The following is a 40,479-nucleotide window of genomic DNA, read 5'->3' as shown; positions in this document are numbered from 1 at the left end:
TTTTTGTTGTCGTACATAGAAGGGCGGAGGGGCGCCCGAGTACTGGACGTACTCGGGCGCCCCGACAACGCGGCGAGGTGCGGTGCCAGACAGCGCGGGCCAGGCAAGATCCGAAAGAGACGGCCTAGGCCCTGTCCGAGCCTAGGAGCCCATGGCCGCCTGCGTGGCCGGGCCGTAGACGCCCGGCGGGTCGCCCTTGATGGACCGGTCGCGCTGGAGCTGGCTGACGCCGCGCTTGGTCTGGCTGTCGAAGACGCCGGTGACGGAGACGTACGTGAACCCCTGCCCGTAGAGCATCTCCTGGAGGGCGCGCACCTCGGGCCCGCGGTCCCCCATCCGCAAGGTCGTGGAGGTAGCCGACGGCCCCGCCGCCGAAGCGCTCGGCGTGGGCGTCGGCTTCGGGCCCGGGCTCGCGGGCGTGCCCGAAGCTCCCGTGGCCGAGGCCGACGGGGTGCCGGACCGTACGGACGCCCGGGGCCCGGGGTCCTCGCCGGCGCCGGGGCTGCGGGCCGGGAGCACGGGCAGGGACAGCCCGGTCGCCGGCTCGGGCCGGTCGGGTTCCGGGTCGGGGCCGCTCAGGAGGGGCACGAGGGCTCCGACCGCGGCGAGCGCGAGCAGGATGACCACGGTCAGCGGGAGCCGGCTGCCGGCGCCTCGACGGCGGGCGGCGGCGCGAGCGGGAGCAGAACCGGCAGCCGGAGCGGGAGCCGGGGCAACCCTCCAGACCGGCGCGGGGCCGGGGAAGGCGGAGGGTCCGCTCTGCGGCCAGTCGGGCGCCGCCGAGGGAGACGGCGGGCCCGAGTGGGCGACGTACGGGCGTACGAGCAGGCGGTCGTCGGGGACGACGCCGCTCTCATCAGGGTCCTGGGACATGGTTGTCTCCCGGCTGGGACGGGAGCCGGCGCGCCGGTGCGGCGCCGGCCCCCACCCGGCCGGTCAGGCTCTGCGTCGCCGGGCGAGCGACGGGCGGGCGGATATGGACATCTGATGCATCTCCGAAGTGCGGCTCAAGCAGTGATTCTTGATCGGCGCACTCTTGCCCTCCGGAACGGGCCAGGTCAAGCCTGGTATCCGATCTATGCCCGTACGTCCGGTCTGTCGAGGGTGTCGGGGCGGTGGCGAATCGCGGTGACCCAGACGGTGCAGGCCGCCAGGAGCATCAGGGCGGCGCCGCCGAGCGGGGCGGCGGGCGCGGAGATGCCGTCGACCGCCAGGCCTCCGCACAGCGCGCCCGCGGCTATGGCCAGGTTGAACATGGCCACCATCAGTGAGGAGGCGGCCTCGGCGGCGGCCGGGGCCGCCTTGATCATCCAGCTCTGCAGGCTCACCGACACCCCGCCGTACACGAGCCCCCAGGCGAGCAGGAGGGTGGTCCCGGCGACCGCCCCCGGCAGGACGGCGATGAGCGCGAGGATCACGGTGAGGGAGGCGCTGACCACGAGCAGGGTCCGGTACGCGTCGCGCGCCCCGGCCAGGAAGTTGCCGGCGACACCGGCGACCCCGTAGCCGAGCAGGAGCGTGCTGACGTACTGGGCGTCGATGCCCGAGACGTCCTGGAGGATCGGCCGGACGAAGGTGTAGGCGGCGAACTGCCCGGTCACCACGAGGAACGTGACGATCACGCCCGCGCGGACCGCGCGGTTCTCGCGGAGCAGCGCGGGCAGTTCGGGGAAGGTGATGTGCCGGGTCGGCGGCAGCGGGGGCAGCAGCAGGATCAGGGCGGTCAGCGTGACGAGGCCGAGGGCGCCGACCGCCGCGAAGGCGGTGCGCCAGCTGCCGAGTTCACCGAGCAGGGTTCCGGCGGGGACGCCGAGCACAGAGGCGGTGGGGACTCCCCCGAAGACGAGGGCGGTGGCCCGCCCGACCTGGTGCTCGGGCACGAGCCGTACCGCGAGCCCGCCGGCGATGGCCCAGAACCCGCCGACGCTGACCCCTACGAGCAGCCGGGCCGCGAGGAGGACGGCGAAGTTCGGGGCGAGGGCGGCGGCGAGGTTGGCGGCGGCCATCAGGGCGATCAGCACGCAGAGCACGAGCCGCCGGTCGAGCCGGCCGGCGCCGACGGTGACGAGCGGCGCACAGATCCCGGCGACCAGCCCGGGCACGGTGACCATCAGCCCCGCGGTCCCGTCGGACACCCCGAGCTCGGCGCCGACGGGTGTGAGCAGGCCGACGGGCAGCAGCTCGGAGGTGATCAGGCAGAAGATCCCGAGCGCGACGGCGCAGACGGCCGCCCAGCCCTTCCACGACGCGGGTGCGCGCCCTGGGCCGGCTCCGCCCGTCGGCTTGGATATGGACTCGGGGCCGGGAGGCGGTCCGGATTCGGGGGGCGGCGCGGGGTTGCCGGGCGCGGCGGCTGAGGTCATGGAACGGCACTCCGTACGGGCGGTCGTCGGACAGGACGGAACGGAACGGGACGGGCGGGACAGAACAGGGCAGGGCGGAACAGAGCGGTGCGGGGTGCCGGGGGTCGCGCCTCCCTCGGCTCCCGCACTGCCGTTCCAATTTCCCACACGCCCCGGACCTTCCCGGCCGGGGCCGGCGTCACCCGGACGCGTGAGAGGGAGGACCGGGCTGCCCGGGCCGTACGGCAAGGTGGTCGGATGCAGTTACGCCGGGCCGTGCCCCTCTCCCTCGTCGCGCTCCTCGCGAGCGCCGGCTGCGTCTCCGTCGGGCCGCAGGATCCTGCCCCGGAGCCCGTGCGGGGCTCCGCACCGCCCGTCGGCGCGCCCGAAGTCCCCTCTCCCCTGGCGCTGCCACTGGGGAAGCTGCCCGCGCCCGCCGAGCCCGAGCCCGAGTCCGCTGACAACCCGGAGCCGGACCCGGACCCGGACTCGAAGCCGGAGCGGTACCGGGACCCGTCTCGCGAGCGGGCCCGCGCCAAGTCGGCGGCGCCGCCCCGGCGGACGCGTACGCCCGGGCACGCCTCCGCCCATCCGCGCCGACGGCCGGCCCCGACGCCCCCCATGGACGAGCTGTGCGCGGCCGCGGACGGAGTCGTACCGCCGTCGATCGTCGACCTGTGCCTGCGGCAGTACGGCCGCTGACCTGCCCGCACCCGGGTGTCCGATGCGAGGCTTGACCCTCCCCCTGTGTCAGACCTTGTAGTGGAGAGCGTCATGTTCACCATCGGAGACTTCGCCAAGCACGGCCGGGTATCGGTCCGCATGCTGCGTCACTACGACGCCCTCGGACTGCTGCGCCCGGCCCGTGTCGACCCGTTCACCGGCTACCGCTTCTACGAGGCCGGGCAGCTCGCCCGCCTCAACCGTGTCATCGCGCTCAAGGAACTCGGCTTCAGCCTCGACCAGGTGGGGACGATCCTCGACGAGCGGGTCGGCGCCGAGGAGTTGCGCGGCATGCTGCGGCTGCGGCAGGCGGAACTGGAGACCGCCATGGCCGCCGCGGCGGCCCGGCTGGTCCAGGTCGAGGCGAGGCTCCGGACCATCGAGAACGAGGGAACCATGCCTGCCGACGACATCGTTGTGAAGAGCCTTCCGCCCGTCCGGCTCGCCGAGCTGACCGGGACGGCGGGGAGTTACGAGCCGCAGGACATCGGCCCGGTCATCGGCCCGCTCTACGACGAGCTGTGCCGCCGCGTCGAGGAGGCCGGGGTGGTCCCGACCGGCCCCGGCATCGCCTACTACGAGGACGCTTCCGGCGCGGAGCCCGGTACGGCGATACTCGTCCACGCCGGGCTGCCGGTGGCGGCCTCGGTCCGCGCCGAGGACCTCGGGGGCGAGGTACGGATCGTCACGCTGCCCGGGGTGGAGCGGGCCGCGACCGTGGTGCACCGCGGCTCGATGGACGGCGTGCTGCCCACGGCGCAGGCCCTGGCCCGGTGGATCGACGCGCACGGCCACCGCTCGGCCGGGTACGCGCGCGAGCTGACCCTCGCCTGCCCGCAGGACCGGGACCAGTGGGTCACCGAACTCCAGGAGCCCCTCGCCACGACCGGCTGACGGGCCCTAATGTGCGCGCATGCAGCGCGTACTGGTGGTGGGGATCACTGGAGCCGGGAAGTCCACGCTGGCCCGGGCCCTGGGGGCGCGCCTCGGGCTGCCGTTCCACGAGATGGACGCCCTGCACTTCAGCGGCCCCGGGTGGGCCGTCAGCCCGACCTTCGCCGAGGACACGGCGCGGCTGGCCGGGACCGAGCGGTGGATCTTCGACTCGCTCGGCTACCCGGCCGTCCGGGACCTGTTGTGGGAGCGGGCCGACACCGTCGTCTGGCTCGACCACCCCCGGTACGTGGTCATGCGGCGGGTGCTTCTCCGCTCGCTGCGCCGGAGCCTGCTGCGCGAGCCGCTCTTCGGCGGGAACCGGGAGTCCTGGCGGGAGTGGCTGCGCGCCGACCATCCGGCGTGGTGGGCGTGGACGCAGTACGCGCCGCGGCGAGCCGAGATCGGGCGGCGGGCCGCCGATCCACGGTTCGCACCCCTGCGGGTGATCCGACTGCGGTCCCCACGGGCGGCGCGGGCATGGCTGCGTGCACAGGACGACTTCGTATACGGGGACCCGGGCGCCGGTGAAGTCCACGGCTGACTCACGCACTGGAAGGAGGCCGCGGAGGAGACGCGGAGTCGAGGTCGAGGCCCTCAGGGGCGGCGCCCACAGACGGCGGCGCACCGCCGGGCCGCGCCCCGGCGGGCGGTGCGCAGCCGGTGCACGGTGTTGTGGCCGCGCCGCTTCCACTCGCCCCGGGGCAGCGAGGCCCGCTGGCCGCCGCCCGCGATCAGCGCGTTGACCGGGGTCATCGGGTCGGCGGCCAGCGCCTTGGCGACCAGGACGCCGACCACGAGCGGGACCAAGGCCACGGCCAGGGCCGAACCGGCGGTGGTCACGTGCTGCATGCGCGGGCGCGGGGTCGCGCTGCGGGGGGCGTCGGAAGTCATGGCCCCATTCGACCAGCGGCGGCGCGGCGGGGAATCGGGGCGGATACTCAGGCCGTTGGGCACAAGGTACTCAGACGGGCACGACGTACGGGGTGGGTGGTGGGTGGTGACGGTACCCGGGCAGGGCTTCGAGGCCGCGACCGGCGACGGCCCGGCCGCGCCGCCCGGCCGCCGGGAGGCGGAACTGCGCACCGCGTACGAGGGGCTGCTGCAGATCCGCCGCCTGGTGAACGGCCCGGCGGGCGCGGCGGTTCCCGCGCCGTGGGAGGTTGGGCAGGCGCCGCGCGCGGTGGCCCTCGCACTGGAGGCGGCGGGGATCACGCCGTCCGCGCTGGACGCGGAGGGGCGGCGTACGCGGACGGGCTACCGGGTGGCCGCCGGTCCGGAGCCCGGGCGGGTTCAGGTCACGTGGACCGGGCCCCCGGGCGGCGGCGCGGCCGAGGAGGAGCAGGAGCAACTCACGGGCTGCGCGGCCGTGCTGGAAGGGCTGGGGTGGGTGTGCCTGCTGTACCGGGGCCCTCGCCGACGCCGCTTCCTGGAGGTGGAGCCCCCGCCGTCCGGCGGCGAAAACCGGTGGTCGTAGCCGCAGGGGGCGGGGAGACTCGCCCGATGGGCATGCTCGACGCACAGGCGGACCGCCTCGGCCGCGGTGAGACCGTGGAATTCCGGCCGACCGGGGGGTCGATGACGCCGTTGATCCGCAGCCGCCAACTGGTTCGGGTCGCCCCGGCCGAGCCGGCGCTGGTGGAGGTCGGCGACATCGTCCTGGCCCGCGTCGCGGGCACGGTGTACCTGCATCTCGTGTCGGCGGTGGACACCCCGCGCCGGCGCCTGCGGATCAGCAACAACCACGGCCGCGTCAACGGCTGGACCGGTCACGACCGGGTGATGGGCATCTGCCTGGCGGTGGACGGCGTGCCCCGCCCGGGGGCAGCGGCCAAGGTGCGCCGGCCGGCGACCACGCCCGCGACCACGCCCGCGACCACGCCGGCGGCCACGCCCCCGATCCGGTCGGTGGTCCTCGCCGCCCGCCGCCTGGACTTGCTGCCGCTGCGCCCCGCACACGCGGACGAGATGAGCCTCGTACTGGCCGATCCCGCCCTCCATGCCTTCACCGGTGGTGCGCCGCTGTCGCGGGACGCGCTGCGCGCCCGCTACGAGCGGCTGGCCGTCGGCTCCCCCGACCCGTCGGTCATCTGGGCGAACTGGGTGGTGCGCCTGCGTGAGCAGGGGCGGTTGGTGGGCACCGTCCAGGCCACGATCGCTCCGGCGCGCGGGTCGGCCGAGCTGGCGTGGGTCATCGGTACCCCTTGGCAGGGCCGCGGCTTCGCCGCGGAGGCCGCGCGGGCGCTCGCGGCCTGGCTGACGGAGCTGCCCATCGGCCGCCTGGTCGCCCACGTCCACCCGGAACACGCCGCCTCGGCGGCGGTCGCCGCGGCCTGCGGACTGCGCCCGACCGCGCACCACCAGGATGGCGAGATCCGCTGGGAGTCCGTCGGCGGCCGATCGGGGCCCGTCAGCTCAGGGTGAGCAGGACGACGTCCACCTCTTCGCCGCGGGCCCGCGCGAATTCGCGGGTGCGGCCCGTGACGGTGAACCCGCACTTCTCCAGCACGCGGATCGAGCCCGCGTTGTCGGCGAGCGCCCGGGTGGCGATGCCCCGCCCCCAGTGCCCGGGGCCGATCACGTACGTCACCTCGCGCTCCTCGGGCGGCCCGAACACCGCCGCGTGGCCGGCCGCGACTCCGTCGGCCAGCACCGTACGCAGCGTCACGGCCGGGTCGCTGCGCACCTTCGCCCAGTGCTCGTCGAAGTGCCCCCGGTCGTAGTGGTACTTGCTGGTGATCGCCGCCATGTGCTGGAGGTCGGGGTCCGTCAACTGCTCCCAGAAGACGGCCAGATCGCTGTCCCTCGTCTCGCGCAGCTCGATCTCCATGCGCGCTCTCCCTCTCCCCGGCCGTCCGATCACGTCGTCCCACCTTAGGAAGTGCGCCGCCGGATGTGCCGGGGCGGATGTGCGCCGCCGGAGGTGGGACGGCGCTCCTCAGCCGTACCGCCGGGCCAGCGCGGCCACCGTCTCGGTGAGGGCGCGGCGCAGTTCGGGCGGGCCGAGTACCTCGGCCTCCGTGCCCAGCCGGAGCAGGTCGCCGACGGCTACGGCCTCGGACTCGACGGGCAGTCGCAGCCGTACCCAGCCGTCCGCGTCGGCCGGGCCGGCGTCGGCGATGGCGCGGGTGCCCGCCGACCCGAACTGCATCGGCAGCAGCCGCTGTCCGCGCGGCGAGAGGCGCAGCTCGGCGGTCTGCTGGTGGAGCGCGGCGTCCAGGCGGGCCGTGGACTCCTGCCAGTACGCGGCGAGTTGGAATCCGGCGGGCCGCTCGAAACCCTCCGCCGCGGTGTCCACGTCCAGGAACCGGGAGACCCGGTAGGTCCGTACGGCGTCCTCGACCCCGGCCACGAGGTACCAGATGCCGCCCTTGAGGACGAGGCCGAGCGGATGCAGTTCTCGCCGCACCTCGCCGCGCCAGCGCCGGTAGTGGGCGTGCAGGACGCGCTGGTCCCAGACGGCCTGGGCGATGCGCGCGAGGTGCGGGACGGGGTCGGCGTCCCGGAACCAGGCGGGCGCGTCCAGGTGGAAGCGGTCCTGGATCCGCCGCGCCCGGGCGGCGAGTGCGGCGGGGAGCGCGGCCTGGAGTTTCAGCTGGGCGGCGGTCAGGTCGGCGCCGAGGCCGAGCTCCTGCGCGGGCCCGGGAGCGCCGGCCAGGAAGAGGGAGCCGGCCTGGGTGTCGGTGAGGCCGGTGAGGCGGGTGCGGTAGCCGTCGGCCAGCCGGTAGCCGCCGGCCGGGCCCCGGTCGGCGAGGACGGGGACGCCGGAGGCACCGAGGGCCTCGACGTCCCGGTAGACCGTGCGGACGGACACCTCCAGTTCGGCGGCGAGCTCGGGCGCGGTCATCCGGCTGCGGTTCTGCAGCAGGAGGAGCAGGGAGAGGAGGCGGTCGGCGCGCATGGCGCCCATTGTCCCTTGTACCTGACAGAAGGTGTCAGGTATGGGTGACAGCCTCAAGGCACGCCGGGCGGAGCGGACCTTCCCGACCGCCCGACCGACCGACCGACCGACCGAGAGGACCCTTTTTCATGCCCACGCCCGTAGAGACCCGCGGCTTCTTCACCTTCACCGGCTGGGAGGAGCAGCCCGTCGGGCCGTCGGACGTCACCCCTCGGCTCGCCCACGCCACTGTCACCAACGCCTTCACCGGCGGGATCGTGGCGGCCGAGACCTCCTGCGACTACACGATCACCTACACCGGGGAGAGCGTCGGCACCTACGCCGGCATGGAGCTCCTGTCCGGCAGCCTCGACGGCCGCAAGGGCACCTTCGTCCTGGAGGAGCGCGGCGGCTTCGACGCGGACGGCACCCGCTGCCGCTTCGAGGTGGTCCCCGGCTCCGGCACCGGCGAACTGGCCGGGCTGACGGGGTCCGGCGGATTCACGTTCCACCACGGTGACACCGAGGTCGCGTACACCTTCACCTACGCGCTGGACGCGGGTCAGGCGTAGTACGCCCCGGACCGGGGCAGTCGGCGGGGGCCCTTCACGTACGTGGGGGGCGCGGACCGCACGGTCCGCGCCCCCCTCGTGCCCAGCCGCCCCTCAGGTCACGGTGCGCCGAAGGTCAGCGTCAGCTGCGGCGTCCCCTCGTTGGCCTGCGCCTCGGAGGACCACAGCCACAGGGCGTCCGTACCGGTGCTGCTCAGTGCCAGGCTGTAGCTGCCGCCGAGCGCCGCCGCGACGGTCGCGGTGGTCAGCCCGGTGGTGTGCACCGCCGAACCGTCCGGGATCCCCGCGAAGCTGCCGAGCGCCGGGCCGCCCAGGGCGGGGCGGTTGTTGTACGTGGTCCCGCTCTCGCTCCACGATCCGGTGACCGGGACGACCGAGACGGTGTCCGTCGTGCCGGCGCCGCTCATCGTGCTCGTCTTCACGCCGAGCACGGCCGATTTCAGCACCGTGCCCGCGGGCGCGGCGGGCAGGTCGAAGCGCAGGTAGCTCGCGTAGAACGAGGTGCCGCGCACCGCGAGGGAACCCGAGGTGCCGTAATTGGTGGCGGGAGCGCCCGCGTTGGCGTAGGTGTCCTCGGCGGCGGTCACCTGGACCACCGAGTCGGCCGGGGCGGTGGCGAGGGCGTAGTGGTTCTGCACCTGCGCCGCGCTCAGGACGGTCGGGTAGACGGCGCTCTCGTCGAGCCGGCCCGCCCAGTACTCGCTCGTGGGGCGGTCGGGCCAGCCGCCGAGGCTGTCGCCGCCGGCGTGCCAGTAGCCGGAGAAGTTCTCGTGCGTGGTGACGTTCAGGGTGCCCTTCTGGGCGCCGTCCACGTAGAGGGTCATGCCGCCGGGGCCCTGGGTGGCGACGACGTGGTGCCACTGGTTGTCGTTGTAGGCGCCGCTGGTGGTGAGGGTGCGGGTGGCTCCGGTGTAGACGCCGTAGACCAGCCGTCCGTCATTGGTCATGTAGATGTGCTTGTCGTACTGATTGCTGCCGCGTGACTGGTTGCTTCCGAAGCCGAAGAGCTTGCCGCCCCGGGTGGTGTCCGTCCTGAACCAGGTCTCGATGCTGTAGGTGCTGCCCACCGTCTGGCGCGTGTCCCCGTACACCTGGGTGTCCGTGCCGTTGAAGCCGATCGCCGTGCTCGCGCCGGAGACCGCGCCGGGGGTCTGGCGCAGGGCGGGGGCGTTCAGGTGCACTCCGCTCTGGTTGCCGCCGGCCGAGGAGTCGGCGACGAAGGGCAGGGCCGACTCGTCGTAGCGCCAGTACTGCCGGGCTCCGTCGACGCGCACCTGGTTCGGGTAGCCGTCGACCTTCGTCGGGACCGTGACGCTCGCCGTCGCGGACAGGGCGCTCGTGTTGCCGGCCGCGTCGGTGGCCGTCACCCGGTACGTGTAGGCCTGGCCGGCCGTGACGGTGGTGTCGGTCCACGAGGCCTGCGGCCGCTTGAAGAACAGCGAGTCGGCGGTGACCGTGGCGATGGGGGTGGCCGCGCCATTGCGGTAGATCTTGTAGGTCAGCGCGCTGTCGTCCAGGTCGAGGCTGGTGCGCCAGCGCACCTGGACCTCGCCGGGCTTGAAGCTGACCGCGCTCGCCACGGGCACGGTGGGCGCGCCGGTGTCCCCGGTGGAGGCGAACCGCGTCAGGCTCTGCTGGGCCGCGCCGTTGACGGTGGTGAACTCGCCGCCGACCCACAGGTACTGCACGCCGGCCTTGGACCCGACGGTCATCACGCGCGGGCCGATGCCCTCGCCGATGCCGTCGTTGGTGTCGGGGGCCCAGCCCAGCTTGCCGGTGCCGCTGGTGGGCTGGGCGAGCAGGTGGTGGCGCTGGCCGTCGGGGAACTCGCCGACGCTGGAGCAGTCGTGCGCGTGCGAGGCGCTGTAGAGCACGCTCTGGTACGGCAGCACGGCCTGGGTCGCGCCGAGGCAGGTGTCGCGCCAGCGCTGGCCGAAGTCGCTGAGGTTGAGCGCGATCCGGCCGTCGAAGACACCGCCGCCCGTGCCCTCGTTGGCGGTGTAGAAGCCGATCGCGTCGGTCGCGATGTCCTTGACGACGGAGTTGGACTCGATGAAGCCGGGGTAGGACTTGGTGAGCGCGCCGCTCGTCGCGTTCACGACGGCCAGCGCGTGCGTGTTCGTACCGTTGACGGTGAAGAAGTCGCCGCCGAGGACCACGCTGTTGCCGTCCGGGGTGACCTCGATGGCGCGACCGGGCTCGTCGGCGTTGGCGGTGAAGGGCCCCAGCGCACCGTCGGCCGCGTCGACGGCGGCGAAGCGCTCGCGCGGCTGGCCGGCGACGCTGAGGAAGTCACCGCCCGCGTAGACGGTGTCACCCGTGACGGCCAGGGCGCGGACGGTCGCCGCGAAGGCCGGGCGGAAGGCCGTCTTCACCGTGCAGCTCGCCACGTCGACGGCGGCCAGGCTGGACACGGCGGTGCCGTTGACGGCGCCGAAGTAGCCGCCCGCGTACAGGGTCGACTTGTCCGGCGAGAGGGCGAGCGCGCGGACGGTGGCGATGCCGGAGCCGACGGTGAAGGAGAGCTTGCAGGAGGTCGGGGCGCCGGTCGCGGCGTCGAGCGCCACGAAGTTCACGGCCGACTGCTCGCCGCCGGCGCCGCCCTCGGGCGGGCGCACGGTGGAGAAGGTGCCGCCGGCGAAGACCTGGCCGCCGGCCTCCGCGAGGGCCCAGACGACGCCGTTGGGCTGCCAGGTCGACAGCGGGTCCGCGGTGAAGGAGACGGGCGGGGTGACGGCCGCCGCCTGTGGGGCGAGGCCGAGACCCATCACCGCGCCGGTTCCGGCCAGGGACAGGGCGAGAGCGGCCGCCGGCCCTCTTGTTCTACGCATGAACCCCCCAGTTCGATGTGCGGTGCGGCCGTATGGCGCGGCCGGCTGAGCCATGGCCGGAAGCCGCCGAACAGCCGTCCGCAGCCATGCGTACGGCGCACCCTAGGACGAATCACCGCTCGGTTCATCCCTCTTGACGCATCGGATGCCAAATCGAGCGCGGGGCAGCTACCGCAGGTCAAGTTACCGACGGGTCGCAACCGAGTGGAGTCGAACGTACGGGCGTTTTCCGGTGCTGCCCATCCCGGGGTCGCGCCCGCTCACTCAGGGTCACCCTGGTGAAACCGCCCCGCGCGGGGCCGCGCCCCTCTACCGTGCCCTGAGGTGATGGGCACGGCACCGGAGGGCGGGGCGGATGAACGAGGACGAAGACATGCGGCTGGCGGGGATGACGCCGGAGATCTCGCGCCGCACCCTCACCATGCTGCGCGGCCTCGCGGGCCTCGAACCCCCCGAGCAGGTCCCCGAGGAGGCCATGGTCGTCGCCGACGCGATCCTGGCGGAGTACGGCACCGACGGACTGCGGGTGCTGGTGATGACCCTCGCCGCCTGGGCGACGGCCCAGATCGAGAACGTCGCCGAGCTGAGCGGGCGCAGCCACGAGGCGGTGCTGGACGCGATGGAGCTGGCCTGCCTGGAGGCGAATGCCGAGGACTAGGGCCTATTGACCTGAGCCGAAAGACAGGCTCTGGGCGGGCTCGGACCGGGTTCCGGAAGAAACACTGCCCGGCCCGGCCGCGATCGGGCGGGGGTCGGCGACACTGGGGAGAGCAGGAGCGTCGCGGGGGGTCGTGATCGGAGGCCGTCGTGAGCACACCTTCCCCCATCCGGATCGCTGCCGTCCTGTCCACGGAGCACCGTGGACGGCTGATGTCCCAGGCCCGCGAGGTCAATTTCCCAGAGGGTGCGCGGATCTTCGACGAAGGCAAGCGGGCGGATTCCTTCTGGATCGTGCGCTCCGGCACGGTGACCCTGGAGGTCCCCGTGGCGGGCCGCAGGCCCGCGACCGTGGAGAACCTCGGCCCCGGTGAGCTGGTGGGCTGGTCCTGGCTGTTCCCGCCGTACGTGTGGCAGCTCGGCGCGGAGGCGATGACGCCGGTGCGCGCGTACGAGTTCGACGCGGCGACCGTACGGATGCTCATGGACGCCGATCCCGCCTTCGGGTCCGCGATCGGGCACTGGGTCGGGCGCGTCCTCGCGCTGCGGCTCCAGCAGACGCGCACCCGGCTCCTGGAGCTGTACGCCCCCCGCCTGAGCGCGGCGGGGTAGCTCCCGGCAGCCGCACGGGCGGCGGGCCCGCTCCCCCGGTCGGGGGGCGCGGGCCCGGCAGCCGTGTCCGGCGGCGGCTTGGACACCTCCGGGTCGCGCACACCTGGTCGCGCACGCCTAGTCGCGTACGCCGGCCAGCCCCACCGCCCGGCGCCGCAGGGACAGCGCGGCCGGGACGACCGCGGAGACCACCGCCAGGGCCGCGCAGGCGCCGACCGTGGTGCCGAGGACGTCCCACGGGATCACGATGGCGCTCCGGACGTCCAGGAGGCCCAGGGCCGCCCAGATCCCGGTCAGATTGAGGACGGCGACCAGGGAGCCGACGACCGCGCCGACGAGGACGACCATCAGGGACTCGCCCGCCACCAGCCGCAGCACCTGCCCGTGGGTGGCGCCGGCCAGCCGCAGCGTCGCGAATTCACGGGCCCGGTCGGTGGTGGCCATGACGAGGGTGTTGGCGAGCCCGATGCCGGTGTAGAGCAGGGCGATGCCGAGGACCAGCAGGAAGCCCAGCCGGGTGGTCCGCTTGGTCTGGGGGTAACTGGCCTCCACCCACTGGTCCTTGGTGAGGACCCGGCCCCCGGCCTGCCCGGCGGCCCGGGCCAGTCCGGAACCGACCGCGCGGGCGTCCGCGCCGGGGGCGAGCCGTACGTCGATCCGGTCCACCGTCGCGCCGGGGGCGTTGGCCTCGGTGACGTAGGCCCCGTTGTTGCCGGTGCCGATGCTCATCACGGCGGCGATCCGCAGGGCCTTGCGGGTGCCGTCCCCGAGCCAGACCTCCACGGTGGCTCCGACGGTGTGCCGCTCCCATTCCTCGGTGACGATGACGGAGCCGTCGTCGAGATCGGTCACCTTGCCCGCCGTGAGGGGCAGTTCGGCGGTCCGGGCGAGTGCCGCCGGGTCGACGGCGCGGGCTTCGGAGCGGATCAGCGCCACGCCCTCCTCCAGGACGTGGACGGCCGTCCCGGCGGTGGCGGAGACCTCGGTGCCGGGCACGGCCCGGATCCGGTCGACGGCCGCCCGGTCGAAGCCGCCCGCGCCGCCCGTGATCACGAAGTCGGCGGTGCTCTGCCGCCGGAACTCCGTGGCCTTGGCTTCGTTCAGGGTGGCGGTGGTGCCGAGCAGGGATCCGGCGAGGGCGACGGTGACGAGGACGGGTGCGGCGATGGCGGCCGTACGGCGCAGGCCCGCCGCCGCGTTCTCGCGGATCAGCATCCCGCCGGCGCCGGGCAGTTGGGCCGGCAGCCACGCGATCAGCCGGACCAGCGGCCGGACCAGCACCGGCGCGAGCAGCGCGAAGGCCACGATGAACAGCATGGGGCGGCTGGTGTACGTCTTGCGGTGGAGGAGGTCGGACGGGTCGGTGAGCAGGGCGTACGCGAGGGTGCCGAGGCCGGTCAGGAGCAGTCCGGCGCCGAAGACCCAGCGGCCCGGGGTCATGGTCCTCGTCTCGGCGGCGGCTTCGCGCAGCGCCTCGGTGGGCCCGACCCGGCCCGCTCGCCAGGAGGCGGCGACGACCCCGGCGAGGGCGACCAACAGGCCGGTCCAGAAGGCCAGGTGGAAGGGCCAGGTGGCATCGCCGATGGCGAACCAGTGCGGTGCGATGCCGTCGTCCACGGTGTACCGGGCGAGCACGGGCGCCCCGTACGCCCCCAGGACGCAGCCCGCGGCGGAGGCCGCCACCCCGAGGATCAGCGCCTCGGCGAGCACCATGCGGCGGATCTGTCCCGGGGTGGCGCCGGCGGTGCGCAGGAGGGCGAACTCCTTGCGGCGCTGGGCGACCGCGAAGGCGAAGGTGGAGGCGACGACGAACACCGACACGAAGCCGGTGACCCCGCCGGAGGTGCCGAGCATGGCGTTGACGGCGAGCAGGGCCTCGCCGCCCCGCTCCGGGTCGGGGTCGGCGTGGCGGCGGTCCCGGTCGGTCAGCACCCGTACGTCGGCGTCCTGGCCCGCGGCGGCCCCTACGGCGGCGCGCACGGCGGCCGGGTCGGCCTCGACGACGAGCTGGTCGATGGCGGGCGACAGCCCGGCGGCGCGGGCGTCGGTCCAGAAGACGGCGTCCTCGAAGCCCAGGTCGGTGACGGTGCCGACCACGGTGACGGGGCCGTGGTCGGTGGTCAGCCGGTCGCCGGGCCGGGCCCAGCCGGTGGTGACCACCTCGTCGTCGGTCCGCGGGGCGCGGCCCGCGTCGAGGGCGTACGGGGCGAAGGCCGCGACCGACCACGGGTGGCCGACGAGTTGCTTCGGCCCGCCTCGGGCGCGGACGGGGAAGGAGCGGTCCTCGGTGGTCCGGCCGAGGCCGGCCAGCCGCCGGGCGAGTTCGGGGGCGACGGGCTTGGGGTGGGGCAGCTTGCGGGTGCGGTCCCCGATCGGGCTCGGGACGCGGAGGGTGTCCTCGCCCTTGACGACGACGGGGGCCTGGGCGAATCGTTCCGGCCGGCTCTCCGGGGCGTCCAGGGTGGCGGCGAGCCCGAGGCCCATGGTCGCGATCAGGCCGACGCCGAGGGCCAGTGCGACGAAGCTTCCGACGAGGGTGACCCAGCGCACGCGCAGGGTGCGCAGGGCGATGCTCAGCACGGCGCGGCCTCCAGCCTGGTCATGCGGGCGGCGATGTCCTGGGCGTGCGCGCCGGTGAGTTCGCCGTTCAGGCGGCCGTCGGCGAGGAAGACGACGCGGTCGGCGTAGGAGGCGGCCACCGGGTCGTGGGTGACCATGACCACCGTCTGGCGCTCGGTGTCGACCATGTCCCGGAGCATGGTGAGCACCTCGCGGCCGGTCCGGGAGTCCAGGGCGCCGGTGGGCTCGTCACCGAAGAGCACCTCGGGGCGGGTGATGAGGGCCTTCGCCAGGGCCACCCGCTGCTGCTGACCGCCGGACATCTCCGCGGGCCGGTGCCGGGCGCGTTCGCCCAGGCCGACCCGGGCCAGCACCTCCCGGACCTCGGTCTTGGCGGGGCGGCGGCCCGCCAGCCGCAGCGGCAGGGCGACGTTCTGCTCGGCGGTCAAGGCGGGCAGCAGGTTGAAGGCCTGGAAGACGAAGCCGATCCGGTCCCGGCGCAGCAGGGTCAGCCGGGTCTCGCTGAGCCCGGTGATGTCGGCGCCTGCGACGCTCACGCTGCCCGAGGTGGGCCGGTCGAGCCCTGCCGCGCACTGCAGGAGGGTGGACTTGCCCGAGCCGGACGGGCCCATGACGGCGGTGAAGGTGCCCTTGGGGAAGCGGAGGGAGACCTGGTCGAGGGCGGTGACGGCGTGGTCGCCGTGACCGTACACCTTGCTGATGCCCCTGAGGTGGATCGCGTCGTTTTGCATGCCTCGACTCAACCGTCGCGGGCGTCCCGCCGCAGCGGGGCTGGACCGTGTTCCGGGGGTATGGCCGGCCCTACCCCGGGAGGGGTTACAGGCCCATCGCGGCCGGATGCAAAGGTTTCGGGGATGTCTCCCGGTCGGTGTTCGGCCGATTCGGCGGCTCGCTCCCGCACAGGTCAGCCCCTCCCGCACGGCTGCGGTCTGCACTCATCCGTACACGATCGGTGACGAAAAATCGGGGTCCGAACGGGCGTTCACGCTCCGCTTGAGCAAGACTCTGTCCGCTATCCGAAACAACAACCCAAGGGAGTGTTCGAAATGCGGTCCATCACCAGGGGTCTCGGGCTCGGTTCCGCCGCCATGGCGCTCACCGCGCTCACCGCGCTGGCCTGGCCCGGCGCGGCCGGCGCCACACCGGCCGGTACGGAGAGCCTCTACTCGCCCTCCTCGCTCGTGCTCGGCGTGACGGCCGGGCCGGACGCCGACACCGGTACGGTGCTGCGCGCGGTCACGCTCGTCTGCGCGCCGAAGCCCGGCGGAACGCACCCGAACCCGGTCGCCGCGTGCGCCGAATTACGCGCGAGCGGCTCGGAGTTGGACCAGCTCGCCGAACCGGCCGCCGACGCCCCGTGTACCAGGGAGTGGAACCCGATGACGGTGACGGCCGACGGGGTGTGGCAGGGCCGACGGCTCAACTACACGTACACCTACGCCAATCCGTGCGGCAAGCGGAACGTCACGGGCGTGCTGTTCGACTTCTGACCCCGCACGGTCCGGCGGGCCGGGCGGCGCCGTGCGACCGCCGTCCGGCTCACAGGGGTTGCTCCCGTCCATGTTGATCCAACACCCCTGTGTGCTCAGCCCAGTTCGAGACTTGTCACTCCGAAGAACTCGGTGAGCGCGAGCTCCGGGGCCGGGCCGGTGTACATCCGGGCGGTCTCGAAGGCCGGGGTCAGGCCCAGACCCTCGAACAGTGCGGCGGCTCCCGGGTTCGCGTCCGGCGCGTCCACGGACACCAGGCCGCCGGGCGCGTGCTGCGCGAGGCGGCGCAGCAGGGCGGCGGCCACCTGCGGGGTGGCCGCGTACAGCGGGCCGATCCGGTGGGCGGCACTGGACGGGCGGACCACGCCGAGTCCCTCGATCCGGCCGTCGCGGACGGCGGCCAGCGTCGTGCGGCCGGGCAGCCCGGTCCAGGCGGACAGGAACGCGTCACGCGACTCGGGGAAGAACCGCCGGTCGTAGGCGGCGAGCACGCCGAAGGGCAGCGAGGCCGCGTCCACGATCTCGGCCCCGCCGTCGTCCTCCCCCTGCGGGGCGCCCTCATAGCGGATGTTGTTCCAAGCCGGAAGGAAGCCGGACTTGCGGTAGTTGTCCTGCTGGGCGACGACCCCGTCCAGGCCGACGAGGCGCCCGTCGAGCCGTTCCATCGCGGTGCGCCAGAGCCGGATCCCGTACCCCTGGCCGCGGAAGTCCGGGCGGGCGATGTAGAAGCCGATGAACCCGAAATCGGCGCCGTACCGCACGGCGGAGATGCACGCCACCGGTTCGCCGTCGAGCCGGCCGACGAGGAAGCCCTCCGGGTCGGCGACCGCGAACGCGAAGCGGTCCGAGTCCCCCGGGTTCCAGCCCTCCTCGTCGGCCCAGGAACGGATCATCTCCATGTCGGCGGCGCTCGCACCGGTGATCTTGAATGCTGTCATGACCGGTGTTGTAGCAGACCGTCAGGAGCCGGGAGGGGCCTGCGCCGGACGGCTTTCAGCCCGCGCAGATCACGTCGTCCAGCCGGATGGGCTGCGTGTCGAGGCGTACGTACGCGGTGAAGGTGTCGGTCTCGCCGGAGGCCCAGTGGGTGGTGACCGTGGCCCAGCCGACCGCGGCCGTCTGGGCGACGGTGACCGGGCCGATGCCGATGTCCTGCGGTTCGTTCTGGGCACAGAGCAGGACGTCGGCCTCCGTATACACCTGCTGTCTGTCCTTGAGGACCTCGGAGACGTAGTGCTGCCGGTCGTGCGCGGAGGGGCCGTGGTCACCGTAGAAGCGGGTGAGGAAGCGGCTGATCTGGTCGGCGCTGTGGCCCCCTGCCGCGAGGGCGGGAGAGGGCGACATGACCGGCAGCGCGAGCACGGTCAGCAGGAGGGCGCCGAGGGTGTGCGGCTTGAGCATCATGTCCGGTTTGTACCCGCCTGACCCGCCCGCCGGGAGGGCTCGGCCCGGATCTCACTCCTGTGGGGGGCGCGATTCACCGCAGAAACGACCCTCCCGCCCCCTTACGGCAGGGGCGCGGAAATGGGGTCGCGGGCGTGCGACGCCCGTACGTAGGGTCGGTGCATGGGGAAGCCACTTGTCGCAGTGTTCACCGGGGCCGGGATGTCCACCGACTCCGGAATTCCGGACTACCGGGGGCCGCAGGGCCTGTGGCGGCGGGAGCCCGACGCCGAGAAGCTCGTGACGTACGAGTACTACATGGCCGATCCGGAGATCCGGCGCCGGTCCTGGCTGATGCGGGCCGAGCTCGGCGCGCTGGACCCGCGGCCGAACGCCGCGCACCTGGCCGTGGCCGAGCTGGAGCGCGGCGGCACGCCGGTCCGGGTCATCACCCAGAACGTGGACGGGCTGCACCAGCTCGCCGGGATGCCCGCACGCAAGGTGTTCGAGCTGCACGGCACCGCCCGGTCGGTGGTGTGCACCGCCTGTCACGCCCGGTCGGGCATGGACGAGGCGCTGGTCCGGGTCGCCGCCGGGGAGCCGGATCCCGCCTGCGTGGTGTGCGGCGGGATCCTCAAGGCGGCGACCGTGATGTTCGGCGAGCGGCTCGACCCCGAGGTACTGGGACAGGCGATGGCCGTGGCCAAGGGGTGCCAGGTCTTCATCGCCGTCGGGTCGACCTTGCAGGTGCAGCCCGCCGCCTCGCTGGCCGGGATGGCCGCGGAGGCCGGGGCCAGGCTGATCATCGTGAACGCGCAGGAGACCCCGTACGACCCGGTCGCCGACGAGATCGTCCGCGAGCCGATCGGGACGGCCCTCCCGGCGCTCCTGGCCCGGATCGCGGCCGATCGGTCCGAGTAGGGGTGCCTAGGCCCCGTCGGCCGCCCGGCGCATCTCCGCCACGTCCAGCTTCTTCATCGTCATCATGGCGGCCATGGCCCGGGAGGCCCGCTCCGGGTCCGGGTCGGCGACCGCGTCGATGGCGCCCGGCGGGATGACCTGCCAGGACAGCCCGAACTTGTCCTTGACCCAGCCGCAGGCGGACTCCTCGCCTCCGTCCTTCGTCAGCGTGTCGTAGTAGTAGTCCGACTCGGACACGTCGTCGCAGTGGATCTGGAAGGAGATCGCCTCGGAGAAGTGGAACTGCGGTCCGCCGTTGAGGCCGACGAACTTCTGGCCGTTGATCTCGAACTCGACGACCATCACCGATCCGGTCGGCCCGGGGCCCGCCTCCGGGTAGCGGGCGATCCGGCCGAGCTTGCCGTCCTTGAAGACGGACAGGTAGTAGTCGGCGGCCGCTTCCGCATTGCCGTCGAACCACAGACACGTGGTGAAACCGTTGCCGCTCATGGCTGCCTCCAGGCGAGTGCGTGGGTACGTCCCTCACATACAGACCGGCCCCGGGCCCGAAATTCATCGGTGGGCCCGGGGCCGGTCTGTGTTCAGCCTGGAATTCGCTCGTACGGTCTACTGCGCGGGCGCCGCGCCCATGCCGAGCATCCGGTCGACGACGCGCTCGGTGGCGCCGCCGTCGTCCAGGTCGCAGAACTCGGCGCGGAACGCCGCCCGTGCCGCGGCGTACTCCGCACCGACCGCGTCCGCGTTGCGCACGGCCTCGATCAGGGCGGCCGAGTCCGCGAGCAGCGGTCCGGGCGCCTTCTCCTCCAGGTCGAAGTTGAAGCCGCGCAGCGTGCCGCGGTAGTGCGCCAGGTCGTACGTGAAGAGCAGGATCGGCCGGTCCGTGAGCGCGAAGTCGAACATCGCGGAGGAGTAGTCCGAGATCAGCACGTCGGCGACCAGCAGCAGGTCGGCGGCGTCGGGCCAGCGGGACACGTCGACGACGAAGCCGTCGCGGACGCCGTCGCGGACCTGCTCGGTGACGTGGTGGTGGCCGCGGATCAGCAGGACGTGGTCCTCGCCCAGCTCGCGGCGGGCCTGGTCCAGGTCGATCCGCAGGTCGAGCTTGTAGCCGCCCGACCAGCCCTCGCAGTTCTCGCGCCACGTGGGCATGTAGAGGACGACCTTCTTGCCCTCGGGCAGGCCGAGCCGGCGCCGGACCTCCGCGATCCGCTGCGCGTCGGGCCGTACGAGCGCGTCCGTACGCGGGCTGCCCGCCTCGATGACCTCGCCGTCGTAGCCGAGGGCGCGCTTGAGGAGGGGCGTGGCGTAGGAGCTCGGGGAGGCCAGCAGGGACCACTGGGCGCTGTCGTGCTCCAGGCCCTCGAGGATCTCCGGGCTCGTGTAGTAGTCGTGCACGAAGTCGTGGCCGATCTGCTTGATCGGCGTACCGTGCCACGTCTGGACGACGACCTGGCCGGAGCGGCGCGCGAAGCGCCGCGGCACGTTGTCGTTGGTCACGTAGTAGCGGGCCCGGGCCAGTACCTCCCAGGACTCCACGCTGCCGTACTGCACGGCGCGCGCCGTCGCCGGGACCTCGGTGCGGCCGTCACGGACCAGCCAGATGTGCTCCAGCTTCTCGCCGCGGCGCACCAGCTCCTCGTGGATGGCGCGGGGCGAGTCGCCGGCGCCGTGCCCCTGGAAGGTGTCGTAGACGACCATGTCCTTGACCGGCAGGGCGCGCTGCGCCGGGTAGGTCTCGAAACGGGCGACGCGCTGGGCGAAGTGGGAGCGGTCGTGCGGGCTGATCATCGGGTCGGCGACCAGCACCATGCGGTCGTGGAAGCGGGTCTCGACCCGCATCCGGCGGCCCTGCGTGGTGAAGGCGTGCGGTCCCGCGAAGAGCAGGCCGGGGCCCATCTGTACGGGGGCTCCGCGGTCGACGCCGAGCAGGCCGGCGGTGGTTCCGCCCTGGGCGGCCGGGCGCAGCGTGGGCCACCAGCGGCCCTCGGGGAGCGTGGTGCGACCGGCGTACGCCTCGGGCAGCATCGGCGCGAAGGTGGTCTCGAAGCGGTCGCCGTCGCGGGTGACGGGGTAGCTGAACTCCACGCCGTGCGCGTTGTGCAGGACCAGCTCGTACGGCTCGTCGGTCGGCGCGACGAAGCGGCCCCGCAGGCTGAGGGTGCCGTCCTCGGCGGAGACCTCGTCGATCAGCGGCGGCGAGGGCTGCACGGAGAGGGTGAGGTGTCCGGTGTTGCCGCGCTTGGCGAAGAGGGCACGGTCCGTGTCCTCGCCGGGCAGGGCCAGGACCAAGCCTTCGAAGCCGCCGCGCTCGTCGTGGGCCAGGCGGTGCTCGGTGCCGTCGGCGCCGATGACGGAGAGGCTCCACGGCTCGGGGGTCCACTCGCCGGGCTCGCACTCGGCGTCCGGTACGGCGGCCAGCTCGGCCAGCGGTACGCGGGCGCTGAACGGGATCCGGCCGGCGTCGGCCGCGCCGGTCTCCAGCGGGAAGCCGAGGGTGGTGCCGGTGGTGACGTGCACGGCCCGCAGCGCGGTGGCGGCGCCGACCTCGGCGGAGAGTTCGCCGGTGATCAGGGCGGCGTCGTCACCGGCGGGGCGGACGTCCAGCGCGCGGGCGCGGGCGATCTCCACCTGGATGGTGAGGGCGCCGGCCACGGCCGGGATGATCCGGACGTCGGGGGCCACCCAGTACGGGGGCGGGTTCTGGCCGGTGTCGTGCTCGCCGCCCCTGAGGCGGGCGCGGTGCAGGCCGCCGGCTCCGGTGACGGCGATGGAGGTGGTCCATATTCCCTCGTGCCACTTGCCGCCCGACTGGAAGATCGAGGGGTCGACGACGGCGGTGAAGCCGGCCCAGTCGGCGTGCCGCAGGGCGAGGTGCGGGGACTTCACGGTGGCCATGGGAGAGGCGACCGTACGCGCGCTGACCACGGAGCGGCGGCGCTTGCCGCCCTCGCGGAAGACCAGCATCTTGCGCGAGCCGAGGCGGCTCTCCGCACCGAGGTGGCCGGGGAGGGCGTAGCCGCGCAGCAGCAGCTTGCCGTCGGCCCAGGCCGCCTGCTCCAGGCGGCTGACGACGCGGCGCTCGCGCGGGCCGAGGGTGAGGATCTTGGCGGGGACCGGCGGGCGGCCCTGGAGGAAGGGGTAGTCCGCCTGCGGGCGGGCGAGGCCCTTGACCGGCACGCTGTAGTGGTAGTCGCGCTGGTGGTCCTGGAGCGCGATGAAGTCCTCGACGCGGCCTTCGCCGGCCAGGTAGGCCTTGAGGCGGTCGGCGACGGTCAGGTCGGACCAGGGGCCGGTGCCGATCTCCCGGATGAGGCCGCCGACCTCCTTGACGAACGCGGCGCGGAAGTCCGGGCCGCCCTCACCGACGTACTTGTAGATGAGCGGGAGTTCCTCGCTCAGCACGTTGTAGTCGTAGTCGCGCAGGTAGCGGGCGTACTTGGCGCCCTGCTTGGCCTTGAGGGACTCGCGGACCAGGCGCACGGAGGTGACCCGGTCGATGAGGGAGACCGGGTCGGTGGAGCGCTGGGTGATGGAGCGCTCGCCGGTCTCGCGGACACGCCAGTGGTAGACGCAGTCGCTGATGATGTCGACGCTGGAGGCGAAGTAGTGCGCGGGGATGCTGACCGGGGCGTCCTCGTAGAGGATGCCCTCCGGGTACTGGAAGCCGTGCTCGTCCCAGAAGGTGCGCCGGTAGACCTTGTTCCACGCGGTGCGGTCGGTGACCAGCGCCGGGAACTTGGAGATGTGGGTCTTCAGCTGCGTCTTGGCGAAGGCGGCCCGGTGGCCCCACGACTGCTGCATGCCGACGGAGCGGAAACGCTTCACGTTGCCGCCGGCGAAGTCCGAGCCCGTCTCGTCGAGCGCTTCGATGAGCCGCTGGTAGGCGTAGTCGGGCATGGTGTCGTCACTGTCGACGAAGGCCAGGTACTCGCTGTCCTTGTCGGCGTGACGGGCGCCCACGTTGCGGGCGGCGCCGAGGCCGGCGTTCTCCTGCATGACGACGCGGAACCGCTTGTCCCGGGCGGCGAAGGCCTTGGCGAGGACGGCGCTGTTGTCCGTGGACCCGTCGTCCACGAGGATGACCTCGAAGTCCTCGAAGGTCTGAGCGGCGATGGATTCCAGGCACTCGTCGAGGTAGAGCTCGACGTTGTAGACGGGGACGACGATGCTCAGGCGCGGGGGCATGGGTGGCGGTATCTCCAGCGTTTTATGCTTTATCGATGATCAGCTGCTCACAGCATCTTACTCTGTAACAGAGTCATAAAGTCCGCCCATATGGGGCATACGCAGCTGATCGCCGGGGCGGACGGCAAAGAATTCAGCCGTCCGCCACCTCGACGATGCGGTTCGACGCGGCCCGGCCGGGCCCGGCCGACCCGTCCGGAGGTCTCTCAGACCTCCAGCTCGGATTCGATCTTCTTCAGTTGATGGCGGGCCATCGCGAGGTTGGACCGCTTCTTGTCGAGGGCCAGGTAGAGGAAGAAGCCGGACGTGCCGCGCCCCTTGAGGAGCCGGATCAGGTGGTACTGGCCGCCGAGGGTGATCAGGATGTCCTCGATCTCGTCCTTGATCCCGAGCATCTCCATCGTGCGGACCTTGGCGCGCACCACGTCCGTGTTGCCCGCGGCGGCGACCGCGAGGTCGAGGTCCTTGCCGCCGCCCACGGTGCCGAGGGCCATGCCGCTGCCGTAGTCGACCAGGGCGGCGCCGAGCGCGCCCTCGATGGTGGTGGTGGCTTCCTTGAGCGCGGTCTCCACATTGACCATGAGATGTTCCTCTTTCTCGTTTCGCTGTAGCTGGCTGTGCCTGGCGTCGGATGGCTGAGGAGCCGGTACGCGGCTCACGCGGGCGCGGGGTCGGCGCCCCGCCGCCCGAGGGTGTGGTCGATCAGTTCGGCTATGCGCAGGCTGGAGCGCCGGGCTTCCAGGTGCAGGCGCCCGACGTTGACGCGCGGCTCCGCCGTCAGTGTGAGAACGGCCACCAGACCGGCCGCGTAGGTGGCGACGTATCCGTCCTCACCCCGTACGAGCAGTTCGCGGAACGCGCCCTGCCCGGTGCAGTCGCTGAGCCGCTGGGCCACCCCGAGGGCGGCCGCGGTCAGTGCGGCCACGGATTCGACCTCGGTCGCGGCGCTGTCCTGGGCGAGGACGAAGCCGTCGGCGCTCGCGGCGAGCGCGCCGGTGAGCTGGGGTACCCGGGCCCGCAGCCTGCGGAGCTCGGCGAGTATCTCGGCCTCCGCCTCGGGGGGCACCGTACTCATGTCGGCCGTCCTCAATTCGGGCCGCCTCCTCTCGGGCTGCCTCCGCTCGGAGCGGTCGGCGCGCAGGGCCGGTCGCAGCGGGAGCCTCACAGGCTTGCCTCCAGTGCGTCGCGTAACCGGCGGAGCAGCGCCACGTCCGGGGATTGGGCCTGGGTCATCCAGTCGGGCAGGGGATCCGCGACCGGCGGCGGGGCCGGCGCGTGCGGGGTCTCGACCAGTCCGGCCGCCGCGAGGCGCCGTACGTCGAGCAGCGTGTGGAAGGCGGGCCGGCCCAGCACCCACGCGAGGTCCGCCGGGGTGCGTACGCCATCGGCCTGGTGCAGCAGGAGCCGCTGCCGGGCGGTGACCGTCTGGCCCGGCGCGGCCGCCCGGGGCACCACCGGGGCGGTGTCCAGCAGGGGGTAGGGCCAGACCGCGTCGAGCAGTTCCCGGCGGCGGCAGGTCTCCCGCTCGACGGCGGCGGCCGGGACGGAGCGCACGGAGCCGATCCAGTGGGTGGCCCCGCGGCGGAACCGGGAGGGCCCGCTGCCCGGGGAGAGGGCGAAGAACGCGGCGTCGAAGATCGCGGCGAGATGGCATATCTCCAGCTCGCCGCCGGCGAGACCGCCGCTGTCCACGAGGAAGCGCGCGACCTGGCGGCGGGCGCCGGCCCGGTCCACGGCCTCGCGCCAGCGCTCGGGGGCGAGGCCGCCGCCGGTGGTGAGCAGGACGTCTAGGCCGGGGGTGGCCGGGCTCTCGGCGTGCACGATGCGGCCGCCCTCCAGGAAGAGGGTGCCGCGGTCGCGGAGCAGGGCGCCGGTGGCCCGCTCGGCGGCGAGCCGGGTCAGGAGGGGGGAGACTGCGGCGAACGGGTTCGGCGCGGTGGCCGGGGCGGTCATCTGAGCACCAGCCCCTCGGCCAGGACGCGGAGTCTGTGACGGGCGAGGGCGAGGTTGCCCTCGGTGCGGTCGAGCCACAGGTGCAGGAAGACGCTGCTGTCGAAGCTCGTCTCGACGAAGCGCAGCACGTGGTAGCCGGTGCGGGTGGTGACGATCAGGTCCTCGACGGGCGGGCCGGCCGCGTCAGCGCCCGAGGGCGCGGTGGTCGCGGGGGCGAAGGACTCGTATTCGGCGGCCGCCCGGGCCAGCTCGGCGGTCTCGGCGGCGGTGGTCTCGTGGTCGCCCACGGGCGATTCCCCGGCGGTGCCGAGGGCCAGTCCGCTGCTCCAGTCGACCAGCGCGGCCCCCCGCGCACCAGGCAGGGCCATGGCTTCGAGCAGGCATTCGTCGATCCCGGGCACGCGGGCTCCCCTCCCGGCCGGACGTGCTGTTTGCACGGTCTACGGCGCGACAGGAGGGAACTTACTCAACTTCCGCAGTGCGAAAAGGCGTTCTGGCATTTTCCGCTGGAACATGCCACGAACCGCGTGAGAGCTTGGCCGGAACGCGTCGGAATTTGATCACGAAGCGAGCGGAAGATCGTCCGCGAGACGGAAGGAGCCGCCCTCGCGCTGGACGTAGCCCTCGTGGCTGAGGGTGCGCAGCAGGTGGTAGACGGTGGGCAGGGGGATCCCGGTGATCCGGGAGAGCCGCTTGGCCGTCGCCCCTCCTTCCGCGTGCATCGCCTCCACGAGGCGCAGCGCGCGCTGAACGGAACCGATCAGGGTGGGCGTGGTGTCCTTCTGACTGTGGTCTGTTCTCATGAGTGGTCCCCCTGCTCCGGTACGAGGCCTGGCCGATCCATCAAAGTCGTTTACAGGCCGCAAAACCAGCAGACTCGCGTAAACCTGAGCATAAGATCACCGGATCCCGGCCCTCCCCGGTCAGCCAACGGACCGCTCCGGGAGGAGGCGTTCGACCATCGCCTCGATGAGCCCCTCCACCGGGTGGGACTCCAGCAGGGCCGGCGCGGTCAGGTCGTCCACGATCAGACCCAGCATCGCGAGGTACAGCAGGACCACTCCCTGCCGGTCCCCCGGCAGGCCCGCCTCCAGGTGCCAGGCGATGTTCGCTTCGAGCTCCGCGCCCTGGAAACCGGCCAGCTCCGCCTGGAGTTCGGGGCGCCGGGTGCCCTCCAGTCGCAGTTCCAGCATCGCGATGTGCACACTGCGCTCGCGCCGCATCCGGTCCATGAGCTGGCCGAGCAGCACCTTGGTGTCCAGCGGCCCCGCCAGGTCCGCCGGGTCCGGGACCAGCCGCTCCCGGGTGCGGTGCAGGATCTGCACGAGCAGTTGGGCCCGGTTGGCGAAGTAGTTCGAGGCGGTGCCGGTGGGCACGCCCGCCTCCGCGTCCACCGCGCGCAGCGTCAGGCCGCGCGATCCCTCGCGTGCCAGGACTTCGATGGCGGCGTCGAGCAGTGCGGCGCGGCGCTGCGGGTTCTGGCGCATGACGGGTCCCTCGGGGTGATGCGGCACCTCACGGTGAGCACTACAAGTGCAGTGCTCACCTCACGGTAGCGGACGCGCCCGTTCCCGCACCCTTCCCCACCGTCCCCGGGCCACCGCCCCCTCCCCAGCGCCCCCTCCCCCGTGTCAGGCTGCCCGCCATGGAGCGGATCATCGAGGAGATACGCGAGGACCTGTCCCGCCGGATCGCCGTGGCGGCGGACCGGCTCGCCGACCGGACGCTGGCCGAGGACCCCGCGTACGCCGCCCTGCTCGGCCGGGCCGAGCTGCGCGAGCGGATCCACCACCACCTCCGCCAAGCCGTCGAGGGTCTGGTCCGCAGCTCGCGCGGCCTCCCGCCGGAGCTCGCCGACGCCCGGGCCGTCGGCGAGCTGCGGGCCGAGCAGGGGTTGCCGCTCGGCTCCCTGCTGCGCACCTACCGCCGCGGCGGCCGCGCGCTCTGGCAGAGCCTCACCGAAGCCGTGGCCGCGCACGACCGGGCCGCGCTGCCCCGGCTGCTCCCGGGCGCGAGCGCACTGTGGGACGTACTGGACCAGATGACGGACGCCGTGACCGAGTCGTACCGCCGGACGGAAGCCGCGCACACCGACCGGGAGCGGGAGCGCCGGGCGGCCCTGCTGGACCTGCTGCTGGACGGTACGGCCACCACGGACGGGCCGACGGCCGCGCAGGCCGCGGCGCAGCTGGGCCTGCCGGAACGCGGCCGGTTCGCGGTGGTCGTGGTGGCTTCCGGCGGCGCGGCCGCGGCCGCTCGTACCGACGCCCGCACGGCCACGCGTACGGGCGGCCGTACGGCCACGGGCCCGGCAGCCGGGAGCCCCGGCGCCGCCTCCGCTCCGCGCGTGCTGTGGCGGATCCGCGCCGACGGGGAGAGCGGCCTCGTGGAGCTCGGCCACCATCCGCTGGAGTCCGTACGGGAACTGCTCGCGCCCCTCGGCGTACGCGCCGGGGTCGGCCCGGTCGTCGGGGCGGCGGCCGAGCTGGCCGGGGCGCACCGGCTGGCCGTCCTCGCCCTGCGGACCGTTCCCGAGTCCGGCGGCCCGCGCACCGCACTGCTGGACGAGGGGCTGCCGGCGGCGCTGGTCGCCGCCCAGGACGAACTCGCGGGCCGGCTGCGGCAGGTGGTGCTGGGCCCGGTGCTCGCGCTGCCCGCGGAGGACCGGCGGGTGCTCCTGACCACCCTGGGCATCTGGCTGGCCTGCCAGGGCTCGACGACGTACGCCGCGCAGCGGCTGTACTGCCACCGCAACACCGTCTCCAACCGGCTGCGCCGCCTGGAGCAGCTCACCGGCCGCTCCCTCTCCGACCCGCGGCACGTGGTGGAACTGGCGCTGGCGCACGCGGCGGTGATCCAGCGGGGCACCGGGGAACCGCCGGGGCCTAACCCTCCTGCCGCGCCGGCTCCACGGGTCGCGCCGACTCCAGCAGGAACGGCACGTCGATCACCGCGACGTCGGGCGTGAACAGCAGCCGCGCCTTCAGCCGCAGCGCGTTCTGGTTGTGCAGGGGCTGCTCCCACCAGTGGCCCACCACGTACTCCGGGATCACCACCGACAGCACGTCGGTGGCCGAGTCGGTGGCCAGCTCCTCGACGTGGGCCAGGATCGGGCCCACCACCTCGCGGTACGGCGAGTGGAGGATCTTCAGCGGAAGACCGGGATCGTGCTCGGCCCACGCCTCGCGCAACCGGGCCGCGTCCGCCTCGTCGGCGGCGACGGTGACCGCCGTCAGCGTGTCGGGGCGCAGCGCCTGCGCGTAGCCGATGGCCTTGAGCGTCGGGGCGTGCACCGCGGAGACGAGGACCAGGACGTGGTGGCGGGCCGGCTTGCGCGGTGTGGCGTCGGGGGCGACGGCGACTTGGCGGGCGACCTGGTCGTAGTGGCGGCGTACGCCCTTCATGCCGAGGAAGAGCAGCGGCATCGCGATGACGACCAGCCAGGCCCCGTGCGTGAACTTGGTGATCAGGACGATGACCAGGACCAGTGCGGTCAGGGTGGCGCCGACGGCGTTGATGGCGAGCCTGCGGTGGATGTGGACCCGTTCCTCGCGCGGGGTGGCGGGGGAGGCGAGCTCCCTCCTCCAGTGCCGGACCATGCCCGCCTGGGAGAGGGTGAAGGAGACGAAGACGCCGATGATGTAGAGCTGGATGAGGCGGGTCAGTTGGGCGTCGAAGGCGACGATGAGGGCGATCGCGGCGAGGGCCAGGAGCACGACGCCGTTGGAGTAGACGAGCCGGTCGCCGCGGTTGAAGAGCTGGCGGGGCGCGTAGCGGTCCTTGGCCAGGATCGAGGCGAGCATCGGGAAGCCGTTGAAGGCGGTGTTCGCGGCGAGGACCAGCACGCCGGCGGTGACGGCCTGGAGCAGGTAGAAGAGGAAGTGCCAGCTGCCGAAGGTGGCGCGGCCGATCTGGGCGAGGGCGGTGGACATCGGGGTGCCGGGGGCCAGGCCCAGTTCGGTGGGGTCGGCCGCGACGTGGACCTTGTAGGACATGGCGAGGGCGGTGATGCCCACGAACATCGTCACCGAGAGCACGCCCATCGCGGCGAGGGTGGTCGCCGCGTTCTTGGCCTTGGGCTTCTGGAAGGCGGGTACGCCGTTGCTGATCGCCTCGACGCCGGTGAGGGCGGTACAGCCGGAGGCGAAGGCGCGCATCGTGAGGAGCACGAGGGCGAGTCCGGTGTAGGTGCCGGCGTCGGTGATGGGGAGGTGGGAGGACTCGGCGCGGATGGTGTCGCCGGTGGCCAGCCGGACCGCGGCGCAGGCGAACATGAGGTAGATGACCAGGACGAAGCCGTAGGTGGGGATGGCGAAGATCCGGCCCGACTCGCGTACGCCGCGCAGGTTCATCAGGGTCAGCAGCACCACGAAGCCGACCGACAGGGCCACTTCGTGGTCGCTCAGGGAGGGGATCGCGGAGGTGATGGCGGAGACGCCGGAGACCACGGAGACGGCGACGGTCATCACGTAGTCGACGAGCAGGGCGCTGGCGGCGGTCAGGGCGGCGCTCTGCCCGAGGTTCTCGGAGCTGACGACGTAGGCGCCGCCACCGCCCGGGTAGGCGTGGCAGGTCTGCCGGTACGAGGCGACGACCACCACGAGCAGGAAGACGATGGCCGCGGCCGCGTACCAGGTGAGGTGGAGCAGTGCGACGCCGCCGAGGGCGAGGATCAGCAGGATCTCCTCGGTGGCGTAGGCCACCGAGGAGAGCGGGTCGCTGCAGAAGATCGGCAGGGCGAGCCGCTTGGGCAGCAGGGTCTCGCCCAGGCGCGAGGTGTCGAGGGGCTCGCCCACCAGCACGCGTTTCGCATTGATACGCCTCATTGGGGCATGATCACGTACATTCCGCGCGATTCGCCCCATTTGGCCGCTGTGTCATGCGGCGATCCCCTGCTCACACCTTGCGCGCCGCACTGCGGATGGCCTCACGGATACGGAAGTACGTTCCGCAGCGGCAGATGTTGGCGATGGCGTCGATGTCCTCTTCCGTGGGCTCGCTGGTGCGCTTCAGGAGGGCGACGGCGGCCATGATCTGGCCGGGCTGGCAGAAGCCGCACTGGGCGACGTCCTGTTCGAGCCAGGCCTCCTGCACCGGGTGCAGGTCGTCCCCGTCGGCCAGCCCCTCGATGGTGGTCACCGCCTTGCCCGCGCACGCGGAGACGGGCACCACGCACGGGCGGATGTCGGCTCCGTCGAGATGGCTGGTGCAGGCCTTGCAGACGTCCACCCCGCAGCCGTACTTGGGGCCGCGGACGCCCAGCATGTCGCGGAGCACCCACAGCAGGGGCAGGTCGTCGGGGGCGTCCACGGTGACGCTCTGCCCGTTGACGGTGAAGGTGTGCGAGGGCACGGCGTACTCCTGGCTCCGGCGAACTATCGCGGGTAGGGGGTGAAGTCGACGTCGAAGTCGAGGGGGAAGCTGCGCGGCTTGGAACCGGTGGCCCGGGCCCAGGCGTTGGCGATCGCGCCGACCGCGGCGGGGACGCCGAGTTCGCCCGCGCCGCCCGGGTCCTCGCCGGTGGCCGGCAGCACGAAGACCCGTACGTCACGCGGGGTGTCGCGCTGCTTCGCCCAGTGGAACTGGCTGTAACTACCCTCCAGGGGCAGCCCCTTGTCCAGGTGCAGCCCGGCGCGCAGGGTGGTGGAGATGGCATCGGTGAGGCCGCCGATCATCTGGGCCTCCAGTCCGCGCGGGTTGACGGGCAGGCCCACGTCCACGGCGATGACCGCCTTGGTGACGCGGACGCGCTCCGGGTCCCGGGTGTCGATCTCGACGAGACACGCGGTGCGGGACTTGTACTCCTCGTGGAAGGCGATGCCCTGCGCGCAGCCCGCCTCCATCGGCCGCCCCCACTGCCCCTCCGCCGCCACCTTGTCGAGCACGGCGCGCTGGGCGGCGGTCTTGAGGAAGGTACGCCGGAAGGCGTACGGGTCCCGGCCGGTGCGCGCGGCCAGTTCGTCGACGACGATCTCCTCGGCTCCGCGCGTGTTGGCGGAGTACACCGAGCGCCAGGAGCCGGTGGGGATGCCGGTCGGCACCTCGGTGAGCGCCTGGGTGGTGAGCCCGAAGTGGTACGGGGACTTCACCGTGGTCAGGAACAGGGTCTGCGCGAGGGTGGCGTTGCCGATGCCGAGCGGCAGACTCGCGGCGGTGGCGGAGATGATCTCGCCGAGCCCGTGCCGGAAGTCGGTCTCGGCGGCGGCGACGCGGTGCTCGAAGCTGAGCACCTCGCCCAGCAGGTGGGTGGCCCGGATCTTGTGGTGGGTGGCGGGGCGCATCCGGCCGTGCCGGGTGTCGTCCACGCGGGTCCACATCAGCTTGACCGGGCGGCGGCAGGCCTTGGAGATGCGGGCGGCCTCCAGGGCCGCGTCGAAGAAGAGCCGCCGGCCGAAGGAGCCGCCGGCCTGGACCACGTGCACCTTCACTTTGTCCAGCGGCAGGCCGAGGTCGGCGGCGATGGTCTCGCGGGCCACGATCGGGGACTTGAGCCCGGACCAGATCTCGGCCCGGTCGTCCCGTACGTCGGCGATGGCGGAGTTGGTCTCCATCGGGGCGTGGCTGACGAAGGCGAAGTCGAACTCGGCGTCCACGTACGGGGTCAGCAGCGGCGGCACCAGCAGCGGGGTGGCGGCGCGCAGCTTGGTGCGTATCTGGGCGTCGGACAGCTGGTCGGCGGGGCCGGGCCCCCAGGTGACCTGGAGGGCGGACTTGGCGGTGATGGCCTGCCCGAAGGTCTCGGCGACGACGGCGACCCCGGTGGGGACGGTCACCACGTGCAGCACGCCGGGCATGGCCCGGACCGCGGCGAGGTTTCCGACGCCGCGGACGGTGCCGCCGAGGGTGGGCGGGCGGCGCACCACACAGGGCTTGGCGCCGGGCACGTCGAGGTCGAGGGTGTACTGCTGGGCGCCCGTGACCATGGCGCGGGCGTCGACGCGGCTGGTGGGCTTGCCCACGAGGGTGTGCTTCGCCGTCTTCTTGGGGGTGGCGCCGAGGACGATCAGGCCGGGGTCGGCGGCCGCCGTGGCGAGGGAGCCGTAGTCGGCGGTGCGGCCGTCGGGGGCGCGGACGGCGCCGTTCGCGGTGGTCAGGGTGGCCGCGGAGAGGCCCCAGCGGTGGGCGGCGGCCGCGACGAGGCGGGCCCGGGCGGTGGCGGCGCACTGGCGGACCGGCCCGTAGAGGGAGCGGATGGAGTTGGAGGAGCCGGTGAGCTGGTTGAAGAGCAGCTCGGGCCGCGCGTCGTCCAACTCCACGCGTACGTCGGCCAGCGGCGCGTCGAGTTCCTCCGCGACGAGCATGGCCACCGCGGTGGTGAGGCCCTGGCCGACCTCCTCGCGCGGCAGCCGGAAGCGAATCGTTCCGTCGGCTTCCACGGCGAGCGCCAGCAGGGCGGAGGTGGGGGCGCCGGCCAGGATGAACAGGTCGCCGAGGTCGATCACGTCGGCGATGGCGGGCAGGGAGGGAATCACGGCGTGGGCGGGCTGCGGTGCCAGCGCGTCGACGCCGGCGCGGGTGACGAGGGCGAGCGTCGGCGCCGCCACGAGGTAGGTGAGGAAGGAACGGCGGCTCTGCCCGGCGGCGCGGTTCTGCCCGGTCATGTCGTTGTGTCCCCACGCTGCGCGGGTCCGCCCGCGCGGACCTCCCCCGGCTCATTACCGACACGTAGAGTAGCGATTGGGCCGTACGGTGGGAAGCCTCGGACCACCGGAACCGGGCTCACCCTTTCGGGGGTATCGCGGTGGACGCCTTGATCCGCACCCCACGCGATTACAACCGCGCGAGGGCCTCGTACACTTCGGCCGTACGATCGAGCCGCGCGGGCCGGATGGCCGGTTTCCAGCCGCCCGTACCACGGCGATTCGGCCCGGACCGGCTGGTGTCGGACCCCGGTCGGTCCCCCCTCGCGGAGCACGTCTGACCGGATTCGTTCGCACAGGGAACACGACCCGTAAGGCCTACGGCATATGCCGGAAGCAAGAACGTTGCGGATGTTGCCAAACGCCTTACACGCCGTCGCTGCCTGTGCAACAGTCGTTACCGGTCCTTCCTTCAGACTTGGCCGTGCCGCGCCTGTATCGGAGTTCTCATGCCGTCCCACCTGTTCGCGGACCGTCCCGCGCAGCCGCCCGAGCCGGGGTCGGTGGACGCGCTGATCTCTCAGACCCGGCGGCTGCGGGGAGAAGTGGACGCGGTCCGCCGCGACACCGTCGTGGACGACGACGACGCCCAGGGCCGCTGGCAGCGCGCGCTGTGCGATCTCGCGGTCCACCACCTCGACGACCTCCGCGAGCACCTCGGTCAGCTCAAGGAGGGCCTGCCGCCGGTCCCCGAGGCCATCGAGTTCCCGCAGGCGGCCCCGGAAGCCGGGCCCGAGGCCCAGACCCGCGTCGGCAGCGCCGAGTGGAACCTGCTGACCGACGAGGTCAGTTGGTCCGACGAACTGTTCCAGATCTTCGGCCGCTCCCCCGAGGCGGGCGCACTCCCCCTCGACGAACTGGGCTCCACCCTCTTCTCCGAGGACCAGCCGCTGCTCACCGCGTGGGTCACCGCCTGCCTGGTCGACGGCAAGCCGATCGACGGCGAGTTCCGCATCGTCCGGGCCGACGGCCGGGTCCGTACCTTGCACATGAGGGCCGAGCCGGTACTCGACTCCGACGGTTGCACGGCCTCGATGTGGGCCGTCCTGCGTGACGTGAGTGAACTGCGCCGCAGCCAGCGGGCGGTGCGCGAGTCCCGGGACTCGCTCCAGCGCCAGCGGGAGATCGCGCAGACCGAGCACCGGCTGGCGGTCGAGCTGCAGGAAGCCGTGCTTCCCCCGTGGCGCGGCTCCCTGCGCTTCCCGCACAGCAGCGCGGGAACGCTGGACGTGGCCGCGCACTACCTGCCGTCCGCGACCAGCGCGCTCATCGGCGGAGACTGGTACGACGCCCTCGAACTCCCCGACGGACGCTCGATGCTGACGGTCGGCGACCTGACCGGGCACGGGGTGACCGCCACGTCCGGGATGGCGATGATGCTGGGCGCCCTGCGCGGGATGGCCATGGCGGGCATCGAGCCGGGTCCGCTGATGGGCTGGCTCAACCAGCTGCTGGAGACCTCCGTACAGCCCGCGCTCGGCTCCGCCGTGTGCTGCCGCTACGATCCCGCGCGCCGGGTGCTGTCCTGGGCGCAGGCCGGCCATCCGGCCCCCCTGCTGTTCCGCCGCGGGTCGGGCCGCTCCCTGCTGCCGCCGGAGGGCGTGCTCCTGGGCGCCACCTCCGGAGCCTCGTACGGACAGGCCGAGGAACGGCTCGAGGTGGGCGACCTGCTCGTCCTGCACACGGACGGACTGACGCCGCGCAGCATCGAGTTCAGCCGGGCGGACGGGACGGAGCGGCTGCTCGCGCTCGCGCCGCGGTTCTCGGCGGCGCGGTCGGCGCAGGACTGCGTGCGGATCGTGATCGAGGAGTTCGGCGAGAGCGAGCGGGAGGACGACGCCTGCGTGCTCGTGGCCCGGGTCGGCGGGTAACGGACCCCGGATGTACGGGCTTCGGGGCCGCGCCGGAAGGCGCGGCCTTTCTCGTCTCCGTACAGGTACAGGGCGTACGAGGTGTACAAGACGTACGGGCGCCGCCGGCCGGGGACTACGCCCCTTTACTCCGCGGGCTCGGCGGCGCCGGGGTGTCGGGGAGTGCCAGCTTGATCTCCTGGCGCAGCTCCTCGACGCGCGCGTACCCGGAGTACTGGGCGGTGAGCCGGTACATCTCGCGCAGCCGGTCCCAGGTCCGGTGCGAGGAGGTCTCGTTCATCGAGACCAGCGCGAGGCGGGCGTAGCGGTCGGCCTGTTCCGGTTCGTCGGCGATGAAGCAGGCCGAGGCCATCGAGATGTAGTCGAAGATCTGCGAGCGCTGGTAGCCCTCGCCGCGCAGCCGCAGGGCTTCCTTGGCGTGGCGGGCGGCGATCGGGGCCGCCGCGGCGTCGTGGTCGGCGAGGGTCCGGTACGCCAGGGCCTGCATCCCGTGCAGGTCCGCCTCGTCGAAGTGCTGCATCCAGCTCGGCGGCGGCACGTCGCCCTTGTCGGAGACGAACAGCTCCTCCGCCTCGCCCAGGGTGCGGCGCATGGCCTGGCCCTTGCCCATGGCGGCCTGCGCCCAGGCCTCGATGGTGTGCAGCATGGCGCGGGTGCGCGGCAGGGTCTGCTCGCCGGAGCCGGACTGGGCCAGCTTCATCAGGTCCAGGGCCTCGTTCGGCTTGCCGAGGTGGACCATCTGACGGGCGGCCCGGGACAGCGCCTCGCCGGCGCGCGGGCGGTCGCCGCCCTCGCGGGCCGCGTGCGCGGCGATGACGAAGTACTTCTGCGCCGTGGGTTCGAGGCCCACGTCGTGGGACATCCAGCCCGCGAGCACCGCCAGGTTGGCCGCCACCCCCCAGAGCCTGCGCTGGAGGTGGTCGGGGTGGTGGTAGGCCAGCATTCCGCCGACCTCGTTCAACTGGCCGACGACGGCTTTCCGCTGGAGTCCGCCCCCTCTGGAGGCGTCCCAGGCGCGGAACACCTCGACGGAGCGCTCCAGTGCCTCGATCTCCTGGGAGCCGATCGGGGCGGCCTCGTAGCGGTCGTAGCCCGCCGGGTCGGCCTGGAAGGCGTCCCCGAAGTGCCGGGCCTCCTTCGCGAGGGCGGGGTCGGTGTGGAGCCAGTCGTACATGGCATTGCTGAGGGCGGAGCCGGCGGTGAGCACGGCGCCCGCGCCCATCAGACCGCGACGGTTGAGCATGAGGTCCATTCCCGTGAATTCGGTGAGGACCGCGGCTGTGCGTTCGGGCGCCCATGGCATTCCGTCGGGGTTCTCGCGAGCCCCGTCCGGCTGCCGTCTGGTGGTGCGCCGCTGCCGTACGAACCCGAGGTCCTCGATGGTCACGACACGACCGAGCCGCTCGGTGAACAGTGCTGCCAGTACCGTGGGCACCGGCTCGCGGGGGCTCTCCCCCATGTCGATCCAGCGCCGCACCCGCGAGGTGTCGGTGGCCAGCTGGGGGTGGCCCATGGCCGCCGCCTGTCTGTTGACCATCCTCGCCAGTTCGCCCTTCGACCAGCCGGCCAGGCCGAACAGGTCGTTCAAGCGGGTGTTTGGACCTTTGCTCACGTCAAGCCCCCAGGTTCTCGGCTGAGTTGACAGTAGCCCCCCGTCAGATGCCCAGCGACTATTCGCCAGGCTTCGCCAGGGCACGCCCGATGGTTCGCCACCTTGCGTCGGGTGTCAGGTAGGAATGCGCCTCCCCGACCCGGTTCACCGGCGGAACTCCCCAGGGTGAAGCACGGGATCCGGCGGGGTGGCGTACGCAACTCGTCGGCGCACGAAGGGATCCGTATCACCATGTACGCAGCAACCTCCTCCGTGTCCGCACCGGTCCGGTCGCACCGCACGCTCCCGGCGGGCGGCGGTCCCTACCTCGAACCCGGCCGGCAGCCCGCCGCGGCGCAGGGCGCCGTCCGGGCGCGGCGGATGCCCAGTACCGGATCACAGCCCGTCAGCGGAAGAATCGACCTCTCGGGGCCGCAGGGGGCGCAACTGCGCACCGCGCTCGCCTCGGTGCAGCGGATCTGTCCCGAGTTCACGCCCGTGCAGGTGCTGCGGCGCAGCGGCCGCTCGGTCCTCCTGGTGGGCACCACCGGACGGATGACCGCCGTCGCCAAGGTTTTACTGGATCATTCGCCGGAATGGCGCGAGCGCTACCGGCACGAAATAGCTGCGTACCGGGCCTTCGTCCGGCACCGCCCGCCGGTCCGGGTACCCCGGCTGATCGCCGCCGACCCGGAGAACTGCACCCTGGTGGTCGAGCGGATGGCGGGCCGGGTGGCAGCGCTCCAGCGTCACCCGGTGGAGCCGCCGCCGCGGGTGGACCTGCGGGCGGCCCTGGGCGCGGTGTGCCGGGTCAACCAGTGGCAGCCGCCGGCCGAGCTGTTCGGGACTCCGATGAACTACGCGCGGCGGATCGCGCGTGACTACGAGCTCGGGCTGCTGACCGACCGGGACCTCGGCGACCTGCAGAAGCTGCTGCACGGTGTGAAACTGTCGGGAACGGCCCTGCAGTTCAACCACGGAGACGCGCTGCTGTCCAACCTGCTGCTGTCCCCGGCCGGTCCGGTGCTGCTCGACTGGGAGCACGCGGGCTGGTACCTGCCCGGCTACGACCTGGCCACCCTGTGGACGGTGCTGGGCGACGCCCCGGCCGCCCGCGCCCAGATCAGCAAGCTCGCCCAGTCGGCCGGTCCGGCCGCACGGGACGCGTTCCTGATCAATCTGATGCTGGTGCTGACCCGGGAGATCCGGATGTCCGAAACGGCGGTGCAGCGCTCGATGCTGGCCACCGCCCCGACCCAGCCGCTGCCGACGGGCGCCCTGTCCTCCGGGGAGGAGCAGCGGCTGCTGCTCCGCCGTCTGCACGACGATGCGGGGATGGCGCGCAGAGCGGTCCGCGCGGCGGTCGGCACCCGCTGACCCGTCCCCCCTCCTACGCGAAGTCCCGTGGCCCCCACCGCCACGGGACTTCGCTCGTGTGCGTCCACGCGTGAGGCGGCGGCGCCGGATGCCTTGACATCACATGATCCCCCGAAGACCTTTTCTGACTCAGCATCAGACATGCTGGAGTCACTTTCCTCCTCCCCACCCCGCTGGAGCCTGCCCATGTCCGCAAGCGCTTCACGCACGTCGCCCCATGCCCTCCCGACCAGACGTACGGTCCTCGCCGGGACGGGGGCCGGGGTGCTCGCCGCCACCGTGCTGCCGTCCGCCGCCGCCCGGGCCGATGGCGCCTCCGACGGCCCGCCGCTCGGCGAGTACGACGTCGTCGTGGTCGGTTCCGGAGCCGCCGGGATGACCGCCGCGCTCACCGCCGCCCAGCGGGGGCTGAGCGTGCTGGTGGTCGAGAAGGCCCCCACCTTCGGCGGATCGGCGGCCCGTTCCGGGGCCGGTATCTGGCTCCCCAACAACTCGGTGATCCTGGGCGCAGGTGTGCCGGACACCCCGCAGAAGGCGGCGACGTACCTCGCGGCGATCGTCGGGAGCGAGGTGCCGGCCGACCGCCAGGCGGCCTTCCTCGCCAACGGGCCCCGGATGCTGGACTTCGTGATGGCCAACAGCCCGCTCAGGTTCCGCTTCATGGAGGGGTACAGCGACTACTACCCCAACCTGCCGGGCGGGCTGCCGAACGGCCGCTCCATCGAGCCCGACCAGCTCGACGGCCGTCTCCTGGGCGCCGAACTGGCCCGCCTCAACCCCGCGTACATGCCGGTCCCGGCCGGGATGGTGGTCTTCAGCCAGGACTACAAGTGGCTGAACCTCACGGCGGTGAGCGCGAAGGGGCTCGCCGTCTCCACCGAGTGCCTGGCGCGCGGCACGAAGGCGGCGCTGCGCGGGGAGAAGCCGCTGACCATGGGCCAGGCCCTGGCGGCCGGGCTGCGGGCCGGGCTGCTGCGGGCCGGGGTGCCGGTGTGGCTGAACAGCCCCCTGGTGGACCTGGTCCAGGAGGGCGGTGCGGTCACCGGTGTGGTGGTCGACAAGGAGGGCGTACGGGGGACCGTACGGGCCCGGCGCGGGGTGATCATCGGCTCGGGCGGCTTCGAGCACAACGCGGAGATGCGGGCGCAGTACCAGCAGCAGCCGATCGGCACCCAGTGGTCGGTGGGCGCGAAGGAGAACACCGGCGACGGTATCCGGGCGGGGCAGCGGGCCGGGGCGAAGCTGGCCCTGATGGAGGACGCGTGGTGGGGCCCGTCGATCCCGCTGCCCGGGGAGCCGTACTTCTGCCTGGCCGAACGGACCCTGCCGGGCGGGCTGATCGTCAACGCCAACGGCGCGCGGTTCGTCAACGAGGCGGCCCCGTACAGCGACGTGGTGCACGTGATGTACGAGAAGGACCGGGGCGCGGTCGGCTCGCACATCCCGGCCTGGCTGATCGTGGATCAGAACTACCGCAACAAGTACCTGTTCAAGGACATCCTGCCGACGCTCGTCTTCCCCGACGCGTGGTACGAGGCGGGCGCCGCGAAGAAGGCGTGGACGTGGGACGCGCTGGCCGGCCAGATCGGGGTCCCGGCGGCGGCACTGCGGGCGACGCTGGGCCGGTTCAACGCGCAGGCGTGGAACGGGACCGACCCCGACTTCCACCGGGGCGACACGGCGTACGACCACTACTACACGGACCCGAACGTGCAGCCGAACTCGTGCCTGGCGCCGATCTGGGCCCCGCCGTTCTACGCCTTCAAGATCGTGCCGGGGGACCTCGGCACGAAGGGCGGCATCGTGACGGACGCGCGGGCCCGGGCGCTGCGGGCGGACGGCTCGGTGATCCGGGGCCTGTACGCGGCGGGCAACGCCAGCGCGGCGGTGATGGGCCACAGCTACGCGGGGGCCGGATCGACGATCGGCCCCGCGATGACGTTCGGCTACGTGGCGGCGAACGACATCGCGGACGCGTGAGCGGGGGGTGCCAGGCCCTGAGCCGAAAGACGGACCCCAGCCCTGCTGACGGGCCCCAGCCCTGCTGACAGACCCTAGCCCTGCTGGAAGAGCTCGGCGGGGAGCGGCTTCAGGAGCGCGTAGAGGTCATCGGTGATCGGGCGGTCCCAGCTGGCGATGGTGACCAGCACGTTGTCACTGCGGTCGAACTGGACGCAGGAGATGCGGGACTCCGACAGCTTGACCTTCCGGACGATGAGGAGGTTGTCGCCCTGCATGACGGGGCAGTCCTCGACACCGGTGACCTCGACGTCCTCGTCGTTCTCCAGCGCGTCGAGGAGCTGGGCCACCTCGAAGGGCACCTCCCCGTCGGAGAGGTCCCGGGCGGGTGAGCCCTCGGGGAGGTTTCCGATGATCATCGCGGGGCCGCGTCCGCCGAAAAGGTCGTAGCGGAGGAAGACACCCTGGCAGCTGCCGTCGGGCGCGGGCAGCAGCCCGGCCCCGAGATTGCCAGGCCAGTCCCCCGGGTCCATGGCCAGGACGTCGAAGTCCGGGCCGGCGGGTGTGGCGGCGCGGTGGCGGCGGAGGAAGGACATGCCGCCATGGTACGTGGCCGCAGGAGATTTCCGGCCCCGGGGCCCCATCCGGCCCGCCCCGTACCCGTACCCCGCCCGGCCGGCCGCCCCGCCCGCCGATTGCCTACGCACACGCGTTCGGGCGGCGGGGTGGCCTGATCATGGCCGTTGTGAACAAGTTCAACAACACGGGGGCCGGTGTACCGTCACCGTTTCAGGATCTCCCCCGCCGTCGTCGCGGCAGCCGTCGGACTCGCCGTACCGAGCGCGGCCCATACGGCCGATCCGGCCGCGGACCCCCCGGGGCACGGGCCTAGGCCGTCTCTTTCGGATCTTGCCGGTTAAGCCCGCGTTGTCTGGTGCCGTGCATCGCAAGGCGGAGGGGCGCCCGAGTACTGGACGTA

General features: G+C 72.9%; 37 protein-coding genes. 14 read left to right on the top strand and 23 right to left on the bottom strand.

Annotation, left to right across the window (positions count from 1 at the left end):
• Positions 1-141: 141 nt before the first annotated feature.
• Together ACZ45T_RS36840 and ACZ45T_RS36835 are read right to left on the bottom strand one after the other, a co-directional pair.
• A complete protein-coding gene (locus ACZ45T_RS36840; RefSeq protein WP_468448514.1) occupies positions 142-873 on the bottom strand; it encodes a peptidoglycan-binding domain-containing protein in 732 nt (243 codons plus the stop codon).
• A gap of 203 nt (positions 874-1,076) precedes the next feature.
• Positions 1,077-2,363 (bottom strand): MFS transporter, encoded by a 1,287-nt coding sequence (locus tag ACZ45T_RS36835; protein WP_468448513.1) that lies wholly within the window; start codon positions 2,361-2,363, stop codon positions 1,077-1,079.
• A gap of 237 nt (positions 2,364-2,600) precedes the next feature.
• Here ACZ45T_RS36835 and ACZ45T_RS36830 point away from each other — a divergent pair, with 237 nt between their 5' ends.
• From ACZ45T_RS36830 to ACZ45T_RS36820, 3 genes are all read left to right on the top strand, one after another.
• Positions 2,601-3,044 (top strand): hypothetical protein, encoded by a 444-nt coding sequence (locus tag ACZ45T_RS36830; RefSeq protein WP_468448512.1) that lies wholly within the window; start codon positions 2,601-2,603, stop codon positions 3,042-3,044.
• A 72-nt stretch (positions 3,045-3,116) separates the two neighbouring features.
• Complete coding sequence (locus ACZ45T_RS36825) at positions 3,117-3,959, top strand: MerR family transcriptional regulator (protein WP_468448516.1); 843 nt, start codon at positions 3,117-3,119, stop codon at positions 3,957-3,959.
• 19 nt (positions 3,960-3,978) lie between these two features.
• A complete protein-coding gene (locus ACZ45T_RS36820) occupies positions 3,979-4,542 on the top strand; it encodes an AAA family ATPase (RefSeq protein WP_468448511.1) in 564 nt (187 codons plus the stop codon).
• Between the two features lie 53 nt (positions 4,543-4,595).
• On the opposite strand, the gene ACZ45T_RS36815 is transcribed toward ACZ45T_RS36820, so the two are convergent.
• Entirely contained in the window at positions 4,596-4,892 is a 297-nt protein-coding gene (locus tag ACZ45T_RS36815) for a hypothetical protein (protein ID WP_468448510.1), read from the bottom strand.
• A gap of 103 nt (positions 4,893-4,995) precedes the next feature.
• Here ACZ45T_RS36815 and ACZ45T_RS36810 point away from each other — a divergent pair, with 103 nt between their 5' ends.
• Together ACZ45T_RS36810 and ACZ45T_RS36805 are read left to right on the top strand one after the other, a co-directional pair.
• Positions 4,996-5,475: a hypothetical protein gene (locus ACZ45T_RS36810; RefSeq protein WP_468448509.1), complete on the top strand. Its 480-nt coding sequence runs from the start codon at positions 4,996-4,998 to the stop codon at positions 5,473-5,475.
• Positions 5,476-5,780: 305 nt separating this feature from the next.
• Positions 5,781-6,422 carry a GNAT family N-acetyltransferase gene (locus tag ACZ45T_RS36805; protein ID WP_468448515.1) on the top strand — a complete coding sequence of 214 codons (642 nt, stop codon included), beginning with the start codon at positions 5,781-5,783 and terminating at the stop codon, positions 6,420-6,422.
• Here ACZ45T_RS36805 and ACZ45T_RS36800 read toward each other — a convergent pair.
• Together ACZ45T_RS36800 and ACZ45T_RS36795 are read right to left on the bottom strand one after the other, a co-directional pair.
• The gene (locus ACZ45T_RS36800; RefSeq protein WP_468448508.1) at positions 6,409-6,828 is read right to left on the bottom strand and encodes a GNAT family N-acetyltransferase; all 420 of its coding nucleotides are present in this window, start codon (positions 6,826-6,828) and stop codon (positions 6,409-6,411) included. The two genes, ACZ45T_RS36805 and ACZ45T_RS36800, sit on opposite strands and share 14 nt — an antisense overlap.
• 108 nt (positions 6,829-6,936) lie before the next feature.
• Positions 6,937-7,899, bottom strand: a complete 963-nt coding sequence (locus tag ACZ45T_RS36795; RefSeq protein WP_468448507.1) for a helix-turn-helix transcriptional regulator — start codon at positions 7,897-7,899, stop codon at positions 6,937-6,939.
• A gap of 128 nt (positions 7,900-8,027) precedes the next feature.
• On the opposite strand from ACZ45T_RS36795, the gene ACZ45T_RS36790 reads away from it, so the two are divergent.
• Positions 8,028-8,450, top strand: coding sequence for a DUF3224 domain-containing protein (locus ACZ45T_RS36790; RefSeq protein ID WP_468448506.1), 423 nt, complete (start codon positions 8,028-8,030; stop codon positions 8,448-8,450).
• A 98-nt stretch (positions 8,451-8,548) separates the two neighbouring features.
• Here the strand turns inward: ACZ45T_RS36790 and ACZ45T_RS36785 are convergent, their stop codons facing one another.
• On the bottom strand, positions 8,549-11,281 hold the full coding sequence (locus tag ACZ45T_RS36785; RefSeq protein WP_468448505.1) for a DNRLRE domain-containing protein: 2,733 nt from the start codon (positions 11,279-11,281) through the stop codon (positions 8,549-8,551).
• Between the two features lie 355 nt (positions 11,282-11,636).
• Between ACZ45T_RS36785 and ACZ45T_RS36780 the strand changes: the two genes are divergently transcribed.
• Both ACZ45T_RS36780 and ACZ45T_RS36775 read left to right on the top strand, forming a co-directional pair.
• Complete coding sequence (locus tag ACZ45T_RS36780; protein ID WP_468448504.1) at positions 11,637-11,939, top strand: hypothetical protein; 303 nt, start codon at positions 11,637-11,639, stop codon at positions 11,937-11,939.
• A gap of 149 nt (positions 11,940-12,088) precedes the next feature.
• The gene (locus tag ACZ45T_RS36775; RefSeq protein ID WP_468448503.1) at positions 12,089-12,550 is read left to right on the top strand and encodes a Crp/Fnr family transcriptional regulator; all 462 of its coding nucleotides are present in this window, start codon (positions 12,089-12,091) and stop codon (positions 12,548-12,550) included.
• Positions 12,551-12,667: 117 nt separating this feature from the next.
• On the opposite strand, the gene ACZ45T_RS36770 is transcribed toward ACZ45T_RS36775, so the two are convergent.
• Both ACZ45T_RS36770 and ACZ45T_RS36765 read right to left on the bottom strand, forming a co-directional pair.
• Positions 12,668-15,130, bottom strand: coding sequence for an FtsX-like permease family protein (locus tag ACZ45T_RS36770; protein WP_468448502.1), 2,463 nt, complete (start codon positions 15,128-15,130; stop codon positions 12,668-12,670).
• Positions 15,124-15,861: an ABC transporter ATP-binding protein gene (locus ACZ45T_RS36765; RefSeq protein WP_468448501.1), complete on the bottom strand. Its 738-nt coding sequence runs from the start codon at positions 15,859-15,861 to the stop codon at positions 15,124-15,126. The genes ACZ45T_RS36770 and ACZ45T_RS36765 overlap by 7 nt, the downstream gene beginning before the upstream one ends.
• A 315-nt stretch (positions 15,862-16,176) precedes the next feature.
• Here ACZ45T_RS36765 and ACZ45T_RS36760 point away from each other — a divergent pair, with 315 nt between their 5' ends.
• Positions 16,177-16,620 carry a subtilase-type protease inhibitor gene (locus ACZ45T_RS36760; RefSeq protein WP_468448500.1) on the top strand — a complete coding sequence of 148 codons (444 nt, stop codon included), beginning with the start codon at positions 16,177-16,179 and terminating at the stop codon, positions 16,618-16,620.
• Positions 16,621-16,715: 95 nt separating this feature from the next.
• Here the strand turns inward: ACZ45T_RS36760 and ACZ45T_RS36755 are convergent, their stop codons facing one another.
• Both ACZ45T_RS36755 and ACZ45T_RS36750 read right to left on the bottom strand, forming a co-directional pair.
• Complete coding sequence (locus ACZ45T_RS36755) at positions 16,716-17,558, bottom strand: GNAT family N-acetyltransferase (RefSeq protein ID WP_468448499.1); 843 nt, start codon at positions 17,556-17,558, stop codon at positions 16,716-16,718.
• Positions 17,559-17,613: 55 nt separating this feature from the next.
• On the bottom strand, positions 17,614-18,024 hold the full coding sequence (locus ACZ45T_RS36750) for a hypothetical protein (protein WP_468448498.1): 411 nt from the start codon (positions 18,022-18,024) through the stop codon (positions 17,614-17,616).
• Positions 18,025-18,186: 162 nt separating this feature from the next.
• On the opposite strand from ACZ45T_RS36750, the gene ACZ45T_RS36745 reads away from it, so the two are divergent.
• Positions 18,187-18,924: an SIR2 family NAD-dependent protein deacylase gene (locus ACZ45T_RS36745; protein ID WP_468448497.1), complete on the top strand. Its 738-nt coding sequence runs from the start codon at positions 18,187-18,189 to the stop codon at positions 18,922-18,924.
• Between the two features lie 6 nt (positions 18,925-18,930).
• Here ACZ45T_RS36745 and ACZ45T_RS36740 read toward each other — a convergent pair whose 3' ends face one another.
• The 8 genes from ACZ45T_RS36740 to ACZ45T_RS36705 all read right to left on the bottom strand — a co-directional run bounded on the left by ACZ45T_RS36740 (position 18,931) and on the right by ACZ45T_RS36705 (position 26,549).
• Positions 18,931-19,413: a VOC family protein gene (locus tag ACZ45T_RS36740; RefSeq protein ID WP_468448496.1), complete on the bottom strand. Its 483-nt coding sequence runs from the start codon at positions 19,411-19,413 to the stop codon at positions 18,931-18,933.
• A 117-nt stretch (positions 19,414-19,530) separates the two neighbouring features.
• Positions 19,531-23,109: a bifunctional glycosyltransferase/CDP-glycerol:glycerophosphate glycerophosphotransferase gene (locus ACZ45T_RS36735; protein ID WP_468448495.1), complete on the bottom strand. Its 3,579-nt coding sequence runs from the start codon at positions 23,107-23,109 to the stop codon at positions 19,531-19,533.
• 206 nt (positions 23,110-23,315) lie between these two features.
• Positions 23,316-23,690 (bottom strand): hypothetical protein, encoded by a 375-nt coding sequence (locus ACZ45T_RS36730; protein WP_468448494.1) that lies wholly within the window; start codon positions 23,688-23,690, stop codon positions 23,316-23,318.
• A gap of 74 nt (positions 23,691-23,764) precedes the next feature.
• The gene (locus ACZ45T_RS36725; protein WP_468448493.1) at positions 23,765-24,184 is read right to left on the bottom strand and encodes a roadblock/LC7 domain-containing protein; all 420 of its coding nucleotides are present in this window, start codon (positions 24,182-24,184) and stop codon (positions 23,765-23,767) included.
• Between the two features lie 86 nt (positions 24,185-24,270).
• Entirely contained in the window at positions 24,271-25,062 is a 792-nt protein-coding gene (locus ACZ45T_RS36720) for a transcriptional regulator (protein ID WP_468448492.1), read from the bottom strand.
• Entirely contained in the window at positions 25,059-25,463 is a 405-nt protein-coding gene (locus tag ACZ45T_RS36715; protein ID WP_468448491.1) for a hypothetical protein, read from the bottom strand. Before ACZ45T_RS36715 ends, ACZ45T_RS36720 begins: the two co-directional genes overlap by 4 nt.
• A 159-nt stretch (positions 25,464-25,622) precedes the next feature.
• Positions 25,623-25,865: a helix-turn-helix domain-containing protein gene (locus ACZ45T_RS36710; protein ID WP_468448490.1), complete on the bottom strand. Its 243-nt coding sequence runs from the start codon at positions 25,863-25,865 to the stop codon at positions 25,623-25,625.
• Positions 25,866-25,985: 120 nt separating this feature from the next.
• Entirely contained in the window at positions 25,986-26,549 is a 564-nt protein-coding gene (locus ACZ45T_RS36705; protein WP_468448489.1) for a TetR/AcrR family transcriptional regulator, read from the bottom strand.
• Positions 26,550-26,707: 158 nt separating this feature from the next.
• On the opposite strand from ACZ45T_RS36705, the gene ACZ45T_RS36700 reads away from it, so the two are divergent.
• Positions 26,708-28,030, top strand: a complete 1,323-nt coding sequence (locus ACZ45T_RS36700; protein ID WP_468448488.1) for a PucR family transcriptional regulator — start codon at positions 26,708-26,710, stop codon at positions 28,028-28,030.
• Here ACZ45T_RS36700 and ACZ45T_RS36695 read toward each other — a convergent pair.
• The 3 genes from ACZ45T_RS36695 to ACZ45T_RS36685 all read right to left on the bottom strand — a co-directional run bounded on the left by ACZ45T_RS36695 (position 27,948) and on the right by ACZ45T_RS36685 (position 32,663).
• Positions 27,948-29,888: an APC family permease gene (locus ACZ45T_RS36695; RefSeq protein ID WP_468448487.1), complete on the bottom strand. Its 1,941-nt coding sequence runs from the start codon at positions 29,886-29,888 to the stop codon at positions 27,948-27,950. The two genes, ACZ45T_RS36700 and ACZ45T_RS36695, sit on opposite strands and share 83 nt — an antisense overlap.
• 70 nt (positions 29,889-29,958) lie before the next feature.
• The gene (locus ACZ45T_RS36690) at positions 29,959-30,414 is read right to left on the bottom strand and encodes a (2Fe-2S)-binding protein (RefSeq protein WP_468448486.1); all 456 of its coding nucleotides are present in this window, start codon (positions 30,412-30,414) and stop codon (positions 29,959-29,961) included.
• A 23-nt stretch (positions 30,415-30,437) separates the two neighbouring features.
• Positions 30,438-32,663 carry a xanthine dehydrogenase family protein molybdopterin-binding subunit gene (locus ACZ45T_RS36685; RefSeq protein WP_468448485.1) on the bottom strand — a complete coding sequence of 742 codons (2,226 nt, stop codon included), beginning with the start codon at positions 32,661-32,663 and terminating at the stop codon, positions 30,438-30,440.
• Between the two features lie 488 nt (positions 32,664-33,151).
• On the opposite strand from ACZ45T_RS36685, the gene ACZ45T_RS36680 reads away from it, so the two are divergent.
• On the top strand, positions 33,152-34,573 hold the full coding sequence (locus ACZ45T_RS36680; RefSeq protein WP_468448484.1) for a PP2C family protein-serine/threonine phosphatase: 1,422 nt from the start codon (positions 33,152-33,154) through the stop codon (positions 34,571-34,573).
• Positions 34,574-34,688: 115 nt separating this feature from the next.
• Here ACZ45T_RS36680 and ACZ45T_RS36675 read toward each other — a convergent pair whose 3' ends face one another.
• A complete protein-coding gene (locus ACZ45T_RS36675; RefSeq protein ID WP_468448483.1) occupies positions 34,689-36,185 on the bottom strand; it encodes a DNA-binding protein NsdB in 1,497 nt (498 codons plus the stop codon).
• 231 nt (positions 36,186-36,416) lie between these two features.
• Between ACZ45T_RS36675 and ACZ45T_RS36670 the strand changes: the two genes are divergently transcribed.
• Both ACZ45T_RS36670 and kstD read left to right on the top strand, forming a co-directional pair.
• Entirely contained in the window at positions 36,417-37,541 is a 1,125-nt protein-coding gene (locus ACZ45T_RS36670) for an aminoglycoside phosphotransferase family protein (protein WP_468448482.1), read from the top strand.
• Between the two features lie 186 nt (positions 37,542-37,727).
• Positions 37,728-39,521 carry a 3-oxosteroid 1-dehydrogenase gene (gene kstD / locus ACZ45T_RS36665; protein WP_468448481.1) on the top strand — a complete coding sequence of 598 codons (1,794 nt, stop codon included), beginning with the start codon at positions 37,728-37,730 and terminating at the stop codon, positions 39,519-39,521.
• 74 nt (positions 39,522-39,595) lie between these two features.
• Here the strand turns inward: kstD and ACZ45T_RS36660 are convergent, their stop codons facing one another.
• Entirely contained in the window at positions 39,596-40,096 is a 501-nt protein-coding gene (locus tag ACZ45T_RS36660) for a hypothetical protein (RefSeq protein ID WP_319723853.1), read from the bottom strand.
• Positions 40,097-40,479: the final 383 nt, after the last annotated feature.

The organism is Streptomyces sp. NPDC030995 (assembly GCF_055571215.1).
This window is presented reverse-complemented; position numbering and strand designations above follow the sequence as displayed.

What these genes read in the sequence shown, in the direction of transcription:
- ACZ45T_RS36840 (WP_468448514.1), bottom strand. Translation starts at nt 873, where the DNA reads ATGTCCCAGGACCCTGATGAGAGCGGCGTCGTCCCCGACGACCGCCTG.
- ACZ45T_RS36835 (WP_468448513.1), bottom strand. Translation starts at nt 2,363, where the DNA reads ATGACCTCAGCCGCCGCGCCCGGCAACCCCGCGCCGCCCCCCGAATCC.
- ACZ45T_RS36830 (WP_468448512.1), top strand. Translation starts at nt 2,601, where the DNA reads ATGCAGTTACGCCGGGCCGTGCCCCTCTCCCTCGTCGCGCTCCTCGCG.
- ACZ45T_RS36825 (WP_468448516.1), top strand. Translation starts at nt 3,117, where the DNA reads ATGTTCACCATCGGAGACTTCGCCAAGCACGGCCGGGTATCGGTCCGC.
- ACZ45T_RS36820 (WP_468448511.1), top strand. Translation starts at nt 3,979, where the DNA reads ATGCAGCGCGTACTGGTGGTGGGGATCACTGGAGCCGGGAAGTCCACG.
- ACZ45T_RS36815 (WP_468448510.1), bottom strand. Translation starts at nt 4,892, where the DNA reads ATGACTTCCGACGCCCCCCGCAGCGCGACCCCGCGCCCGCGCATGCAG.
- ACZ45T_RS36805 (WP_468448515.1), top strand. Translation starts at nt 5,781, where the DNA reads ATGGGCATCTGCCTGGCGGTGGACGGCGTGCCCCGCCCGGGGGCAGCG.
- ACZ45T_RS36800 (WP_468448508.1), bottom strand. Translation starts at nt 6,828, where the DNA reads ATGGAGATCGAGCTGCGCGAGACGAGGGACAGCGATCTGGCCGTCTTC.
- ACZ45T_RS36795 (WP_468448507.1), bottom strand. Translation starts at nt 7,899, where the DNA reads ATGCGCGCCGACCGCCTCCTCTCCCTGCTCCTCCTGCTGCAGAACCGC.
- ACZ45T_RS36790 (WP_468448506.1), top strand. Translation starts at nt 8,028, where the DNA reads ATGCCCACGCCCGTAGAGACCCGCGGCTTCTTCACCTTCACCGGCTGG.
- ACZ45T_RS36785 (WP_468448505.1), bottom strand. Translation starts at nt 11,281, where the DNA reads ATGCGTAGAACAAGAGGGCCGGCGGCCGCTCTCGCCCTGTCCCTGGCC.
- ACZ45T_RS36780 (WP_468448504.1), top strand. Translation starts at nt 11,637, where the DNA reads ATGAACGAGGACGAAGACATGCGGCTGGCGGGGATGACGCCGGAGATC.
- ACZ45T_RS36765 (WP_468448501.1), bottom strand. Translation starts at nt 15,861, where the DNA reads ATGCAAAACGACGCGATCCACCTCAGGGGCATCAGCAAGGTGTACGGT.
- ACZ45T_RS36760 (WP_468448500.1), top strand. Translation starts at nt 16,177, where the DNA reads ATGCGGTCCATCACCAGGGGTCTCGGGCTCGGTTCCGCCGCCATGGCG.
- ACZ45T_RS36755 (WP_468448499.1), bottom strand. Translation starts at nt 17,558, where the DNA reads ATGACAGCATTCAAGATCACCGGTGCGAGCGCCGCCGACATGGAGATG.
- ACZ45T_RS36750 (WP_468448498.1), bottom strand. Translation starts at nt 18,024, where the DNA reads ATGATGCTCAAGCCGCACACCCTCGGCGCCCTCCTGCTGACCGTGCTC.
- ACZ45T_RS36745 (WP_468448497.1), top strand. Translation starts at nt 18,187, where the DNA reads ATGGGGAAGCCACTTGTCGCAGTGTTCACCGGGGCCGGGATGTCCACC.
- ACZ45T_RS36740 (WP_468448496.1), bottom strand. Translation starts at nt 19,413, where the DNA reads ATGAGCGGCAACGGTTTCACCACGTGTCTGTGGTTCGACGGCAATGCG.
- ACZ45T_RS36735 (WP_468448495.1), bottom strand. Translation starts at nt 23,109, where the DNA reads ATGCCCCCGCGCCTGAGCATCGTCGTCCCCGTCTACAACGTCGAGCTC.
- ACZ45T_RS36730 (WP_468448494.1), bottom strand. Translation starts at nt 23,690, where the DNA reads ATGGTCAATGTGGAGACCGCGCTCAAGGAAGCCACCACCACCATCGAG.
- ACZ45T_RS36725 (WP_468448493.1), bottom strand. Translation starts at nt 24,184, where the DNA reads ATGAGTACGGTGCCCCCCGAGGCGGAGGCCGAGATACTCGCCGAGCTC.
- ACZ45T_RS36720 (WP_468448492.1), bottom strand. Translation starts at nt 25,062, where the DNA reads ATGACCGCCCCGGCCACCGCGCCGAACCCGTTCGCCGCAGTCTCCCCC.
- ACZ45T_RS36710 (WP_468448490.1), bottom strand. Translation starts at nt 25,865, where the DNA reads ATGAGAACAGACCACAGTCAGAAGGACACCACGCCCACCCTGATCGGT.
- ACZ45T_RS36705 (WP_468448489.1), bottom strand. Translation starts at nt 26,549, where the DNA reads ATGCGCCAGAACCCGCAGCGCCGCGCCGCACTGCTCGACGCCGCCATC.
- ACZ45T_RS36700 (WP_468448488.1), top strand. Translation starts at nt 26,708, where the DNA reads ATGGAGCGGATCATCGAGGAGATACGCGAGGACCTGTCCCGCCGGATC.
- ACZ45T_RS36695 (WP_468448487.1), bottom strand. Translation starts at nt 29,888, where the DNA reads ATGAGGCGTATCAATGCGAAACGCGTGCTGGTGGGCGAGCCCCTCGAC.
- ACZ45T_RS36685 (WP_468448485.1), bottom strand. Translation starts at nt 32,663, where the DNA reads ATGACCGGGCAGAACCGCGCCGCCGGGCAGAGCCGCCGTTCCTTCCTC.
- ACZ45T_RS36680 (WP_468448484.1), top strand. Translation starts at nt 33,152, where the DNA reads ATGCCGTCCCACCTGTTCGCGGACCGTCCCGCGCAGCCGCCCGAGCCG.
- ACZ45T_RS36670 (WP_468448482.1), top strand. Translation starts at nt 36,417, where the DNA reads ATGTACGCAGCAACCTCCTCCGTGTCCGCACCGGTCCGGTCGCACCGC.
- kstD (WP_468448481.1), top strand. Translation starts at nt 37,728, where the DNA reads ATGTCCGCAAGCGCTTCACGCACGTCGCCCCATGCCCTCCCGACCAGA.
- ACZ45T_RS36660 (WP_319723853.1), bottom strand. Translation starts at nt 40,096, where the DNA reads ATGTCCTTCCTCCGCCGCCACCGCGCCGCCACACCCGCCGGCCCGGAC.